Annotated in this window: 48 protein-coding genes, 3 pseudogenes and 1 riboswitch (1 of these 52 running past the window's edge); of the genes and pseudogenes, 24 read left to right on the top strand and 27 right to left on the bottom strand. The window is 73.0% G+C overall.

Translation table 11 applies throughout. The features are described from left to right. Positions 1-806, top strand: partial view of a pirin family protein gene (locus ACN9M0_RS17530; protein ID WP_366037329.1) — the 3' portion only. 157 nt of this gene lie to the left of the window's left edge; only the last 806 of its 963 coding nucleotides appear in the window; its start codon lies beyond the left edge, outside the window; it ends in the stop codon at positions 804-806. 83 nt (positions 807-889) lie between these two features. Next, on the top strand, positions 890-1,963 hold the full coding sequence (locus ACN9M0_RS17525; RefSeq protein WP_366037330.1) for an AI-2E family transporter: 1,074 nt from the start codon (positions 890-892) through the stop codon (positions 1,961-1,963). On the opposite strand, the gene ACN9M0_RS17520 is transcribed toward ACN9M0_RS17525, so the two are convergent. Further along, the gene (locus tag ACN9M0_RS17520; RefSeq protein ID WP_399696189.1) at positions 1,964-2,779 is read right to left on the bottom strand and encodes an MBL fold metallo-hydrolase; all 816 of its coding nucleotides are present in this window, start codon (positions 2,777-2,779) and stop codon (positions 1,964-1,966) included. 439 nt (positions 2,780-3,218) lie between these two features. Next, complete coding sequence (locus ACN9M0_RS17515; protein WP_366037332.1) at positions 3,219-5,339, bottom strand: SpoIIE family protein phosphatase; 2,121 nt, start codon at positions 5,337-5,339, stop codon at positions 3,219-3,221. Between the two features lie 168 nt (positions 5,340-5,507). Between ACN9M0_RS17515 and aspS the strand changes: the two genes are divergently transcribed. From aspS to ACN9M0_RS17500, 3 genes are all read left to right on the top strand, one after another. Further along, entirely contained in the window at positions 5,508-7,328 is a 1,821-nt protein-coding gene (gene aspS, locus ACN9M0_RS17510; protein ID WP_426403871.1) for an aspartate--tRNA ligase, read from the top strand. A 100-nt stretch (positions 7,329-7,428) separates the two neighbouring features. Next, positions 7,429-7,881 (top strand): hypothetical protein, encoded by a 453-nt coding sequence (locus ACN9M0_RS17505; RefSeq protein ID WP_426403870.1) that lies wholly within the window; start codon positions 7,429-7,431, stop codon positions 7,879-7,881. 61 nt (positions 7,882-7,942) lie between these two features. Beyond that, the gene (locus ACN9M0_RS17500) at positions 7,943-8,665 is read left to right on the top strand and encodes a DUF1266 domain-containing protein (RefSeq protein WP_426403869.1); all 723 of its coding nucleotides are present in this window, start codon (positions 7,943-7,945) and stop codon (positions 8,663-8,665) included. Between the two features lie 149 nt (positions 8,666-8,814). On the opposite strand, the gene ACN9M0_RS17495 is transcribed toward ACN9M0_RS17500, so the two are convergent. The 3 genes and pseudogenes from ACN9M0_RS17495 to ACN9M0_RS17485 all read right to left on the bottom strand — a co-directional run. Next, entirely contained in the window at positions 8,815-9,162 is a 348-nt protein-coding gene (locus tag ACN9M0_RS17495) for a hypothetical protein (RefSeq protein ID WP_426403868.1), read from the bottom strand. A gap of 1 nt (position 9,163) precedes the next feature. After that, a pseudogene (locus tag ACN9M0_RS17490) lies at positions 9,164-10,906 on the bottom strand (RHS repeat-associated core domain-containing protein); the annotation flags it as partial. A 167-nt stretch (positions 10,907-11,073) separates the two neighbouring features. Beyond that, a pseudogene (locus ACN9M0_RS17485) lies at positions 11,074-11,226 on the bottom strand (triphosphoribosyl-dephospho-CoA synthase); the annotation flags it as partial. A gap of 272 nt (positions 11,227-11,498) precedes the next feature. Between ACN9M0_RS17485 and ACN9M0_RS17480 the strand changes: the two are divergent. Continuing rightward, positions 11,499-12,065 (top strand): Uma2 family endonuclease, encoded by a 567-nt coding sequence (locus ACN9M0_RS17480; protein WP_366037336.1) that lies wholly within the window; start codon positions 11,499-11,501, stop codon positions 12,063-12,065. Positions 12,066-12,854: 789 nt separating this feature from the next. After that, positions 12,855-13,196, top strand: coding sequence for a DoxX family protein (locus tag ACN9M0_RS17475; protein ID WP_366037337.1), 342 nt, complete (start codon positions 12,855-12,857; stop codon positions 13,194-13,196). An 81-nt stretch (positions 13,197-13,277) separates the two neighbouring features. Here the strand turns inward: ACN9M0_RS17475 and metG are convergent, their stop codons facing one another. Next, positions 13,278-14,885 carry a methionine--tRNA ligase gene (metG, locus tag ACN9M0_RS17470; protein WP_366037338.1) on the bottom strand — a complete coding sequence of 536 codons (1,608 nt, stop codon included), beginning with the start codon at positions 14,883-14,885 and terminating at the stop codon, positions 13,278-13,280. 117 nt (positions 14,886-15,002) lie between these two features. Between metG and ACN9M0_RS17465 the strand changes: the two genes are divergently transcribed. Together ACN9M0_RS17465 and ACN9M0_RS17460 are read left to right on the top strand one after the other, a co-directional pair. Next, entirely contained in the window at positions 15,003-15,821 is an 819-nt protein-coding gene (locus ACN9M0_RS17465; protein WP_426403867.1) for a response regulator transcription factor, read from the top strand. Continuing rightward, positions 15,818-16,933: a HAMP domain-containing sensor histidine kinase gene (locus ACN9M0_RS17460; RefSeq protein ID WP_426403866.1), complete on the top strand. Its 1,116-nt coding sequence runs from the start codon at positions 15,818-15,820 to the stop codon at positions 16,931-16,933. Before ACN9M0_RS17465 ends, ACN9M0_RS17460 begins: the two co-directional genes overlap by 4 nt. Here the strand turns inward: ACN9M0_RS17460 and ACN9M0_RS17455 are convergent. Further along, complete coding sequence (locus tag ACN9M0_RS17455) at positions 16,930-18,798, bottom strand: VWA domain-containing protein (protein ID WP_426403865.1); 1,869 nt, start codon at positions 18,796-18,798, stop codon at positions 16,930-16,932. The genes ACN9M0_RS17460 and ACN9M0_RS17455 overlap by 4 nt on opposite strands. 268 nt (positions 18,799-19,066) lie before the next feature. On the opposite strand from ACN9M0_RS17455, the gene ACN9M0_RS17450 reads away from it, so the two are divergent. Further along, on the top strand, positions 19,067-21,121 hold the full coding sequence (locus ACN9M0_RS17450) for a PhoX family protein (RefSeq protein ID WP_426403864.1): 2,055 nt from the start codon (positions 19,067-19,069) through the stop codon (positions 21,119-21,121). Between the two features lie 22 nt (positions 21,122-21,143). On the opposite strand, the gene ACN9M0_RS17445 is transcribed toward ACN9M0_RS17450, so the two are convergent. From ACN9M0_RS17445 to ACN9M0_RS17410, 8 genes are all read right to left on the bottom strand, one after another. Continuing rightward, positions 21,144-22,133, bottom strand: a complete 990-nt coding sequence (locus ACN9M0_RS17445) for a hypothetical protein (RefSeq protein WP_426403863.1) — start codon at positions 22,131-22,133, stop codon at positions 21,144-21,146. An 88-nt stretch (positions 22,134-22,221) separates the two neighbouring features. Further along, complete coding sequence (locus tag ACN9M0_RS17440) at positions 22,222-23,697, bottom strand: APC family permease (RefSeq protein WP_366037344.1); 1,476 nt, start codon at positions 23,695-23,697, stop codon at positions 22,222-22,224. 263 nt (positions 23,698-23,960) lie between these two features. Next, positions 23,961-25,916: an FUSC family protein gene (locus tag ACN9M0_RS17435; RefSeq protein ID WP_426403862.1), complete on the bottom strand. Its 1,956-nt coding sequence runs from the start codon at positions 25,914-25,916 to the stop codon at positions 23,961-23,963. A 204-nt stretch (positions 25,917-26,120) separates the two neighbouring features. Beyond that, complete coding sequence (locus ACN9M0_RS17430; protein WP_366037346.1) at positions 26,121-26,357, bottom strand: DUF2630 family protein; 237 nt, start codon at positions 26,355-26,357, stop codon at positions 26,121-26,123. Between the two features lie 18 nt (positions 26,358-26,375). Continuing rightward, positions 26,376-27,377 (bottom strand): endonuclease/exonuclease/phosphatase family protein, encoded by a 1,002-nt coding sequence (locus ACN9M0_RS17425; protein WP_366037347.1) that lies wholly within the window; start codon positions 27,375-27,377, stop codon positions 26,376-26,378. 21 nt (positions 27,378-27,398) lie between these two features. Next, complete coding sequence (locus tag ACN9M0_RS17420) at positions 27,399-27,839, bottom strand: hypothetical protein (RefSeq protein ID WP_366037348.1); 441 nt, start codon at positions 27,837-27,839, stop codon at positions 27,399-27,401. 6 nt (positions 27,840-27,845) lie between these two features. After that, positions 27,846-28,277 (bottom strand): DUF7144 family membrane protein, encoded by a 432-nt coding sequence (locus ACN9M0_RS17415; protein WP_366037350.1) that lies wholly within the window; start codon positions 28,275-28,277, stop codon positions 27,846-27,848. Between the two features lie 37 nt (positions 28,278-28,314). Further along, positions 28,315-29,112: an alpha/beta fold hydrolase gene (locus ACN9M0_RS17410; protein WP_426403861.1), complete on the bottom strand. Its 798-nt coding sequence runs from the start codon at positions 29,110-29,112 to the stop codon at positions 28,315-28,317. Positions 29,113-29,200: 88 nt separating this feature from the next. On the opposite strand from ACN9M0_RS17410, the gene ACN9M0_RS17405 reads away from it, so the two are divergent. Both ACN9M0_RS17405 and ACN9M0_RS17400 read left to right on the top strand, forming a co-directional pair. After that, positions 29,201-30,532 carry a PLP-dependent aminotransferase family protein gene (locus ACN9M0_RS17405; RefSeq protein ID WP_426403860.1) on the top strand — a complete coding sequence of 444 codons (1,332 nt, stop codon included), beginning with the start codon at positions 29,201-29,203 and terminating at the stop codon, positions 30,530-30,532. Positions 30,533-30,620: 88 nt separating this feature from the next. Next, positions 30,621-31,025 carry a hypothetical protein gene (locus ACN9M0_RS17400; protein ID WP_366037353.1) on the top strand — a complete coding sequence of 135 codons (405 nt, stop codon included), beginning with the start codon at positions 30,621-30,623 and terminating at the stop codon, positions 31,023-31,025. 355 nt (positions 31,026-31,380) lie between these two features. Here the strand turns inward: ACN9M0_RS17400 and ACN9M0_RS17395 are convergent, their stop codons facing one another. Genes ACN9M0_RS17395 through ACN9M0_RS17385 form a run of 3 tightly spaced genes read right to left on the bottom strand, consistent with a single transcriptional unit; the run spans position 31,381 to position 33,526 of the window. Next, positions 31,381-31,755 (bottom strand): VOC family protein, encoded by a 375-nt coding sequence (locus ACN9M0_RS17395; RefSeq protein WP_366037354.1) that lies wholly within the window; start codon positions 31,753-31,755, stop codon positions 31,381-31,383. Positions 31,756-31,812: 57 nt separating this feature from the next. Then, positions 31,813-32,436: an FMN reductase gene (locus ACN9M0_RS17390; RefSeq protein ID WP_366037355.1), complete on the bottom strand. Its 624-nt coding sequence runs from the start codon at positions 32,434-32,436 to the stop codon at positions 31,813-31,815. Positions 32,437-32,440: 4 nt separating this feature from the next. Beyond that, positions 32,441-33,526: an LLM class flavin-dependent oxidoreductase gene (locus ACN9M0_RS17385; RefSeq protein WP_366037433.1), complete on the bottom strand. Its 1,086-nt coding sequence runs from the start codon at positions 33,524-33,526 to the stop codon at positions 32,441-32,443. A gap of 101 nt (positions 33,527-33,627) precedes the next feature. On the opposite strand from ACN9M0_RS17385, the gene ACN9M0_RS17380 reads away from it, so the two are divergent. Genes ACN9M0_RS17380 through cobM form a run of 3 tightly spaced genes read left to right on the top strand, consistent with a single transcriptional unit; the run spans position 33,628 to position 35,807 of the window. After that, complete coding sequence (locus ACN9M0_RS17380) at positions 33,628-33,768, top strand: DUF6126 family protein (protein WP_351176821.1); 141 nt, start codon at positions 33,628-33,630, stop codon at positions 33,766-33,768. A gap of 48 nt (positions 33,769-33,816) precedes the next feature. Further along, a complete protein-coding gene (gene cbiE / locus ACN9M0_RS17375) occupies positions 33,817-35,061 on the top strand; it encodes a precorrin-6y C5,15-methyltransferase (decarboxylating) subunit CbiE (RefSeq protein WP_426403859.1) in 1,245 nt (414 codons plus the stop codon). Further along, positions 35,058-35,807, top strand: a complete 750-nt coding sequence (gene cobM, locus ACN9M0_RS17370) for a precorrin-4 C(11)-methyltransferase (RefSeq protein WP_366037357.1) — start codon at positions 35,058-35,060, stop codon at positions 35,805-35,807. The genes cbiE and cobM overlap by 4 nt, the downstream gene beginning before the upstream one ends. 62 nt (positions 35,808-35,869) lie before the next feature. On the opposite strand, the gene ACN9M0_RS17365 is transcribed toward cobM, so the two are convergent. Further along, entirely contained in the window at positions 35,870-35,944 is a 75-nt protein-coding gene (locus ACN9M0_RS17365) for a 50S ribosomal protein bL37 (RefSeq protein WP_099895366.1), read from the bottom strand. A gap of 91 nt (positions 35,945-36,035) precedes the next feature. Between ACN9M0_RS17365 and ACN9M0_RS17360 the strand changes: the two genes are divergently transcribed. Continuing rightward, the gene (locus ACN9M0_RS17360; RefSeq protein WP_366037358.1) at positions 36,036-36,713 is read left to right on the top strand and encodes a hypothetical protein; all 678 of its coding nucleotides are present in this window, start codon (positions 36,036-36,038) and stop codon (positions 36,711-36,713) included. Between the two features lie 68 nt (positions 36,714-36,781). Here ACN9M0_RS17360 and ACN9M0_RS17355 read toward each other — a convergent pair whose 3' ends face one another. Beyond that, the gene (locus ACN9M0_RS17355; protein WP_366037359.1) at positions 36,782-37,900 is read right to left on the bottom strand and encodes a cobalt-precorrin-5B (C(1))-methyltransferase; all 1,119 of its coding nucleotides are present in this window, start codon (positions 37,898-37,900) and stop codon (positions 36,782-36,784) included. Positions 37,901-37,912: 12 nt separating this feature from the next. Between ACN9M0_RS17355 and ACN9M0_RS17350 the strand changes: the two genes are divergently transcribed. Further along, positions 37,913-38,641: a cobalt-precorrin-6A reductase gene (locus ACN9M0_RS17350; RefSeq protein ID WP_366037360.1), complete on the top strand. Its 729-nt coding sequence runs from the start codon at positions 37,913-37,915 to the stop codon at positions 38,639-38,641. Between the two features lie 44 nt (positions 38,642-38,685). On the opposite strand, the gene ACN9M0_RS17345 is transcribed toward ACN9M0_RS17350, so the two are convergent. From ACN9M0_RS17345 to ACN9M0_RS17335, 3 genes are read right to left on the bottom strand one after another with little or no spacing between them, the layout of a single operon-like run. Beyond that, complete coding sequence (locus ACN9M0_RS17345) at positions 38,686-40,179, bottom strand: precorrin-2 C(20)-methyltransferase (protein WP_426403858.1); 1,494 nt, start codon at positions 40,177-40,179, stop codon at positions 38,686-38,688. Further along, positions 40,176-40,829 (bottom strand): precorrin-8X methylmutase, encoded by a 654-nt coding sequence (locus tag ACN9M0_RS17340; RefSeq protein ID WP_366037362.1) that lies wholly within the window; start codon positions 40,827-40,829, stop codon positions 40,176-40,178. Before ACN9M0_RS17340 ends, ACN9M0_RS17345 begins: the two co-directional genes overlap by 4 nt. Further along, positions 40,826-42,094, bottom strand: a complete 1,269-nt coding sequence (locus ACN9M0_RS17335; protein ID WP_426405309.1) for a cobalamin biosynthesis protein CobG — start codon at positions 42,092-42,094, stop codon at positions 40,826-40,828. Before ACN9M0_RS17335 ends, ACN9M0_RS17340 begins: the two co-directional genes overlap by 4 nt. A 78-nt stretch (positions 42,095-42,172) precedes the next feature. Beyond that, positions 42,173-42,307, top strand: a riboswitch (cobalamin riboswitch). 76 nt (positions 42,308-42,383) lie between these two features. On the opposite strand from ACN9M0_RS17335, the gene cobN reads away from it, so the two are divergent. Beyond that, a complete protein-coding gene (gene cobN, locus ACN9M0_RS17330; RefSeq protein WP_426403857.1) occupies positions 42,384-45,998 on the top strand; it encodes a cobaltochelatase subunit CobN in 3,615 nt (1,204 codons plus the stop codon). A 138-nt stretch (positions 45,999-46,136) separates the two neighbouring features. On the opposite strand, the gene abc-f is transcribed toward cobN, so the two are convergent. After that, on the bottom strand, positions 46,137-47,795 hold the full coding sequence (gene abc-f, locus ACN9M0_RS17325; protein WP_426403856.1) for a ribosomal protection-like ABC-F family protein: 1,659 nt from the start codon (positions 47,793-47,795) through the stop codon (positions 46,137-46,139). Positions 47,796-48,181: 386 nt separating this feature from the next. Here abc-f and ACN9M0_RS17320 point away from each other — a divergent pair, with 386 nt between their 5' ends. The 3 genes from ACN9M0_RS17320 to ACN9M0_RS17310 all read left to right on the top strand — a co-directional run bounded on the left by ACN9M0_RS17320 (position 48,182) and on the right by ACN9M0_RS17310 (position 50,647). Next, entirely contained in the window at positions 48,182-49,057 is an 876-nt protein-coding gene (locus ACN9M0_RS17320; protein WP_399696177.1) for an alpha/beta fold hydrolase, read from the top strand. A 277-nt stretch (positions 49,058-49,334) separates the two neighbouring features. Further along, positions 49,335-50,288 (top strand): hypothetical protein, encoded by a 954-nt coding sequence (locus ACN9M0_RS17315; protein ID WP_366037366.1) that lies wholly within the window; start codon positions 49,335-49,337, stop codon positions 50,286-50,288. A gap of 2 nt (positions 50,289-50,290) precedes the next feature. Then, positions 50,291-50,647, top strand: a complete 357-nt coding sequence (locus tag ACN9M0_RS17310) for a GntR family transcriptional regulator (RefSeq protein ID WP_426403855.1) — start codon at positions 50,291-50,293, stop codon at positions 50,645-50,647. A gap of 5 nt (positions 50,648-50,652) precedes the next feature. On the opposite strand, the gene ACN9M0_RS17305 is transcribed toward ACN9M0_RS17310, so the two are convergent. Further along, complete coding sequence (locus ACN9M0_RS17305; protein ID WP_366037367.1) at positions 50,653-51,612, bottom strand: D-2-hydroxyacid dehydrogenase family protein; 960 nt, start codon at positions 51,610-51,612, stop codon at positions 50,653-50,655. A gap of 117 nt (positions 51,613-51,729) precedes the next feature. Between ACN9M0_RS17305 and ACN9M0_RS17300 the strand changes: the two genes are divergently transcribed. Continuing rightward, positions 51,730-53,004, top strand: coding sequence for a hypothetical protein (locus tag ACN9M0_RS17300; protein WP_366037368.1), 1,275 nt, complete (start codon positions 51,730-51,732; stop codon positions 53,002-53,004). On the opposite strand, the gene ACN9M0_RS17295 is transcribed toward ACN9M0_RS17300, so the two are convergent. Further along, positions 53,001-53,927, bottom strand: a complete 927-nt coding sequence (locus ACN9M0_RS17295) for a GlxA family transcriptional regulator (protein ID WP_366037436.1) — start codon at positions 53,925-53,927, stop codon at positions 53,001-53,003. The genes ACN9M0_RS17300 and ACN9M0_RS17295 overlap by 4 nt on opposite strands. 139 nt (positions 53,928-54,066) lie before the next feature. On the opposite strand from ACN9M0_RS17295, the gene ACN9M0_RS17290 reads away from it, so the two are divergent. Next, the gene (locus ACN9M0_RS17290; protein WP_426403854.1) at positions 54,067-54,681 is read left to right on the top strand and encodes an MBL fold metallo-hydrolase; all 615 of its coding nucleotides are present in this window, start codon (positions 54,067-54,069) and stop codon (positions 54,679-54,681) included. A gap of 296 nt (positions 54,682-54,977) precedes the next feature. Here the strand turns inward: ACN9M0_RS17290 and ACN9M0_RS17285 are convergent. Next, a pseudogene (locus tag ACN9M0_RS17285) lies at positions 54,978-55,313 on the bottom strand (MerR family transcriptional regulator); the annotation flags it as partial. Positions 55,314-55,382: 69 nt separating this feature from the next. On the opposite strand from ACN9M0_RS17285, the gene ACN9M0_RS17280 reads away from it, so the two are divergent. Further along, complete coding sequence (locus ACN9M0_RS17280; protein WP_366037370.1) at positions 55,383-55,742, top strand: hypothetical protein; 360 nt, start codon at positions 55,383-55,385, stop codon at positions 55,740-55,742. Positions 55,743-55,789: the final 47 nt, after the last annotated feature.

The following is a 55,789-nucleotide window of genomic DNA, read 5'->3' as shown; positions in this document are numbered from 1 at the left end:
AGTACCTCGACCCGTTCATCATGATGGACCAGATGGGTGAGGTGGAGTACGCGCCCGGCGAGCCCAAGGGCACCCCCTGGCACCCCCACCGCGGCTTCGAGACCGTCACCTACATCATCGACGGGACCTTCGACCACCAGGACTCCAACGGCGGCGGCGGCACCATCACCAACGGCGACACCCAGTGGATGACCGCCGGCTCCGGCCTCCTCCACATCGAGGCCCCGCCGGAGTCCCTCGTCGTCAGCGGCGGCCTCTTCCACGGCCTCCAGCTGTGGGTGAACCTGCCCGCCTCCGACAAGATGATGGCCCCCCGCTACCAGGACATCCGCGGCGGCCAGGTCCAGCTCCTCACCACCCCCGACGGCGGCGCGCTGCTCCGCGTCATCGCCGGCGAGCTCGACGGCCACGACGGCCCCGGCATCACCCACACCCCCATCACGATGATCCACGCCACCCTGCGCCCCGGCGCCGAGATCAGCCTGCCCTGGCGCGAGGACTTCAACGGCCTCGCGTACGTGCTCGCCGGCCGCGGCACCGTCGGCTCCGACCGGCGCCCGATCCACACCGGCCAGACCGCCGTCTTCGGCAAGGGCGGCGCGCTCACCGTCCGCGCCGACGAGAAGCAGGACGGGAACACCCCGGACCTGGAGGTCGTCCTCCTCGGCGGACAGCCGATCCGCGAGCCCATGGCCCACTACGGCCCGTTCGTCATGAACACCCAGGCCGAACTCCGCCAGGCCTTCGAGGACTTCCAGGCGGGCCGCCTCGGCACGATCCCGGCGGTCCACGGCATGGGCGAGTAGCCCACGACGTCTCGTGACGGGCCGTCACCCGGACGGCCCGTCAGCGCGCGACGACACGCCGACGGGCGTGGTCCGGTGGGCGGGTGCAGACGACGAGAGCGCCGCTCCTCCCCGAACCCGCCCGCCGGTTCGCCGCCTGGTGCGTCGTCCTGCTGCTCGCCGCCGGGGTCGCCGCCGTCTTCATCTGGCTCTGCGTCGTCTTCAAGACGGCGGTCACCCCCGTCCTCCTCGCCCTCCTCGGCACCGCCCTCCTCGGCCCGCTCTACCGGCGCCTGCTGCGGATGAAGGTCCGCAAGGGGCTCGCCGCCGCGCTCACCGTCGTCGCCGTCCTCGTGGTCGTCGGCGGCGCCACGTACATCGTCGTCGTCGCCCTCATCGACACCGGCGACGAGATCGTCGCCTCGCTCCGGCAGGCCGCCTCCGACATCGCCGAGCACCTCGGCGCGGCCGGCACCTCCCTCGACGACCTCGCCAGGAACGCCGAGAAGCTCCTCAGGGAGTTCGGCGGCACCGCCGCCTCCGGCGTCATCAGCGGGCTCAGCGTCGTCGGCCAGATGCTCGCCACCGCCGTCCTCGCCCTGCTCCTCATCTTCTTCTTCCTGAAGGACTCCGACCGGGCCGCCGGCGCCCTGCGCTCCCTCGCGCCCCGCGCCACCGGCGACCTCGTCGAGGCCATGGCGCGCCGCGCCTTCGAGGCCGTCGAGGGCTTCATGCGCGGCACCACCCTCGTCGCCCTCGTCGACGCCGTCCTCATCGGCATCGGCCTCGTCGTCCTCGACGTGCCCGGCGCGGTCGGGCTCGCCGCGCTCGTCTTCGTCACCGCCTACATCCCGTACCTCGGGGCCTTCCTCTCCGGCGCGGTCGCCGTCCTCGTCGCCCTCGCCGACCGGGGCTTCGTCATCGCCCTGTGGGTGCTCGGCATCGTCCTGGCGGTCCAGGTCATCGAGGGGAACGTCCTCCAGCCCCTGGTCCAGAGCCGGACCGTGCAGATGCACCCGGCCGTGGTGATGCTCGCGATCACCGCCGGGGCGTCCGTCGCGGGCGTCCTGGGCATGCTGCTCGCCGTACCGCTGACGGCCGCGGCGACGGGGATCCTGGGGGAGCTGCGTACGCGGTACGGGGTTGGGGAGCCGCTCCCGGAGGCCGGCGAGGACTGATCAGGCCGGCGCCGTCCCGCCCGGGGCGAAGGAGGCCAGGAGCTGTTCGAGCGCCGCCTGGTCGGGGCCCACGAACGGGTCCGCGTCCGGCGCTGCCGCGATCGTCTCCAGCATCCGGTCCGTCATCCGTACGGCCGGCGGCAGGTGCGTGCACAGCACGATCTCCGGGTGCATCTCCGCCAGCGGCGCGAGCGTCGCCCGGTACTTCTCCGGGTCCACCAGGTGCACCCACGGGCTGTCGATCGTCGCCCACAGCAGCTGCGCCCGCCGCAGCTCCTCCGGCTTGAGGTCGCTCGCGTGCCCGCTCTCGGCGAGCTCGGCACTCGGCATCGGGCCGCCGAAGCAGTCGGAGCTGAAGCAGATCCGGGTCCGGTCGTCGTAGAAGCCGACGGTGGCCGGGTTGTCGAAGAGCGGCGGCCGGAAGGCGTGCAGGGTGCGGTCGCCGACGTCCAGGGACTGGCCCGGGTTGAGGAAGTACACCCGGTCCATGGGCAGCGCCCGCTCCGTCATCATGATGCCGAAGCCGAGGAAGGTCGTGATCACGCGCGCGCGTGGGGCGGCGTCGAGCAGGTCGAAGATCCCGCCCGTGTGGTCCCGGTCGGGGTGGGTGAGCCAGATCCACCGGACGTCGGCCGGGTCCATGACCCCGCCGAGCGTGGCGACGAAGTCCCGGTCCTCGACCGAGAGCCCCGTGTCGACGACCACGGGTTCGGCGGCGGTGAGGACGTAGGCGTTGGCGGGGACGTACCCCAGGCCCGGGGCCTCGATGCTGTCCGCGATCACCGTGGTGTCGCTGCCGACCTTGTGGGTGTCCATGGCGCACTCCGTGGTCCCCCCGGCGGCCGTACGAGACCAGTCTGCGCCGGAGGACACGACCCCGCCCGCCGGGCTCAGGTGCGGCAGCGGGACCCGGCCCCGCGCACCGGCTCACGCGCGGCAGCGTCCGGGTGGAGCGCAGGTCACGTCACTCACGCGCGGCAGTGGCCGGGTGGAGCGCAGGTCACGTCACTCACGCGCGGCAGTGGCCGGGGCGAGTGCAGGTCACGTCACTCACGCGCGGCAGTGGCCGGGGCGAGTGCAGGTCACGTCACTCACGCGCGGCAGTGGCCGGGGCGAGTGCAGGTCACGTCACTCACGCGCGGCAGTGGCCGGGGCGAGTGCAGGTCACGTCACTCACGCGCGGCAGCGGCCGGGGCGAGTGCAGGTCACGTCACTCACGCGCGGCAGCGGCCGGGCCGGGTACAGGTCACGCCACTCACGCGCAGCAGCCCTCCCCCGTCGGGGTCTCGTTCAGTTCGAACCAGATCGCCTTGCCCTCGCCCTGCGGATCGACGCCCCACGCGTCCGCCAGCATCTCCATCAGCACCAGGCCGCGCCCGCTCGATGCCATCTCGCCCGGGTGCCGCTTGTGCGGCAGCTCGTCGCTCGTGTCGGAGACCTCCACCCGCAGCCGCCGCGACTTCTCGCCGCACGCCACCTCCGCCACCATGAGCGCGTCGCCGTCCGTGTGGACGAGGACGTTGGTGACCATCTCGGAGACCATCAGGACCGCCGAGTCGAGCTGGTCCTCGTCCGACCAGTCGTGCAGCAGCTGCCGGACCTGCTGGCGCGCCTCGGCGATCCGTTCCGGCTCCGCCTGGGCGATCGTCATCAGGGTGCGGCGGGGAGCCTCGAGTACGGTGCCGGCGGGCCGGCGGGAGAGCAGCAGGACGGCGATGTCGTCCTCGCGGCGGTCGGCGAGCGGGCCCGTCGTGTGGTGCGAGCCGGGGCCGTGGACGGCCTCCACGAGGGCGTCGGCGAGCCGCTCCAGGTCGTCGCCGTCGTGGGACTCCAAAAGCCCCCTGACCCGCTCCCAGCCGCTGTCCAGGTCGTGCCCGCCGGTCTCCAGGAGGCCGTCGGTGCAGATCATGAGGGTCTCGCCGGGTTCCAGGGTGAGCCGGGTGGTGGGGTAGTCGGTGTCGGGGTCGATGCCGAGCGGCAGGCCGCCGGCGGTGGGCCTGAGCAGCACCGTTCCGTCGTTCATCCGTACCGCCGGGTCGGGATGCCCGGCCCGCGCGATGTCCACCGTCCCCGTCTCCAGGTCGACCTCCAGGTAGAGGCAGGTCGCGAAGCGCGGGCCGCCGTCGGCCTCCCCGTCGTCGCCGTCCGTGATCCCGTAGAGGAAGCGGGAGGCACGGGAGAGGACCGCGTCCGGCCGGTGGCCCTCGGAGGCGTACGCGCGCAGGGCGATGCGCAGCTGCCCCATGAGACCGGCCGCCCGCACGTCGTGCCCCTGCACGTCGCCGATGACGAGGGCGATCCGTCCCCCGTCACGCCCGCCGGTGCGGGAGGAGCCGCCGGGCAGCCGGATCATGTCGTACCAGTCGCCGCCGACCTGGAGCCCGCCGCCGGTCGGCACGTACCGCGCGGCGACCTGGATGCCGGGGATGCCCGGCCCGAGGACCGGCATCATCGTCCGCTGGAGTCCGAGCGACAGCTCGCGCTCCGACTCGGCCACGCCCGCGCGCGCGAGGGCCTGCGCGAGCATCCGCGCGACCGTCGTCAGCACCGAACGCTCGTCGGGCGTGAACGCCACCGGGTGCTTGAAGGCCGCCATCCAGGCGCCCATCGTGCGCCCGGCGACGACCAGCGGCACGAAGGCCCAGGAGCGGCGCCCGAAACGCTGGGCGAGCGGCCAGGTCATGGGGAAGCGGCGCAGGTACTCCTCCGGGGTCGGGAGGTAGATCGCCCGGCCGGTCCGTACGACCTCCGCCGCCGGATAGTCCGTGTCCAGCGACATCGACGAGAACGGCCCCTCGTCGCCCTCGCTGTGCCCGTGGTGGCCGATCACCGTCAGCCGTTCGCCCGCCACGCCGAAGACGGCGAGCCCGTCCGGCGAGAAGCCGGGCATCGAGAGGGAGGCCGCCACCCGCAGCACCTCGGCCGTCGACCGCGCCTCGGCGAGCGCCCGTCCCGCGTCGAGCAGGAACGCCTCACGCGAGCGGCGCCAGTCACCGGTGATGGGGGTGCGCGCGGCGGTGCCGGGCAGCTGCTCGGCGACCTCCTGGAGGGTGCCGACGAGCTGGTAGTCGTTCCCCTCGATGAGCGGCTTCGACCTGCTCCGTACGGTACGGATCACCCGGCCGTGCCCGTCCATGATCCGCAGCCGGGCCTCGGCGAGGGTGCCCTCGGCGACGGCGAGGTTCACGACCCCGTCGATCTCGTTCCAGTCGACCGGATGAAAACGGGAGCGTACGGCCGCCTCGGTGAGCTGTACGGGCTCCGTGGGCAGCCCGAGCAGCCGGGCGGCCTCGGCGTCGAGCGAGACGATCCCGGACGCGTTGTCCCAGCGCCACAGGCCGGTCGCGATCGCGGCCAGGACGTCCTCGGTGCGCATTGCCCCACTTTATGAATATCGGACTCCAGGTCGCCACCGAGAGTATTCGAATTCCGATCTTGGCCCGGCCGGTACCCTGGGTGGGTCTGCCCGCGTGTTCTGTGACACCTGTGACACGGGCCACGGGCGGGCCCACCCACCGAGATCCCGAAGACTGGATGAACGACGATGCATCGGTACAGGTCCCACACCTGCGGCGAGCTCCGCGCCTCTGACGTCGGCACCGACGTCCGACTGAGCGGCTGGCTGCACAATCGGCGCGACCTGGGCGGCATCCTCTTCATCGATCTGCGTGACCACTACGGCATCACGCAGCTCGTCGCCCGGCCCGGCACCACCGCCGCCGAGGTCCTGGACAAGCTGACCAAGGAGACCGTCGTCCGCGTGGACGGCAAGGTCGTCTCCCGCGGCGCGGAGAACGTCAACCCCGAGCTGCCGACCGGCGAGATCGAGATCGAGGCGTCCTCCGTCGAGGTCCTGGGCGCCGCGAAGCAGATCCCCTTCACCATCAACGCCGACGACGGCGTCAACGAGGAGCGGCGCCTGGAGTACCGCTTCCTCGACCTGCGCCGCGAGCGCATGCACCGCAACATCATGCTGCGGTCCGCCGTCATCGCCTCCATCCGCTCCAAGATGGTGGCCCTCGGCTTCAACGAGATGGCGACCCCGATCCTCGCCGCGACCTCCCCCGAGGGCGCCCGCGACTTCGTCGTCCCGTCCCGCCTGAACCCGGGCAAGTTCTACGCGCTGCCGCAGGCGCCGCAGCAGTTCAAGCAGCTGCTGATGATCTCCGGCTTCGACCGGTACTTCCAGATCGCGCCCTGCTTCCGCGACGAGGACGCCCGCGCCGACCGCTCGCCGGGCGAGTTCTACCAGCTCGACGTCGAGATGTCGTTCGTCGAGCAGGAGGACGTCTTCCAGCCGATCGAGAAGCTCATGACGGAGCTCTTCGAGGAGTTCGGCGGCGGCCGCCACGTCACCTCTCCGTTCCCGCGGATCCCGTTCCGCGAGTCGATGCTCAAGTACGGCAACGACAAGCCCGACCTGCGCACGGCCCTCGAACTCGTCGACATCAGCGACGTCTTCGAGAACTCCGAGTTCAAGGCCTTCGCCGGCAAGCACGTCCGCGCCCTGGCCGTCCCGAACACCGGTGACCAGCCGCGCAAGTTCTTCGACCAGCTCGGCGACTTCGCGGTCTCCCTCGGCGCGAAGGGCCTGGCCTGGGTCCGCGTGGGCGAGGAGAACGCCCTCACCGGCCCCATCGCCAAGTTCCTCACCGAAGAGAACGTCAAGGTCCTCACCGAGCGTCTCGGCCTCGCCCCCGGCCACGCGATCTTCTTCGGCGCGGGCGAGTTCGACGAGGTCTCCAAGATCATGGGCCCGGTCCGGGTCGAGGCCGCCAAGCGCGCCGGCCAGTTCGAGGAGAACGTCTTCCGCTTCGCGTGGATCGTCGACTTCCCGATGTACGAGCGGGACGAGGAGACCGGCAAGATCGACTTCTCGCACAACCCGTTCTCCATGCCGCAGGGCGGCCTCGAGGCCCTGGAGACCCAGGACCCGCTGGACGTCCTCGGCTGGCAGTACGACATCGTCTGCAACGGCATCGAGCTCTCCTCCGGCGCCATCCGGAACCACGAGCCCGAGATCATGTTCAAGGCGTTCGAGATCGCGGGCTACTCGCGCGAGACGGTGGAGCACGAGTTCGCGGGCATGCTCCGCGCCTTCGAGTACGGCGCCCCGCCGCACGGCGGCATCGCCCCGGGCGTCGACCGCATCGTCATGCTCCTCGCCGACGAGCCGAACATCCGCGAGACGATCGCCTTCCCGCTCAACGGCAACGCCCAGGACCTCCTGATGGGCGCCCCGACCGAGCTGGACGAGTCCCGCCTGCGCGAGCTGAACATCCAGCTCCGCAAGCCGGTCGAGAAGAAGACGGTCACGGAGGACCGCCCGGTGACGGACGCGGTCCACCCGGACGCGGCGCGGTAGTCCCACCAGACACAAGAGAGGCCCGAAACCACACGTGGTTTCGGGCCTCTTCTGCTTCAGGCACGCGAATCGCCCATCCGTTGATCGTACGATCTTGTGCATGGAGGGTTCAGCGAGCCACTGGCAGGCGCCCAGCACCATCGAACGCGGACTGTACGAGGCGCGAGTGCGCGGCGACTGGCCCACGTACTACGACTTGGTCGCGGATGCGGACCTGTACCTCCCGCAACCGCGGCACCAGGTGGACGCCGAGCCTGACATGACGTTCTTTCGTACATACCGGGATCTACGGACGCGGTCCGCGTGCCTGGCCGTCCACACCGCCGGCATGCTGCCCATCCCCGCTCCGGATCCGGTCTTCGTCATCCGCGACCTCGGTTGGTTCGCAGAGGCCTGGGAGCCCCGGGCCCCGGCATATCTCGTGGTGAATCCGGGCAGCCCATGTGAGGGAGTCCTGCCGGCGACTCCGGAGGGCCGGGCGCTGTGGCGGCACCACTTCGAGAAGATCGAACGGCCCGTCGGGCTGGCCCCGCGGCGCCGTTCACACACTTGAGATAGGTGGGCCTAGGCAGGGACAGGTCGCCTTCGGGCTCGCGGCGGGTGCCCAACTCTTCGTGCAGAACGGCCAGTTCTGGAACGCCCTGGCGAACCACGGCAACGGCTACCGAATGGAACGCGAACAGCTGGACCAGTGGTGGGGCGTCACGAGCTCTGAGGGCTGGGCCCGCACTCAGGAACGGCTGCTGCGGGCCGACATGGTCAGCGGAGTCTGGGAGTTCGTCCTCGGGCTACGGCACTCCCTGGCCCGGGACTTCGCGGGAATCGTCTCCGTGGACCACTGGCGGGAGGCCGCGGAGCGCGTGGTGCGTCTGCGTGCGGAGGAGGCTGCCGAGCCACGGTTGACCCCCGACGGCGTGACGCGGGGCCGTGCCACTTCTCCATCCTCCCTCGCCGCAGAGGTCGAAGGAGTCCAGCGGCTCATCGGCCGGATCACCCGCTACGAGGCGCGTTTCCGGGCCGACGGCCTACTGCCGGAGGGCGCGTGCATCCGCTCCGCCGAGGCTTGGGACTACGGCCGCGCCTCGGCCATGGCCCGTTGGGGCCTGGCCGCCCGCTACTGCACCCTCCCGGAGGCCGAAGCCGCCGTCATCCGGGCCGGCCGCCTCGTACAGGTCAACTACCGCTCGTGGGCGGACTTCTCCGCGGGCTACGCGCTGGGCCGCTGCCTCCACTTCGACGAGGAGGAGTTCGGCGAGTGGTACGACGAGACCCTCCGCACCCACCGCGCCCTGACGACGGAACCGACCAGCCCGTGGCTCACGATTCCGTGGAGCTGAGGGACGGCATTGCGGCAGCCGCTAGGGCGCCGGCGAGGCCCTGCCCATCGACCGACGCGTGGATGGACACCGCCATGTCCCCGGTGCGGAAGCAGCCGAACGTATGAGGTCACGTGCCCCTTCGGGACGTGAGGGGAGCGTCTTCCCGGCTAAGAGAACAGAAGTTCGTCCTTGAGTTGGAGGTTCGGGAAAACCCTGAGTCGGAGAGTTCCCTTTGTGGAGCCCATCGCGAACTCGGTACACAGGATGGTCTCCTTGTCCTGCTCCTCGATCCAAAGGCGCGTCGCACCTTCTCTGAAGATGTCTACCGTGCCGCTCTCCCGGATCCACAACAGTCGAATTGACCGGCCGGCAGGACTGAAGCTGAAGCGCAGCGATTCCCCGGTGACATCTGTCAGGTCGATCTCTTGTGTGTCCGATTCGGTTTCCACGGGGTCAACCCCAAGGGACTCCGTGAAGCGGCGCAGGTCAGGTACCGAGAACGCTTCTTGCATCATGCTATTTGCCGCCCTTGAAGATCGCAGTGGAAAACCTCAGGCTTCCATCCTCCATCATTTGCCAGGTGGCCTCTACCTGGCGGATCCCGTGAGGCCCGTAAATGACCGATTTCACTTCGCCGAACTCGCCCCACTGATTCGTGAAAGTTCGATCGAATCCATTGCTTGCCGCGTCTTTCAGGTGATCGATGACGTACTGCCTCGAAGCCGGAGTGTCATGAAAACCTATGCTCTTCAACTGCTGTGCGTTCTGTCTTGCTCTGGCAGTATTGTGATCATCCGCCTTGATGTCTTTGTCGAAAAGGTAATCTAGCTTCCGATCGTCGATGTGGGGGCACGGCGCCAGGCCGAGGGGGTCCGCCCACGTATGTGGATTGTGGACGTACGTCGCCGGATTCGGGGCCGGGGCGAGGCCCAAGGGGTCCGGGGAGAGGTACCAGGCCGATTCCGGGTCGTAGTAGCGGAAGTAGTTGTAGTGGAGGCCCGATTCCGGGTCGAAGTACTGGCCCGGGAAGCGGAGTGGGGTGTACGCCGTCGCGTCGCGGTTCCACGTCGTCGTGCCCCAGAGCGTCGTGCGGGTGCGCCAGGCCAAGTCCCCCGATTCGTCGACGAGTTCCGTAGGGGTGCCGATCAGGTCCGTGACGATGGCGAAGAAGCGCTCGTCCGTGGAGCCTGCGTCCGTGCGGCGTTCCGTCTGGGCCAGCGGGCGCAGGCCCGCGTGGTCCCAGGTGACGGTGACGTCGGCCGTCGTCTGTTCGCAGAGGGTCGTGCCGTCCCACGTGAAGTGGACCGTCTCGGAAGCGGACTGCTTCGCTATTCGGCGGCCCAGGGGGTCGTACGCGTACCTCCACACCGTGCCGTCCGGTGTCGTCACCGAGGTCAGGCGGTCTTCCGCGTCCCACGCGTAGCGCCAGGTGTCGGGCTTTCGCGAGAGGCGGGTGCGTCGGCGGAGCGTGATCCGGCCCTGGGCGTCGTGTTCGTAGTGGACCGATCCGGCTCGGGCGAGGCGGGTGCCGGTGTACGTGCGCCGGCCCGTCGAGTCGTGACCGGCGTGGGCGGCCGGCCATTCCGCATCCGTCTGGTTGCCGGCCTCGTCGTAGGCGTACCGCTCCGTCCAGCGGTCCGCTCGTACGACCGTGACGCGGCCCGCGCCGTCCAGGTCGAAGCGGCGGGTGCCCGAAAGCCCGTCCGTGACGGAGATCAGTCCGCCGTCGGGGCGGTAGCCGTACGCGCGGTGCTGGAGGCGGCTGCCCCGGGAGGTGATCTCCTGGGCCGTCAGGCGGCTCATTTCGTCGAACGACGACGTCAGAGACACGAAGTCCGAGACCGCGCGCTCCACTTCGCGGCCCAGGGCGTCGAAGGAGAAGGCGATCTCGCGACCGGAAGCCGTGAGACGAGTCCTCCGGCCCGCCGCGTCGTACGACCACGTGCTGACCGAGCCGCCCGGCGTCGTCCTCCCCACCCGCCGGCCCGCCTCGTCGTACGCGTACGTCAGCGTCCGCCCGTTGACCGTCTCCGACTTCAGGCGGCCGTAGCGGTCCCGGAGGCGTACCAGCGTCGCGTCCGGGCTCGTCGCCGCCGCCAGTTCGTCGAAGACGTCGTACTCGTAGGTGGTGATCGCACCGTTCGCGTCCTTGCGGACGATCTGACCGAGTGCGTTGCGCTCGAAGCAGACCGTCTCGCCGAGTGCGTTCGTGCGGGACACCAGCCGGCCCGCCGTGTCGTAGCCGTACGTGAGTCTCCGGCCGTACCGGACGGAGACCGCCGAACCGGGGGAGGGACGGCGGGGAGCCCGCGCGTCGGGGTGCGCGGCTTCACCCACGACGCGACCCTCCGGCTGACCCGGGTCACGAACCCCCCGCCGTCCGCCCGCGCCATGTCGCGCTCGGCGGCGCGCCCGATCGCGCCCAACTCCTCCCGAAGCCCACGGCCGGTCACCCCGATCCGCCGCGCGGCCGCCGCCATCGCCGCGAACCCGGGCTCAAGGGACCTCGCGGACCACCGCAGCCCCGCCAGATCCGCCTCCCGCGCGTCAGAAAGCCCCGGCTTGGGCGTCAGCTCCATCCCTGCCAGAAGCCCTCCCACAGCGGCCCGGGCCAGCCCCTGGTCCTCACGCGTCACGACCATGCGCGCACGCTAGGCACCGGACCTGGGCGTTTCCTCGCGTCGGCCTGTGAGCCGGCTGTGTCACCCGCCGGGGTGAATGCCGAAGATTCTCGGATTCCAGCGCGTTGGCATATGCCACCGTGCCGGTCATGGCGACAGCGACGAACCCGGTCAAGCGGGCCGGGGAGCACGTACCTTGGAAGGCACCACCGATCCGGGAGGAGTCTGCCGTGAGCGTCTTGACCCAGGAGGGGTTCGAAGAGCTCGCCCGTGCCGGCGAACGCGTGGACGAATCTCTGCGCCTTGAATTCATCGACGGGACAATCTGGGAGAAGGCTGTGCCGGATGGCGACCATGGGCGGATCATTGCCTGGCTGACGCGACTGTGCATTCAGGCCAACACGGACTGGTGGCTGTACCCCGATCAGGGGTTGAGGATCGAGAAGTACCGCAAGGGCAACGCCCGTCCCGACGGCTGCCTCGTTCCGCTGGACACGTTCGTCGGCCAGGGCGAGTGGGCGAGTGCCGACGGCGTCCTGATGGTCGTCGAAGTCACCTCCGGCGACTCGGACACCGGCCACCGTGACCGCGTCGAGAAGCCTCGCGCCTACGCCGAGACGGGCATCCCTGTGTACCTGTTGGTGGACAGGACCACGGGCGAGGTCAAGGTCCACTCACAGCCGGACGGGGAGCGGTACGAGATGGTGGCGACCGTGCCCTTCGGCAAGACGGTCACTCTGCCGGAGCCGGTGGGGATGGAACTGGACACCGAGCCGCTGAAGAACTGGGTGCGCTGAAGGCCGCACGCGGGCTGCGCCGGACGCGCACCCGCCGGGCGGGAAGGCACCGCTGCGCCGCGGGCCGGAACACCTGCCGCCCGTGCTCGTTCAGCAATTTCGGCGAGAGCCTGTCGAAGGCGTCCCGCTCCATGGCCGGGTCGTCGGCCCAGACCTGACCAGGCTTCATAGAGGTCAGGTCGTCGACGGTGAACTCGACGGACCGTCGTAGGGGCTCCAGCCCTGACGGGGCCCGCGAACCTCAGGGCGTACGTGCGGCCCGGCAACAACGCCTGCTCACCGTCGGTCTTCGCATGCCAGGAGGCCGGGGGAGAGAACAGCGGGCACGACTCGCTGCCGCGAACCGACACCCACGTCACCCAGCCGCTGTCCTCGACACCGCCTTCCGCCCTGCTGGAAGGCGCCACGGCGGACCGCTCACCTTCCGGGGAGCCGGCGTCGTCCTGGTGTTCGTCCCAACTGTCGAGTCTCACGTGCGAGGCATCGTCTCCCCCGCACGGGTGTACCTCCGCGACCGGCTTCCGGTCCTCGCCCATCCAGACCGCGACGAACGGCTGGTCCGCCGGACTGCATCCGCTCACCAGCCCGAGCCCCGCCACCACGCACACCGCGCCGGCTACACGTCTCATTCCGCACCCCGGGTCACGCAGCTCAGAGGGAGCCGCCGCATGGCTCCGTGATGCGTGCGAAGAAAGTTCGCGCCGGCTGTCACACATCCCGCGCGCGCTCCGTCAGTGCAGTGTCCGGCTCGGTCGAGGCGGACATCGAGAGGCTGAAGGAGCCCACGCCATGTCCACCACCGCCATCGTCGTCACCGCCGTCGCCGCCTTCCTTGCCGGCTTCTCCGGCCTCTCGGTCTTCCTCAAGGCCAAGTACGTCGTCGAGCCGCTCGCCCAGTACGGCGTGCCCCGGTCGTGGTGGAACCTGCTCGGCGCCGCCAAGGCCGCCGGGGCCGTCGGGCTCGTCGTCGGGATCTGGGTCCCGGTGATCGGGACCCTCGCCGCGATCGGGCTCATCCTGTACTTCGCCGGCGCCGTCATCACCGTGCTGCGGGCCCGCGCGTACGGCCACGCCCCCTTCCCGATGGTCTACATGGCGCCCGCCGTCGCCGCCCTGGTCCTGACCTGGTGACCGCGAGTGCGTACGACGAAGGCCGCCGGCCCCGGATCGACACCGGGACGGCGGCCTTCTTCGTACGAGTACGGGTACGCGTCAGTCCTTCTTCGGCTCCTCCAGGCGCGGGAACAGCACCGCGCCCTTCGTCACCGTCGCGCCCGCGGGGAGCTGGCCCCACGTCGCGGAGGACTGGACCGGCTGCGCGGCCAGCGCGCCCAGGGACGGCTCGGCGCCCAGCGAGTCCCACAGGGCCTGCGAGGTCTCCGGCATGATCGGGTTCAGCAGGACCGCGACCGCGCGGAGCGACTCCGCGGCCGTGTAGAGGATCGTCGCCAGGCGGGCCCGGCCCTCCTCCGACTCGTCCTTGGCCACCTTCCACGGCTCCTGCTCCGTGATGTAGCCGTTGACCTGCTTCACGAAGTCGAAGATCGCCAGGATGCCGCCCTGGAAGTCCAGCTCCTCGCCGATCTTCGCGTCGGCCGTCGCGACGGCCTTGGCCAGGCCCTCGTGGATCGCCTTCTCCGCGTCGCCGTCGGCCGCCGAGGCCGGCAGCTCGCCGCCGAAGTACTTGCCGACCATGGCCGCCACGCGGGAGGCGAGGTTGCCGTAGTCGTTCGCCAGCTCGCTCGTGTAGCGGGCGGAGAAGTCCTCCCACGAGAACGAGCCGTCCTGGCCGAACGCGATGGCCCGCAGGAAGTACCAGCGGTACGCGTCCACGCCGAAGTGCGAGGTCAGGTCCTGCGGCTTGATGCCCGTCAGGTTCGACTTCGACATCTTCTCGCCGCCGACCATCAGCCAGCCGTTCGCCGCGACCCGGCCGGGGACCGGCAGGCCCTGCGCCATCAGCATCGCCGGCCAGATCACCGCGTGGAACCGCAGGATGTCCTTGCCGATGAGGTGCACGTTCGCCGGGAAGGTCTCGTCGAACTTCGCCGGGTTCTCGTTGTAGCCGACGGCCGTCGCGTAGTTGAGCAGCGCGTCGATCCACACGTAGATGACGTGCTTCTCGTCCCACGGCACCGGGACGCCCCAGTCGAACGTCGAGCGCGAGATGGAGAGGTCCTCCAGGCCCTGCTTGACGAAGTTCACGACCTCGTTGCGGGCCGACTCCGGCTGGATGAAGCCCGGGTTCGCCTCGTAGAACTCCAGGAGCTTCGGGCCGTACTCGCTCAGCTTGAAGAAGTAGTTCTCCTCCTTGAGGATCTCCACCGGCTTCTTGTGGACGGCGCACAGCTTCGTGCCGTCCTCCGCCTCGATGAGGTCGCCGGGGAGCTTGTACTCCTCACAGCCCACGCAGTACGGGCCTTCGTACCCGCCCTTGTAGATCTCGTCCTTGTCGTACAGATCCTGCACGAACTCCTGAACGCGGTCGGTGTGACGCTTCTGCGTGGTGCGGATGAAGTCGTCGTTCGCGATGTTCAGGTGCTCCCAGAGGGGCTTCCACGCCTCCTCGACGAGCTTGTCGCACCAGGCCTGGGGCGTGACGTTGTTCGCCTCGGCCGTGCGCATGATCTTCTGACCGTGCTCGTCCGTGCCGGTGAGGTACCACACCTTCTCGCCGCGCTGACGGTGCCAGCGCGTGAGCACGTCGCCTGCGACGGTCGTGTAGGCGTGGCCCAGGTGAGGAGCGTCGTTGACGTAGTAGATGGGGGTCGTGACGTAGAACGCCTTCGCCCCCTGCTTCTCGGATCCAGTGGCCGCCATGGTCGAAATCCTAACGGTCGGACGAAGATCCACTCACATCGATATGCCGGGGCGGCAGGGGGCGGGGGCCAGGGGGCGGCCGTGGGCGGCGTGCCCGGGCTGGGGAGGATGGACCGCATGCGTGTACTCGTAGCCGAGGACGAGCGGGACCTCGCCGCACTCCTCGCCACCGGCCTGCGACGGGCCGGCTTCGCCGTCGACACCGTCCACGGCGGGGACGACGCCCTGGAGGCACTCGGGCTTCCCTCGTACGGGGTCGGCCCCGGCCCGCTCGGGGCGAGCTCGTACGGCTCCGGCGCCGGCTCCGGTTCCGGTCCGCTCGCCGTCGGTCCGTACGGCTCCGGCTCCGGTTCCGGTCCGCTCGCCGTCGGTCCGTACGGCTCCGGCTTCGGACCGCTCGTGGGCAGTCCCTACGACGTGCTCGTCCTCGACCGCGACCTGCCCCGCGTCCACGGCGACGACGTCGCCCGCCGGCTCGTCGCCGCCGGGTCCCCCACCCGCATCCTCATGCTGACCGCCTCCTCCGCCGTCGAGGACCGCGTCGAAGGCCTCGACCTCGGCGCCGACGACTACCTCGGCAAGCCCTTCGACTTCCCCGAGCTCGTCTCCCGCGTCCGCGCCCTGCGGCGCCGTGCCGCCCGGCCCGCCCTGCCCCCGCTCCTGGAGCGCGACGGCCTCGTCATGGACACCGTCCGGCGGACCGCCGCCCGCGAAGGGCGGGACCTCGACCTCTCCCCCAAGGAGTTCTCCGTCCTCCAGATCCTCCTGGAGGCCGACGGCGCCGCCGTCTCCGCCGAGGAGCTCCTCGAACGCGCCTGGGACGCCCACGCCGACCCCTTCACCGGAGCCGTACGGGTCTGCATGAGCAAGCTGAGGGCGAAGCTCGGGGAGCCGGGGCTCATCCGGACCGTGCAGGGCGTCGGGTACGTCCTGTGAGCCGCCAGGGGCTCCTCGGGGCCGGGTCCACCATCCGTACCCGCATCGCGCTCGTCTACGGCGGCGTCTTCCTGGTCCTCGGCGCCGTCCTGCTGCTCCTGGTGAACCTGCTGGTCAGAGCCGGTACGGACGCCGACGCGGACGCGATCGTGGCCCGCGCGGACGACGTCGCCTTCGTCGAGGCGTACCAGCTCGGCGACGACATCAGCCGGGCCGCCGGCGAGCAGATGCTCATGTGGTCCTGCCTCGGCCTGCTCGTCATGGCCTGTGGCGCCGTCGTCGTCGGCTGGTGGACCGCCGGGCGGGTCCTGCGGCCCGTCCACGAGATGACAGCGCGGGCCCGGCGGCTCTCCGAGCGGAACCTCGACGTGGGGGTCCCCCAGGACGGAGTCTGGGGGAGGCTCGGCGTGCGCGGGCCCGACGACGAGCTCAAGGAACTCGGCGACACGATCGACGCGCTCCTCGGACGCCTGGAGACCGCCTTCGACAGCCAGCGCCGGTTCATCGCCAACGCCTCCCACGAACTGCGCACCCCGCTCGCCACCCAGCGCGCCGCGATCCAGATCGGGCTCGACGACGACTGCGACGTCCGGCAGGTCCTCCTCGACGCCAACCGGCGCAGCGAACGCCTCATCGACGGGCTGCTGCTCCTCGCGCGGAGCGAGCGCGGGCTCGCCGAACGGGAGGACGTGCTGCTCGGGGAGGTCGTCGAGGAGGAGTACGCGCACGCGTGCGTGGTGGGCGACGGCGGTGTCGTACGGGGGAGCCGGGTGCTGCTCGGCCAGCTCGTACGCAACCTCGTCGCGAACGCGGTCGCGTACAACGTGCCGGGGGGTGAGGTGGACGTACGGGTCGAGGCCGGCGTCCTGACCGTCGTCAACACCGGGCCCGTGGTCCCGGAGGCGGGCCTCGACGGGCTCTTCGAACCCTTCCGGCGGGGGGAAGGACGGGACCGGATGGGGCCCGGCGCCGGGCTCGGGCTCTCCATCGTGCGGTCGATCGCCGCCGCACACGGCGGCGGGGTACGGGCCGTCGCGCGGGGCGCGGCCGAGGGCGGCGGGCTGGCGGTGACGGTGACCCTGCCGGTCACCGCCACCGCCGCCTGCCCCTAGAGCTCCAGGCCGGCCAGGAGACCCCGGTAGAAGGCCGCGTGCGCCGTCTCGACCGGCGTCACGCCCGCGAAGTACGTCGCCGTACGGGGGGTGCCGTCGAGCTTCCGGAGGTAGTCGAAGGCCTTGTTGTCCTCCTCGCCCCAGGCCACGAACCGCCAGTGCAGCGGACGGTCGGCGGCCTCGGCCAGCGCCTGCGTCGCGGCCGTCTTCGACTCCGGGGCACCGTCCGTCTGGAACACCACCAGGGCCGGGCGGGCCGGGTCCGCCTTCTCGTGGTGGGCCAGGACCTCCTCCACGGCGCGGTGGTAGTTCGTACGGCCCAGGCGACCGAGGGTGCCGTTGATCTCCTCGATGCGGGTCGGGGTGGTCGTGGCCGGGGTCAGCTCCGCGGTCCCGTCGATGTCCGTCGAGAAGAACACGGTCGTGACGGTGGCGTCCTCGTCGAGGTGCGCCGCGAGCGCCGTGACCTGCTCGGCGAGCCGCTGCACGGAGCCGTCCTTGAAGTACCCGCGCATCGAACCGGACCGGTCGACGACGAGGTACACGGCGGCCCGCGCGCCCGTGAGCTCCTGCTTCTTGAGCTGAGCCCCGGCGGCCTTGTAGGCGTCGGCGAGGTGCGGGGCGGCGGCCTTCACGGCGGCGAGGGCCAGCGCGGGGGCGGCCTCGGCCGAGCTGTCCTGGGCCTGGCTGTCCTGGGCCTCGTCGGCCTGCGCGTCCGGCTCGGGGGCGCGGTCGGCCTCGTCGGCCTGGGCGTCCGCCGCGACGGCGACCGGCTCCGCCGGGGCGGTGGCCTCGGCCTGGGGCTCCTCGGCGGCGTCCGCTTCCGGCTCCTCCGCCTCGTCCTGCTGCTCGGCAGCGACTTCGGTCGCGTCCGTGTCCGTGTCCGTTTGCGCGTCCGCGTCTGCGGCGACGGTCTCGGCCTGCGGCTCGTCCGCAGCGTCCGCCTCCGGCTCCTCCGGAGCGACGTCGGACGCGTCCGCGGAGACGGGCGTCTCCGGCGCGTCGGCGGCCTCGGCCTGCGGTTCGGCGGACGCGTCCGCCTCCGGCTCCGCCGGGGTGGCTACCTCGGAGGCGGAGGTGGCGGCCTCCACGAGCTCCTGCTCCTCCGCAGCGGCTTCGGACGCCTCCGCGTCCGCGGCGACGCCTTCGGCCTGGGGCTCGTCGGCGACGTCCGCCTCCGGTCCCGCCGCAGCGGAAGGGGTCTCCTCAGCGACGGCCGAAGCCTCGTCCGTCGCCACGTCGGCGTCGGCCGACTCCTCGGCAGCGGGTGCCGCGGCCTCGTCCGTCGCAGCCTCGTCCGTCGCCGTCGCCGTCTCCGCCGTCACCTCGACGTCGTCCGACTCCGCCGCAGGCTCGGCCTCGGACGCCGACTGCGCCGGAACCGTCGCTCCCGCGACCCCGGCGACCGCCGCCGCGTCCGCACCAGCCGCACCCTCCGGCTCGGAAGCCGCGGGCTCGGACGTGCCCGTACCCGGCTCCCCGCCGTCGCCCTCCCGGGCCTTCGGGATCTGCGGGTTGTCGAAGGACGCCGCCACCAGGTCGTCCGCCGCGCGGCGCGCCGCCGCCTCCGTCGGCTCCGGAGCGGCCGACGCGGTCCGGGTGTCCGTGGCGGTCGACGTGGCCGACGCCGCCCGGGTGTCCGTGGCGGTGGACGTGGCCGACGCCGCCCGGGTCTCCGAGGCGGTCGACGTGGCCGACGCGGCCCCGGTGTCCGAGGCGGTCGACGTGTCCGTGGCACCCTCCGCACCCGTCGCGCTCGGCGCCTCCAAGGTGGCGGTCTCACGCGTCTGGGACGGGACGGAGGTTGCCGGGGATTCCTCGCGGTCCCGGCCGAACACCTTGCGCAGCATGCTCCGAATACCCATGGGCGAACCCTTTCGCATGAGTGGGGGTGCAGTGTGAATGTCCGTACTGGGCGTTTCGGGACGTTCATCCCTGGCCAGGGCGGACACGTAAGGTTAGCGGCCACCCCCTCCCCCTCCGGTGACCCGGTCGCCTCCGGTTGTCGTGCATTCATCCGGCGTTCACTCCGGCGCCGTCCCTGTGCAGATGAGCGCACATAGCGTCGCCGCCGAGTGAAGCCGAAGCAATCCGACAACCATGGCGGCGCAACGTGCGCCGGAGGAGGACGAAGTGCGCAAACTGCTGCCGCTGCTGAGCACGAACCCCCACGGAGGCGGCCGTTCCGCTCTCACCTGCCGGTTCCGCTGTGGTGACGCCTGCTTCCACGAGGTGCCCAACACCAGCGACAACGCGTACGTCGGCGACGTCATCGCCGGTGCCCTCTCGCGCCGTTCCGCCCTCCGTGCCGCCGCCGTCGTGACCGTCGCCTCCGCCGTCGGCGGGGCTGTCACCCTCGGGAACGCCCCCGCGGCCGAGGCGAGCCCGCAGAAGCCGCAGCCCACCGACGGCGCCCGCGGCCTGCGCTTCGCGCCCGTCGCGCCCAACACCGACGACCGGGTCACCGTCCCCGCCGGGTACGAGCAGAACGTGGTCATCCGCTGGGGCGAGCCCATCCTCCGCGGCGCGCCCGCCTTCGACTCCGAGAACCAGACCGCCGCCGCCCAGGCCGGCCAGTTCGGTTACAACAACGACTTCCTCTCCTTCCTGCCGCTGCGCCACGAGCCGCACCGCCAGGTCCTCGTCGCCAATCACGAGTACACCGACGAGGTGCTGATGTTCCGGGGCTACGACCCCGAGAACCCGACCCGCGAGCAGGTCGAGATCGCCTGGGCCGCCCACGGCCTCGGTGTCGTCGTGGTCCAGGAGGAGCACCGCACCGGCAAGCTGACCGCCGTCACCCGGCACCGGCTCAACCGGCGCCTGACCGCGACCAGCGAGTTCGAGCTCACCGGGCCCGTCGCGGGCGGCGACCTCGTCAGGACCTCCGCCGACCCGGAGGGCCGTACCGTCCTCGGCACGCTCAACAACTGCTCCGGCGGCACCACCCCCTGGGGCACCACGCTCCACGGCGAGGAGAACTTCAACCAGTACTTCGCGAACGGCTCCTCCGCCACCGACAAGCGGTACGGCATCGGCACCGGCGCCACCGAGCGCAAGTGGGAGCGGTTCGACAAGCGCTTCGACCTCAAGCAGGAGCCGAACGAATCGCACCGCTTCGGCTGGGTCGTCGAGCTCGACCCGTACGACCCCGAGTCCACGCCCCGCAAGCGCACCGCCCTCGGCCGCTTCAAGCACGAGGCCGCGCAGCCCCGGCTCACCGAGGACGGCCGTCCGGTCGTCTACATGGGTGACGACGAGCGGTTCGACTACCTCTACAAGTTCGTCTCCTCGAAGCGGATGAAGAAGGGGTCCTCCCGCGCCGCCCACGAGCACAACCTCACCCTCCTCGACGAGGGCACCCTCTACGTCGCCAAGTTCACCGGTGACTCGCCCGCCGCGGAGATCGACGGCACCGGCAAGCTCCCGACCGACGGTGAGTTCGACGGATCCGGCGTCTGGATCCCGCTCGCCACAGCCGGTCCCGACGGCGCCGTCTCGCACGTGCCCGGCATGACCGCCGAAGAGGTGTACGTCTTCTCCCGCCTCGCCGGTGACAAGGTCGGCGCCACCAAGATGGACCGCCCCGAGGACGTCGAGCCCTCGCCGCGCAGCGGCCGCGTCTACGTCGCGCTCACCAACAACTCCAAGCGCGGCACCGCGGGCAACGCCCCCGCCGACGAGGCCAACCCGCGCAACGTCAACAAGCACGGCCACATCCTGGAGCTCTCCGAGCACTGGGACGACCCGTCCTCCGACGGCTTCGCCTGGCGGCTGTTCCTCGTCGCCGGCGACCCGAACGACCCGGCCACCTACTTCGCCGGCTTCCCCAAGGACAAGGTCTCCCCGATCTCCTGCCCGGACAACGTCGCCTTCGACCCGCACGGCAACCTGTGGATCTCCACCGACGGCAACCAGCTCGGCTCGCACGACGGCCTGTTCGGCGTCGCCACGCGCGGCGAGCGGCGCGGTGAGCTCAAGCAGTTCCTGACCGTGCCCACCGGCGCCGAGACCTGCGGCCCGCTCGTCCAGGACCGCCGCGTCCTGGTCGCCGTGCAGCACCCGGGCGAGATCGACGGCGCCTCCGTCGAGAAGCCCGCCTCGGTCTGGCCCGACGGTCCCGGGAAGATCGTCCGCCCGTCGGTCGTCTCCGTCTGGCGCAAGGACGGCCGCGACATCGGCGTGTGATGCCTCCTGGGGGTGGAGCGGCTCACTCCACCCCCAGGCCCTCCCTGAACCTCGTGAACTGCTCCTCCGGGTCGCCCGTGTACGCCCACGGCACCCACGCCGCCCGCGTCCCCAGCATCCCCATCAGCTCCCGCGCGATCTCCACCTGCCCCGCGTAACAGGCGGCGTGTGCGAGGAAGTTGAGGTCCGCGACCTCCTCCGGTGCCACCGGGCGCTCCGGGTCCCGGCCGCCGATCCAGCGCGCGTGCGTCCGGCGCAGCTCCGTCACCGCAAGCTCGTGCTTCCAGTGCTGGTCGAAGCCCCGCACCGGGCCCCGGCCGAGCGCCCCGTCCGCGATGTACCGGTACTCCTCCACCCGCGCGACCTGCACGAGGACCGGCAGCGGCGAGCCGGGCGGCGCCACTCCCGCCGCGTCGCGGGCGAAGTCGTACATGCTGCCGTGCGTGCCGTGCCACCGCGCCGACCAGTACCGCAGCACCTGGATGTGGCCCTCGGTGTTGTACGGGTCGCGGCGCCGCAACTCGTCGAACCAGTGCCGCAGTTCGCGGCGCGGCACCCCGCCCTCGTACAACCGGGCCACCGAGAGCAGCGACACCCACGGCATCGGGTCGGCCGGTGCCGCCTCGGCCGCGCCCCGGCAGGCGTCGACGGCCGCGTCGATCCGGCCCCGGTCGAGGGAGGCGCCCCGGCCGGCCGCGATCGCCGCGTCGAAGACCCGTACCACCTCGGTCGCGGCCCGCATCACGGCGGCGTCGGGGCTGCCGGGCTCGGCGGCCCGCCAGGTCTCGACGGTCGAGCTGCCCGCGGCGGCGTGCGAGAGGAGCCGCAGCCGGTGGGTGCGGCGCGCCCAGTCCGTACCGGTGGCGGCGAGCAGGTCCCGTACGCCCTGCCAGCGGCCGATGACGATGTCGTGGCGCGCCTCGGTCAGCGCCCGGTCCCCGAAGTCCGGGTCGAAGTCGGGCGCGAAGCGCTCCGGACGCGCCGGGCGCGCGGAGCGGCGGCGTACGGCCATCGGGGGCCTCCTTCGGGTTCGGCTGCCGTCAGAAGTCGCTGTATTCGTACGGGTGCGGTCAGAGGTCGCTGCTTATGTGCGGGTGCGGTCAGAAGTCCGTCGCGTAGTTCTTGTCGCGGGCTCCCGTACGCGGGCGCGTGGCCGGGCCCGAGCCTTCCGCCGCCGCCAGCGCGCGGACGGCGTCGAGCCGGGCCGGGCGGTAGTAGTCGCTGCCCTTGCGCCAGTACACGAGCAGCGGGACTACGCCGAGGAGCAGGCCGCCGAGGCCGATGGTGAGCGCGGTCGTGGAGAGTTGTCCGAGCGATTCGGCGAAGGCCCACAGCATGAACGCGGAGCCGAACAGCGGCCAGAGGCCACCGAGGACGAAGTTCCGTACGGAGCGGAACAGGACCGCCTTGTACGCGACGACGGCGGCGATGCCCGCGAGGCCGTAGTAGAAGGCGATCTGGAGGCCGATCGCGGAGACCGCGTCGCTGAGGATCTGCTGCACGGAGCCGGCGGCCGCGGCCGCGCAGAACATCAGGAGGGCGGCGCCGCCGACGGCGGCGATCGCGACCCACGGGGTGTTCCAGCGGCGGTGCACCAGGCCGAGCGCGGCGGGCAGGGTCCGGTCGCGGCCCATCGCGAAGAGCGAGCGGGTGACCTGGAGGAGCGTGGTCTCCAGGGTGGCGACGGTCGACAGCAGGACGGCGACGACGAGGAGCTTGCCGCCGACGCCGGGCCAGATCTCCTGGCCGAGGACGGCGAGGACGTTGGGTCCCGCGGTGCGGATCTCCTCGGCGCTCAACAGGACGTTGACGGCGACGGTGAAGGCCTCGAAGAGGAGGAAGACGAAGCCGACGCCGACGAGCGCGGCGAGTCCGGCGGTGCGGCGGCTGTTCCGGGTCTCCTCGCTGAGGTTGCTGGTGACGTCCCAGCCCCAGTAGTAGAACGCGGCGATCAGCGCCCCGGCGGCGAAGGTGTCGGCCCCGTGGAAGTGGCCGAGGGAGAACCAGGACCAGTCGAAGGCGGTGGCCCGGCCCCGGTGCGCGACGGCGGCGAGGACGAAGGCGAGCAGGATCAGCATCTCGGCGCCGGACATCACGAGTTGCGCCCGTACGGTGAGCCGGGCGCCGCCCAGGACCACGAGCAGCATCATCAGGAACCAGCCGGCGCCGACGGCCGCCGCGAGCGGGGTGTTCTCGGCGAGGTCCGGGTCGATCAGGGAGAGTGTGAGGGAGCCGGCGGGCAGCGAACCGGCCACCATGAACACGGTGGCGGCGAAGACCAGTGCCCAGCCGGAGAGGAAGCCGAGGAAGGGGTGGAGGGTGCGGCCCACCCAGGAGTATCCGGCGCCGGCGTTGACGTCGATCCGGCCGAGGCGGGCGTACGCCAGGACGATGCCGAGCATCGGTATCGCGCAGTAGAGCAGCGCGGCGGGCCCGGCGAGGCCGACCGCGCCGAAGAGGACGGCGGTGGTCGCGGCCAGCGAATAGGCGGGGGCGCTGCCGGCGACGGCCATCACGATCGTGTCGAAGGTACCGAGGACGTTGGGCTGGAGCCCTCTGTTCGTGGTGGTGCGCATGGCGGGTCCTCGGGGGCGCGGGGGGCTGAGGCAGGACGAGGGTGGGGCGGGACTTGTGTCGACGGTGGGCCGGGGCTGGGCTCGGACAGGGCGGTGGCAGGGCGAAGTGGTCCGTCCGCCGGGCCGGTTGCCGACGGCGGCGGGCGCGGATCACGGTGAATCGAGCGCATCGTAGTCGCCCGGGTGGCTTCCGGTAACGGCGGTGGGGAAGGTTCCGTTCCGTGACCGCCGGTAAGTCCTCCCGTACGCCCCCGGAGGGAGGTTTACCGCAGGTCGGGACCGGCGATGGCGCGGGCCGCGCTGACCTCCTGACGGAGCGGCGCCAGGACTCCGTTCTCGTCGCCGGGAAGCTCCGCGCGGACCTCCACGAGGGTGTCGGTGCCGCGCAGTCCGTCCGCGAGGTCCCGCAACTCCCGCTCCACCGCGGCGACCTCCGCGGGGTCGGGGGCGGCGGCACCGTGGTTGACCCGGATCCGGGCCGCCGTCGTCGCGTCCACGATCCGCTCCACGGCCACGACCAGCGGCCACCAGGCGGCGGCGCGGGCGCCCGTCGGCGGCGGTTCGGTCAGGGCCCGCTGGAACTCGGAGCGGACCGTCGACAGGTCCCGGTAGAGCTTCCGGCGGGCCCGCAGCCTGCCGCCGTGGTCGCCGTCCCCGCCGAACGCCCGCCCCACGTACGCGGCGGTGTCGGCGACCGCGTCCGCGAGCCGGTCGCCGATCCGGGCGTGCCAGGACTCGGGCCAGAGCAGATATCCGGCGATCAGGGCGATCCCGCAGCCGATCAGCGAGTCGTACAGGCGGGGCAGGACCAGGTCGAAGCCCTGGTGGTTGAGCATGTCGGAGAGCAGCAGGATGACCGGGGTGATGGCCGCGGTCTGGAAGGCGTACCCCTTCGCGGAGAACGCCGGGATCAGGGCCGCGAGCACCACCATCACCGGCACGTCCCACCAGCCGCGAGGGACCTCGGAGAGGACGAGCGCGGCCAGGACGAGCCCGGCCGCGGTGCCGGCGGCGCGCAGCACCGCCCGGGAGAAGACCGAGCCGAAGTCGGGCTTCATGACGAAGGTGACGGTCAGCGCGACCCAGTACGAGCGGGGCACGGCGATCAGCGACACCAGGGCCTGCGCGAGACCGATGCAGAGCGCCAGCCGGAGGCCGTACCGCCAGGACGCCTCGGAGAGCAGGACCGCGCGGGCCGCCCGGCGGGCCCGGACGCGGAGCGCGGCGGGCCGCCCCAGCCGGTCGTCGACGTTGTACGGGTCGGGATCGGCCTTGAGGACGACGGCCGCCGCGTGCCGCAGGGCGTGGTCCACGGCCTTCTCGGCGGGCCGCTCGGGCGTCGGCAGGTCGTCCAGGGCGGGGGTGCCGGTGCGGCCCTCCTCGACGGCGTCCGCGAGCTCCCGTACGGCCGCGGGGATCGCGGGCGACAGCGGGCCGACCAGCCGGGCCCGCAGCTGGGCGGCGGGCGCGGCCTCCACGAGCGGGATCACGACGTTCAGCTGGGCGAGGATCCGCACCAGGGAGGAGGCGCGGCCGTGCTGGCGGGCCCGGCGGGCGAGGACCAGGTCGTACGACTGGTTCAGGGAGGCGGTGACGGCCTGCCTCTTCTCGTCGTACGCGTCGGTGCCGGTGGCCTCGTACAGCTCGGCGACGGTCCGGTAGGTGGCGGCCACGGCCTCCCGCTCGGGGGCGGCGCGGCGCATCGGCCAGCCGAGGAGGGTCAGGACCAGGACGAACAGCCCGCCGAGCGTGAGCAGGACGGGGGCCTTCCACCACGGGTCCGGCATCGGCAGGCCCGCGCCGACCACGGCGTTGAGGAGCAGGAGCAGTCCCGAGACGGAGGCGACCGCGCCGATCGAGGAGATCATCCCGGAGACCATCGCGACGAGCGTCAGGACGGCGACGGCGAGCCAGCCCTGACCGAAGACGAGGGTCCCGAGGGTGACGCCGAGGGCGCCGAACAGCTGCGGCACCGCGATGTTGTAGACCCGCATCCGGTAGGCGTCGGCGGTGTCGCCGATGACGCCCGAGAGCGCACCCATGGACACGAGGGCCCCGTACGCCGGCTGCCCGACGGCCATCCCGACGGCGACCGGCACGGACATCGCGACCGAGGCGCGGAGGACGGCGGCCCAGGGGATCGGCGCGGGGGCCGGCTTCAGGCCGGCGGTGAGCCAGGCGGGCGGGGTGACGCGGGCGGTCCGAGCGGGTCGAGACATGCGCCCAACGTACGCCGGGCGCTGCGCTTGCCGGCCCTCACGCGGGGGCGGGGCCTCGCCCCGCCACCCCCGTTGTGGGCAGTTGTTCCGCTGGGGCAGGGGGGACCCCCATCGCCCCAGCGGGGCGATTGCCCACACGGGCGGTGGGCGATGGGGTGGCCGTCTAGCGGGCGCCGCACACGCGGCGGGCTCGGTGGCCCGGGGTCAGTTGCGGTAGGACTCGACCTCGGAGGGTGGGCGGAGGGTCGCCGTGTCCGGGTCCTCGCCGAATTCGGTCTTCGCGCGCCGCTGCCGCAGCAGGTCCCAGCACTGGTCGAGCCGGACCTCGAGGTCGGCGAGGCGGGCGCGTTCCTCGGGCAGGAGGCCGCCGGTGCGCTGCCGCAGGGAGCGTTCCTCCTCGACGAGGGCGCCGATGTCGTCCAGGATCTCGTCGTTGTCCATGCCTTCCAGCGTGGCCGATCAGCGCCCGGTGTGCAGGTCGAGGTCGGCGAGGACGGCCCGGTGGTCGGTGCCGGCGAGGGCGGGGAAGCGGACGGCGCGGACGGTGAAGTCGTCGCTGACCAGCACGTGGTCGATCTGGACGTACGGCGGCAGGGGGCCTTCCTCGGGCCAGGTGGGGGTGCGGGCGGCGCCGGCGAGGCGGGCGGCGTCGTGGAGCCGGCCCGCGTCGAGGACGGCGCGGAGGGCGGCGTGGTCCTGGGAGGCGTTGAAGTCCCCGGCGACGAGCTGCGGCCCGGTGGCGTACCGGGCGGCGGTGTCCCGTACCCGGCCGAGTTCCCGTTTCCACAGGTCCACCTGGCGCGGGAGCGGCGGCAGCGGGTGGGCGAGCTGGACGCGGACGGAGCGGCCGCCGATCTCGGCGGTGGCGCCGGGCATGCCCATGGCCGCCGGGACGGAGGCCTCGTCGCGCAGCGGGTAGGCGCTGAGGAGGACGGAGCCGGCGGAGCCGTCCGCGTCGACGGAGGCGTGGTGCGGGAGTTCGGCGGCGAAGGCGCCGGTGACGGCGCGCCCGCAGGCGGGGCCGCACTCGGAGACGTACACGAGCTGGGGGCGTTCGCGCCGGATCGTGGCGATCAGGGCGTCGGTGGCCTCGCCGAACTCGACGTTGGAGGAGAGGACGCGGAGCCGGGCGACGACCGGCCCGTGCGCGGTGGTGGCGTCCGGCCCGTACGGCAGGAGCGTCCAGGCGGTGGCGGCGAGGACGACGACGGCGAGGGAGGTCGGGGCGCGGCGGCGGGCGAAGGCGGTGAGCAGCACCGCGAGTCCGGCGGGGACGGTGAGCCAGGGGAGACAGGAGAGGAGCTGGGGGACGGGTGTGACGGCGTCGGTGTCGAGGAGGCGGCAGCCGGTGACGAGGGCGGGGACGGCCAGGAGCAGCCCTCCGGCCCAGGCGGCGATGCGGCGCCTGGGCCGGAGGGGCGGCGGCTCGGGGGCCGCCGGCCCGGTGCGGGTGCTCGTCACCGGCTGGGCGTTTCACGCGGCTCAGTGCCGCAGCGCCTGCGCGATCTCCGCGTTCGGTTCGCCCGAGAGGGTCCGGTTGCTGCGTGCCGTACCGGTCTTGGACTTCCCGGGTTCGACGCCGTCGATGTCGAGGACGACGGCGTCGAGCAGATTGCCGTCCGCGTCACGGAAGTCGACCAGGATCGTGTAGTCGGCGGTCTTGTCCTTGGGGTTGGTCGCGGTGATCGTGGCGACCGTGCGGTCGCCGTCGGTGCTGGTGGCTCCGGCGCTGACGTCGCCGCCGGCGTTCACGCCGTCCTTGACCTCGTTCATCTTCTCCTGGGCGGCCGAGGCGACGGCCGCGGTGGCGGTGGAGATGATCTCGCCCGCCTTGTCCTTGGCGGCGTCGCAGCCGGTGAGGGCGAGGAGGGTGGCGGCGGTGACGGCGGTGGAGGCGAGCGCGGTTCCCGCGGTGCGTCGCATGGGCGGTCAGTGCCTCTCGCCCGGGCTGTGCGCCTCGTCCGTGGCCAGCGCCCAGATCACGAAGATCGAGACGGCCATGGAGAAGAGCGCCCACCAGGGCTGGTAGGGCAGGAAGAGGAACTGGAAGAGGATGTTGAGGCTGGCCAGGCAGATGCCGGCGACCCGGCCCCACTCGGCGCCCTTGAGGATGCCGAAGCCGGCGATGGCGACGATGACGCCGAGGATCAGGTGGATCCAGCCCCAGGTGGTGAGGTCGAACTTGAAGACGTAGTCGCCGACGCGGGTGTAGACGTCGTCCTCGGCGATGCCTGCGATGCCCTGGAAGACGTCCATGAAGCCGGTGACCAGCATGAGGACGCCGGCGAAGAGGCTTCCGCCGGACGCCCAGGCAGCGGAGGAGGAACTGCTGGTTTCGCGGGGTGCGGTGTTCTGGCTCATGGCCCCATCGTCGGAGCGTTTGTACGATTCCGAACTTTCAACTGAGCCGAACGAGTGAACGAAGGAAGGCGTCGAGAGCCGCGTCGAACTCCTCGGGCCGCTCCAGGTTCGGCAGGTGCGCGGCCCGCTCGATCACGGCGAGCGTGGAGTGGGGCAGCAGCGCGTGCATCTCCTCCGCGTCCGCCACCGGGGTGTACGTGTCGTCCCGGCCGACGACCACGAGCGCGGGGACCGCGACGGTCGTGAGCGACTCCCGGTAGTCGGGGCGCTCGGCCCGGCCGCGCAGGGCGGCGGCCGCGGCGGCCGGGTCGGTGGCGTACATCATGCGGTGGACGTGCGGCGCGGCGTGCGTGTTGTACGGGGCGACCATCCGGTCCAGCACCTCGTCGGCGTACCCGCGCATGCCCTCCAGCAGGAGCCGGTCGGCCATGGCGTTCCGGGCCTTCCTGCCGTCCTCGGTCTCGGCGGCGGGGAACGTGTCGGCGAGGACCAGGCCCCTGACCCGCCCGGGGTGGCGGCGGTGGAACTCCATGGCGATCTGGCCGCCCATGGAGAGCCCGGCGAGGACGCAGTCCTCGATCCCGAGCGCGTCGAGGAGGCCGGCGAGATCCTCGGCGAAGTCACCGAGACCGGTCTGTCCGGTCGATGGCCCCAGGGGCGTGGCGCCGTAGCCCCGCAGGTCGGGGGCGATGACGCGGTGGGTGCGGGAGAAGCGGTCGATCTGCGGCTGCCACATGGTGTGGTCGAAGGGGTGGCCGTGGACGAGGAGGAGTGCGGGTCCGGTGCCCCGGTCCTCGTAGAAGGTGTGGGTGGCGAGGGTTTCGGCGACGGGCATGACGGCAGGCTAGGCAGCCGCAATCGCTCGGTGCAATAAGATCTTTGCTCTCGGTGCAATGGGGGGGAGTGGTCGGGGAGTGGTCGCCATGGAGGAGTACCGCCGGATCGCGGACCGCGTCGAGGCGGCCGTACGGGACGGGCGGCTCCGCCCCGGCGACCGGCTGCCGCCGCAGCGGGTCTTCGCCCGCCGCCACGGGATCGCGAACTCGACGGCGATCCGGGTGTACGGGGAGCTGGCCCGCCGCGGCCTGGTCGTCGGCGAGGTCGGACGCGGCACCTTCGTCCGCGCCGCACCCCCGCTGCCCGGGCCCGCGCTCGCCGAGGCGACCGGCGCCGCGCCCGTCGACCTCCAACTCAACTACCCGGCGGCGGACGGCCAGTCGGAGCTGATGGCCCGCGCGCTCGCCGCCCTCGCCCGGCCCGACGTCCTCACCGAGGCCGTCTCCCGCCCGGCCGCCGCCGGCGGCACCCCGGAGGCCCGGGAAGCCGCGGCGGCCGTACTCGCCCGGCCCGGCTGGGCCCCCGACCCCGACGGCGTCCTCTTCGCCGGGAACGCCCGGCAGGCCATCGCCGCCGCACTCTCCGCCCTCGTCCCGCCCGGCGGCCGGCTCGGCGTCGAAGCGCTCACGTACCCCCTGGTCAAAGCCGTCGCGGAACGGCTCGGCATCCGGCTGGTGCCGCTCGCCCTGGACGAGGAAGGGGTACGGCCCGAGGCCCTGGAGGCCGCCCACCGGGCGGCGCCGCTGGCCGCCGTCTACCTCCAGCCCACCCTCCACAACCCGCTGTCCGTGACCGCCGGGGAGGGGCGGCGGGCCGCACTCGCCGAGCTGCTCCGCCGGCTCGACCTGACCGCCGTCGAGGACACCACCTGGGCGTTCCTCGTCCCCGACGCGCCCGCGCCGCTCGCCGCGCACGCCCCCGAACGCGTCCTCCTCGTCGACAGCCTCTCCAAGCGGCTCGCCCCCGGCCTGACCGTCGGCTACCTCGTGGCGCCCGCCCGGCTCCGTACGGCCGCGGCCGACGCCCTGCGCTCCGGGGCCTGGACGGCCGGCGGGCTCGCCCTCGCGGCCTCCACCCGCTGGACCGGGGACGGCACCGTCGCCGAGGCCGTCGCCGCCAAGCGCGCCGACACCGGGGTCCGGCACGCCCTGCTCCTGCGACGGCTCGCCGGACACACGCTCCGGACCTCCCCGCACGCCTACTACTGCTGGTGGGAACTGCCCGCGCCCTGGCGCGCCGAGACCTTCACGGCGGCCGCCGCCGCACGCGCCGGCGTGGCGGTCACCCCCGGCAGCGCCTTCGCGGTGGGCCGCGGCACGGCCCCCGACGCCATCAGGCTCGGCCTCGCGTCACCGCCGGTGGCGGTACTGGACGAGGCGCTGAACCGGCTCGCGGCGGTGGCGGCCGAGGGGCCGTGACCAGCTGATCCACTTGCGGGCGGCCGGGCGCGGGTGTGCCCTGGAGGGTGCGGGAACCAGGGGGGTCGGACACGAAGGAGCTCCTGCCATGGCCGCACACGCAGCGGTGCCCGTCCGGCGCCCATTCAGCACGCACGGCTGGGCACTCCCGGCAACGATCGGTGTCCTGTACGGGCTGTACGCGCCGGTGATCGTCCGTGACGGTGGCGCGCTCAGCTGGGGACAGCTCTGGCTGGGCATCATCTCGGCCGTCGTCGTCGCCGTCGGGATGTACGGCCTCCGGCGCTACGGCCACGCCCTGCCCCGCGAGGCCCGGGCCGCCGCCTGGGGCGCCTACGCCGGCATCGCGATCGGTTTCCTGTACAGCCTCTCCGGCGCGAGCATCTACTCGTCGACGCTGCTCGGGCTCATCGTGGGCGGGGTCTCCGGCGGTGCCGCGTTCTACCTCTTCTACACACACGAGGACGCGACGGGCCACCCGGCCCCGTGGTGACCCCCGCCGGCTAGGGCGCCCCGTCGCGGGCGTCGCCCCCGCCCCCCGCGTTGTGGGCAGTTGCTCCGCTGGGGCGGAACGGGTGGGCACAACGGACGGCGCCCTAGCCGGCGCCAGAGGCTCCAGCGCCTGAACCCGCACCGCAGGTACGGCAACCAGCGTGGTGCGGGTCCAGGCACGGAAGGCGGAGGCGCCCGCAAGGGCGCCGTCCCGTGTGCCCACCCGTCCCGCCCCAGCGGGACGATTGCCCACACGGGCGGTGAGCGCGGCCCCGCACGGGCGCGGGTACCGCCCCGCGGGCCCGCACGCGGGGGCGACCGCGTACGAGGGGGGAGCTCCGGACCCGGCGGCTCGGCTAGGGCGTAGTGCGGGGGGTCGTCTGTTGGACCGACCAGCGGTTGCCGTCCGGGTCCGTGAAGTAGACGAAGGAGCCCCACGGCCGGTCGTCGATCTCGCTGACCCCGATCCCCCGAGCCGTCAGATCCGCGTGCGCCTTCTCGATGTCGGCGACGACCACCTGCATGTTGTCCAGGGAGCCCGGGGCCATCTGCGTGATGCCCTTGCCGAAGGCGATCGAGCAGGCCGAGCCGGGCGGGGTCATCTGGACGAAGCGGATCTCGTCGCTGACGGTCACGTCGTGGTCGGCGTGGAAGCCGACCCGCTCGTAGAAGGCCTTGGCCCGGTCGATGTCGGTGACGGGGACGCCGATCAGTTCGAGCTTGATGTCCATGGGGGCATCATGCGCCGGGCGACGGTGCGCCGCATGGCGGCCGGCCTGGCAACCCGGTCAGTCCAGGCGCAGGTCCGCCAGCTGCTTCTCGAACGGGACGATCTCCTCCTCGTCCGCCCGCCGGGCCGGCCGCGCCGCGACCGTGTCCGCGAACTCGTTGCCCGCCCGGGTGATCCGGGCCGGCAGCCCGTCCGTGAACGCGTCGCCGCCCGAGCCCCAGTCCTCGGAGGCCGCGTACACCGCGGTGGGGACGGTGAGGGCCCGCAGGTAGGCGAAGAGCGGCCGCAGGGCGTGGTCCAGGACCAGCGAGTGGCGGGCCGTGCCGCCGGTGGCCCCGAGGAGCACGGGGGTGCCGGTCAGCGCCGCCGGGTCGATCAGGTCGAAGAACGACTTGAACAGTCCGCTGTACGAGGCCGTGAAGACCGGCGTCACCGCGATGACGCCGTCCGCGCCCGTGACCTTGTCGATCGCCTCCTGGAGCGCGCCCGACGGGAAGCCGGTGACGAAGTTCTTCGCGATGTCGACGGCCAGGTCGCGCAGTTCGACGACCTCGACGTCGACGGCGTACTCCTGCTCGGCGAGCCGGTACCGGGCCGCCTGGAGCAGCCGGTCGGCGAGCAGCCGGGTGGAGGACGGCGCGCTGAGTCCGGCGGACACGGCGACGAGCTTCAGCGTCTGCATGGCGTCAGACCTCCTTCGAGGCGTTCGAGACGACGGCGGGGTGGAGCGGGGCGGTCTCCGGTACGCCGGCGGGCCGCAGGTTCGCGAACTCCTTGCGCAGCACCGGGACGACCTCCTCGCCGAGCAGGTCGAGCTGCTCCAGGACCGTCTTGAGGGGCAGTCCGGCGTGGTCGACCAGGAACAGCTGGCGCTGGTAGTCGCCCACGTACTCGCGGAAGGACAGGGTGCGTTCGATGACCTCCTGCGGGGAGCCGACGGTCAGCGGGGTCTCGCGGGAGAACTCCTCCAGGGAGGGGCCGTGGCCGTAGACCGGCGCGTTGTCGAAGTACGGGCGGAAGTCCCGTACCGCGTCCTGCGAGTTCTTCCGCAGGAAGACCTGGCCGCCGAGGCCGACGATGGCCTGCTCCTCCGTGCCGTGGCCGTAGTGCGCGTACCGCTGCCGGTAGAGGCGGACCATCTTCTCGGTGTGCTGCTTGGGCCAGAAGATGTGGTTCGCGAAGAAGCCGTCGCCGTAGTACGCGGCCTGCTCGGCGATCTCCGGGGAGCGGATGGAGCCGTGCCAGACGAACGGCGGGACGCCGTCGAGCGGGCGCGGGGTGGATGTGAAGCCCTGGAGGGCGCTGCGGAACTTGCCCTCCCAGTCGACCACGTCCTCCCTCCACAGCCTGTGGAGGAGCGCGTAGTTCTCGATGGCGAGCGGGATGCCCTGGCGGATGTCCTGGCCGAACCACGGGTAGACCGGGCCGGTGTTGCCGCGGCCCATCATCAGGTCCACGCGGCCGTCGGCGAGGTGCTGGAGGGTCGCGTAGTCCTCGGCGATCTTCACCGGGTCGTTGGTGGTGATGAGGGTCGTGGACGTGGACAGGATCAGGTTCTCCGTGCGGGCGGCTATGTGCCCGAGGAGCGTGGTGGGGGAGGACGGGACGAACGGCGGGTTGTGGTGCTCGCCGGTCGCGAAGACGTCCAGCCCGACCTCCTCGGCCTTGAGCGCGATCGCGACGGTGTTCTTGATGCGCTCGTGCTCGGTGGGGGTGCGGCCGGTGGTGGGGTCGGTCGTCACGTCGCCGACGGTGAAGATCCCGAACTGCATCGTGCTCACCTCTCGCGGTTCCTGCTAGTGGTTGAAGCTTAAACTAATACCTCGAACGACGCGACCCCCTCCCCTATTCCGGCCCCCGTACCCTGGACCGCATGACCGAGAAGACCCACGACAACGAACGCTGGAAGGAACGGGGCGTCATGCTCCGCGTCTTCGTGTACGTCTTCGCGACGCACGCCTTCGCCGGCTTCGTCTGGCTCCTCTTCTACGTCGGGCAGAACGCCCAGAAGTGAGGGCCGCCACGTGCCGCCCACCTGCGCCCCTCACGTAGAGTCCCCGACGTGAACGCTGCGATATCGGTGGTGTCGGTCGTCGGGATCGGCGCGGACGGCTGGGACGGACTCCCCGAGACCTCCCGCCGCGTCCTGCGCGCCGCCGAGGTCCTGCTCGGCGCCCCCCGCCAGCTCGACCTGCTGCCCCCCGCCGACTGCCCCGGCGAGCGGATCCCCTGGCCCTCCCCCCTCCGCCCCGCCGTCCCCGGACTGCTCGCCGCCCACGAGGGCCGCGCGATCGCCGTCCTCGCCAGCGGAGACCCGAGCTTCTACGGCATCGCCCGCACCCTCGCGGAGACCGCCGGTTCCGACCGCCCCGTCACCCTCGACGTCCACCCGCACCCGTCCTCCGTCTCGTACGCCTGCGCCCGGCTCGGCTGGCCCCTGGAGACCGTCGAGACCGTCTCCCTCGTCGCCCGGCCGCTCGCCGCGCTCTCCGCCGCCCTCCACGACGGCCGCCGCCTCCTCGCGCTCAGCGAAGGCCCCGACACGGCCGCGCAGGTCGCCGGGCTGCTGCGCGCCACCGGCTGGGGCGGCACCCGGGTCCGCGTCCTCGAACAGCTCGGCGGCCCCGCCGAGCGGATCCTCGACGGGACCGCCGCCGACTGGCCGCACGAGCGGACCGACCCCCTCAACGTCCTCGCCCTCGACTGCGTGCGCGACGCGGACACCCTCCGGCTCGGCGCCACGCCCGGACTCCCCGACGAGGCGTACGAACACGACGGCCAGCTCACCAAGCGGTACGTCCGCGCCGCCACCCTCGCCGCCCTCGCCCCCGCCCCCGGCGAACTCCTCTGGGACGTCGGCGGCGGCTCCGGCTCCATCGGCGTCGAATGGATGCGGACCCACCGCTCCTGCCGGGCCATCGCCGTCGAGAAGTCCCCCGAGCGGGCCGCCCGCATCACCCGCAACGCCGACACCCTCGGCGTACCGGGCCTGCGCGTCGTCACCGGCCCCGCCCCCGCCTCGCTCACCGGCCTCCCGGCCCCCGACGCGATCTTCATCGGCGGCGGCCTCACCGCCCCCGGCCTCCTCGACACCTGCTGGGAGGCCCTGCCGCCCGGCGGCCGGCTCGTCGCCAACACCGTGACGCTGGAATCCGAGGCGCTGCTCGCCGACCGCTACCGCCGCCACGGCGGCGAACTCGTCCGGCTCGCCGTCTCCACCGCCGTCCCCGTCGGCGGCTTCACCGGCTGGCGCCAGGCCATGCCCGTCACCCAGTGGTCCGTAACGAAGGGTTGTACAGAGGAATGACCGTCTACTTCATCGGCGCGGGCCCCGGCGCGGCCGACCTGATCACCGTGCGCGGCGCGCGGACCCTCGCCAAGTGCGGGGTCTGCCTCTACGCCGGCTCCCTCGTCCCCACCGAGCTGCTCGCCGAATGCCCGCCGGACGCGAAGCTCGTCGACACGGCGCAGCTCGACCTGGACCAGATCGTCGCCGAGATCGTCACGGCCCACGAGGCCGGCCAGGACGTGGCCCGGCTGCACTCCGGCGACCCCTCGGTCTTCAGCGCCGTCGCCGAGCAGATGCGCCGCCTCGACGCGGCCGGCATCCCGTACGAGGTCGTGCCCGGCGTCCCGGCCTTCGCGGCCGCCGCCGCCGCGCTCAAGCGGGAGCTGACCGTCCCGACGGTCGGCCAGACGGTCATCCTCACGCGCATCGCCCAGCAGGCCACCCCGATGCCGGAGGGCGAGGACCTCGCCACCCTCGGCCGCAGCGGCGCGCTGCTCGTCCTCCACCTCGGAGCCCGTTACGTCGACCGGATCGTCTCCGAACTCGTCCCCCACTACGGCCTGGACTGCCCGGCCGCCGTGGTGGCGATGGCCAGCCGTCCGGACGAGGTGGTCCTGCGCGGCACCCTGGAGGACATCGCGGAGCAGGTGAAGACGGCCGGCATCACGAAGACCGCCGTCATCCTGGTCGGCCGCACGCTGGCGGCCTCGGAGTTCCGCGACAGCCACCTGTACGACCCGGCCCGGGACCGTCACAGCTGCTGAGCCGCACCGGCATGCGGCGGGGCCCCGGGAAGTCCGATCCCCGGGGCCCCGCCGCGTGTACGTCAGGCGTTCGGCCGCTTGCCGTGGTTCGCCTTCTTCTTCTTGCGTGCCCGCTTCTTGTTGCCACGCTTCGCCATGGGACTCCCTCTCGCTCGGGGATGCTGCCGTGGCCAGCCTAGATTCGGGGCCGCGAGGCCGCATGTCGGTGCCAGGGGCTTGAATGGGCCCGTGACCGTCTATGACGTGGCCCGGGCGCTGCCGGGCATCGAGGAACTGCGCGACCACTCCCGGGGGCTCGCGATGCTGGACGCCGTCCTGAGCCCGGCGTGGGAGGGCCGGTACTACTCCTTCGACGCGCACTGGTCGGAGACCGAGCAGCTGGCGTCGATGCGGGACGGCCAGGGCGGTGAGTACACGATCGTCCTGTCCCCGGCGGGGGCGTACGCGCGCGTCTTCGACCACGAGTCGCCGCTGAGCCCCTACGGGCCCCTCGCGGACGGGCAGACCTGGCCCGGAGTGCTCGACGGGGTCCCGGAAGCCTTCCAGGAGTACCTGACGGAGCCCGCGTTCACGGACGAGGACGGGGTGCACGTGACCACCGCCTGCCTGTGGCGCGAGGCGACGGACACGGCCTGGCGGACGGGACCGGTCGCGTTCCCGGACCTGGACGGCCACGAGGACCCGGACGGCTCCGGCCGCCTCCTGCACCTGCTCACGGACCGCTCGGCGGAGGCGTACGCGGCATGGGCGTCCGACTACTACGAGCGCCCGGTGGACATCGCGGCCGTACGTCACGTCCTGGCCCTGCAGCCGCTGACACGGGAGGTCGTGGCTGCCCTCGACCCGGAGATGGACCTCGCCGACCTGGCGGAGGACATCGCGGAGATCGGTTACCCGACGGCCTGACGGCCGCCCGCCGCCCACTCCGGTGCGAGGACCGACATCACCGTCGCGTCCACCCGCTGTCGCGCCGCCTACGGCCCCGCCACCGCCGACCGCCCCACCACGACCCCCGCGCGGTCGATGCAGATCACGTCCACCGCGACCGGGGCGCCCCGCAGCACGGACAGGGACTCGTCGCGGGCGCGGGCGGCGACCAGGTCGCCCAGGGGGACGCCCGCGGCCTCGCAGAGGCGGAGGGCGGCGAGGCCCGTGTTGGCGTCGGCGATCTCGGCGGCCAGGGACTCCGAGGCGCCGCCCGCGCGGGCCAGCTCGGCGAGGAAGCCCTTGTCGACCTGGGAGCGGGCCGAGTGGAGGTCCAGGTGTCCCGCGGCCAGCTTGGAGAGCTTGGCGAAGCCGCCGCAGATCGTGAGCCGGTCGACGGGGTGGCGGCGGATGTACTTGAGGACGGCGCCCGCGAAGTCGCCCATGTCGAGGAGCGCGATCTCCGGCAGGTCGTAGATGCCCGCGATCGTGCGCTCGGAGGTGGAGCCGGTGCAGCCGGCGACGTGGGTGAGGCCGCCCGCGCGGGCCACGTCCACGCCCCGGCGGATGGAGTCGATCCAGGCCGAGCAGGAGTACGGGACGACGACGCCGGTCGTGCCGAGGATCGACAGGCCGCCGAGGATGCCGATGCGGGGGTTCCAGGTGGAGCGGGCGATCTCGGCGCCGTTGTCGACGGAGACGGTGATCTCGACGTCCCCGGGGGCGCCGTGCGCGGCGGCGACGGCGGCGACGTGCTCGCGCATGAGCTGCCGGGGCACGGGGTTGATCGCGGGTTCGCCGACGTCCAGGGGGAGGCCGGGCAGGGTGACGGTGCCGACCCCGTCGCCGGCGCGGAAGACGACGCCGGAGCCGGGCGGCAGGAGCCGTACGGTCGAGCGGATCACGGCCCCGTGGGTGACGTCGGGGTCGTCGCCGGCGTCCTTGACGACGGCGGCCATGGCGGAGCCGCCCGTGAGGGACTCGGCGGTCAGCGCGAAGGACGGGGTCTGGCCCTTCGGGAGCGTGATCGTCACGGGGTCCGGGAAATCGCCGGTCAGCAGCGCGGTGTACGCGGCGGTCGTGGCCGCCGTCGCGCAGGCACCGGTCGTCCAGCCCGGGCGCAGGCCGGTGTGCTTGAGTTGGGCCTCACGCCCGCCGCCTGTAGTCACGAAGAGGCTCCTGTGCACGTACTCATTCTCGGCGGGACCACCGAGGCCCGCGCCCTCGCAGGACTGCTGCACGGCGAGGTCCGGGTCACCAGCTCCCTCGCGGGCCGGGTGGCGAGCCCCCGGCTGCCGGCGGGGGAGGTCCGGATCGGCGGGTTCGGGGGCGTCGACGGCCTGGTGGAGTGGATGGCGGGGAACGCCGTGGACGCGGTCATCGACGCCACCCATCCCTTCGCCGAGCGGATCAGCTTCAACGCGGCCCGGGCGGCCGCCACCGCCCATGTTCCCCTGCTGGCGCTGCGGCGTCCCGGCTGGGTCCCGGGGGAGGGCGACGACTGGCGTGAGGTGGCGTCCCTGGAGGAGGCGGCCCGGGCCCTGGACGGCCTCGGCGACCGCGTCTTCCTGACGACCGGCCGCATGGGACTCGCCGCGTTCGCGGCCTGCCCCCAGTGGTTCCTGGTCCGCTCGGTGGACGCCCCGGACGCCCCGATGCCGGCCCGCACGGAGATCCTCCTCGACCGGGGCCCGTTCACCCTGGACGGCGAGCGGGAGATCCTGGCCCGCCACCGGATCGACGTCCTGGTGACGAAGGACAGCGGCGGCGCGGCGACGTCCCCGAAACTGACGGCGGCCCGCGAGGCGGGACTCCCGGTCGTCGTGGTCCGCCGCCCACCGGTCCCGACGGGCGTCCCGGTGGCGGCGACCCCGGAGGAGGCCGCCGCCTGGGCGGGCACCCGGCGCTAGGGGTGCCGGGGGCAGGGTGGCCCCGCCCCCGGGGTTTTCCGGAATCAGCCGTACCGGCGCGGTGTCCACGTGATCGTGCGGCCGTCGCCCCGTTCGACCGCTCGGGTCTGCGAGGAGCCGATCAGGAGGAGGGTGCGCATGTCGACCTCCGAGGGGTCCAGGGTCTTCAGGGTGAGGACCCGGACCGACTGCTCCGGGCCGCCGACGTCGCGGGCGACGACCACCGGGGTCTCCGGGGAGCGGAGTTCGAGGAGGAGGTCGCGGGCGGCGGACACCTGGTGGGTGCGGGACTTCGAGCCCGGGTTGTAGAGCGCGATGACCAGGTCGGCGGTGGCGGCGGCGCGCAGGCGGGCCTCGATGACGTCCCAGGGCTTGAGCCGGTCGGACAGGGAGACCGTCGCGTAGTCGTGGCCCAGCGGGGCGCCCGCCGCCGCTGCCGCCGCGTTCGCCGCGGTGACCCCGGGGAGGACCCGTACGGGCACGTCCGCGTACTCCGGTTCGCAGGCGACCTCCAGGACCGCCGTCGCCATGGCGAAGACGCCCGGGTCGCCGCCGGAGACCACCGCGACCTTCCGGCCCCGGCGGGCCAGGTCGAGGGCGAACTCGGCGCGCTCGGACTCGACCTTGTTGTCGGAGCCGTGCCGGATCTGCCCGGGGCGCAGCTCCGGCACCCGGTCGAGGTAGGTGGTGTAGCCGACGAGGACGTCGGCGTTGACGAGCGCGCCGCGCGACTCGGGGGTGAGCCAGGGTGCGCCCGCGGGGCCGGTGCCGACGACGGTGACCTCGCCCGTCTCCCGTACGGGGGGCTCCTGGTCGATACGGGAGGGCAGGACGGCCACCGAGAAGTACGGGACCGAGGACGGGTCGACGTCCGTCAGCTTCTCCGTGCGCTCGCCCGTCATGAACGCCCGCTCCACGTACCGCGCGTCGTCGAGGCGCCCGGCCCGCTCCAGGGCCCGCTTCACGGTGGGGAAGGTGCGGCCGAGCTTCATCACGACCGCCGAGTCGGTGCCCGCGAGGCGGGCCGTCAGCTCGTCCTCCGGCAGGGTGCCGGGGATGATCGTGAGGACCTCCTCCGCCTCGCACAGCGGCTCGCCGAGCCGGGCGGCGGCAGCGCTCACCGAGGTGACGCCGGGGATGACGGTCGTGTCGTAGCGGTCGGCGAGCCGCTTGTGCATGTGCTGGTACGAGCCGTAGAACAGCGGGTCGCCCTCGGCGAGGACGGCGACGGTGCGGCCGGCGTCGAGGTGGGCGGCGAGGCGGGCCGCGGCCTCCTCGTAGAAGTCGTTCAGGGCACCCCGGTAGCCGCCCGGGTGGTCCGTGGTCTCCACCGTGAGCGGGTACATCAGCCGCTCCTCGATGTGGTCCTCGCGGAGGTGCCCGGCGGCGATGGAGCGCGCTATCGAGCGGCCGTGGCGGGCCGAGTGGTAGGCGACGACGTCGGCCTCGGCGATCGCCTTCACGGCGGCGACGGTCATCAGGTCCGGGTCGCCGGGGCCGAGGCCCACGCCGTAGAGCTTGCCGGTCACGGTGGTCATGCCTGGATCTCCGCTTCGTGGGCGAGGGCGTTGAGCGCGGCGGCCGTCATCGCGCTGCCGCCGCGCCGGCCCCGTACGACCAGGTACTCCAGGCCGAGGGTGTTGGCGGCGAGCGCGTCCTTCGACTCGGCGGCGCCGATGAAGCCGACGGGGATGCCGAGGACGGCGGCGGGCTTCCCGGCGCCCTTCGCGATCATCTCCAGGAGGTGGAAGAGGGCGGTGGGCGCGTTGCCGATGGCGACGACGGAGCCTTCGAGGCGGTCCCGCCACAGTTCGAGGGCGGCGGCGGAGCGGGTGGTGCCGAGCTCGGCGGCGAGGCCCGGCACGGCCGGGTCGGAGAGCGCGCAGAGCACCTCGTTGTCGGCGGGCAGCCGCTTGCGGGTGACGCCGCTGGCGACCATCTGGGCGTCGCAGAGGATGGGCGCGCCGGAGATCAGGGCCTCGCGGGCGTTCGCGACGACCTGGGGGGAGTACGCGATGTCCTGCACGAGGTCGGTCATGCCGCAGGCGTGGATCATCCGGACCGCCACCTGGGCGACGTCGGCGGGCAGGCCCGCGAGGTCCGCCTCGGAGCGGATCGTGGCAAAGGACCGGCGGTAGATCTCCGTCCCGTCCTTCTCGTAGTCGAACATCCTGTTGCTCTCGCTCATCTCGTGTGGGTCGGCTGGGCGCGGGCCGCCGCGACTGCTGCGGTCAGGGAGGTACGGGGGGTGGGGACGCCGTCCACCAGGTAGCTGTCGTCGCCGGTGGCGAGGACGCCGATCCAGGCGCCGTGGGGGTGCCCGCAGCGGCGCTCGCATCCGGAGAAGTGCACGGGCAGCGGGCCGGGGGGCGCGGCGAGCGCGTCCGTCCGGACGTCGGCGAGGGACTTGGCGCAGCCGGGGCGTCCGGTGCAGGCGGTGACTCCGGTGCCGGGCGCGTCGGGGCGGGTGATCAGGCCGTACGACTCCAGTGCGGGGAGCCTGGCGGGGTCGGTCACGGCGACCACCCCGCGCCAGGGCGTGAGCCGGAGTTCGTCGGCCTCGTCGGCCAGGGCCCGCAGCTGGGTGGCGGTCAGCCGGCCGAGCGGGGCGAGGACATGCAGGGCGCGGTCGCCGAGCGGCCCGGGCGCGGGCGGCCGGGACGCGGGCAGCGGCGGTACGGGTACGGGCTCCGCCGTGATCCCGGCGCGCGCGAGAGCACCGGCCCAGTCGGGTTCGTGTCCGTCGGGCAGCTCGTGCGGCCGCCACGCCCCGTTCCCGGCGGCCTCGGCGGCGTCGAGGAAGGCGAGGGCGGCGGCGAGGGCGGCCCGGACGGCGTCGGTGGCGGCGAGGCGGAACACCCTCCCCCCAGGACTTCTTCCTGGGAGGTGCGCCCAGCCCAGCCGCAGCTGGACGGACCCGTCCTGTCCTGCGATCAAGCTCACATCGCCGCCGAGCCCGGCGACGTCTCCGCGCCCGTCGTCCAGGAGGAACAGGAATCGTCCCGAAAGGGACGCCGCCCGAGGTTCGGCGCACAGGGCGCTGTCCAGTTCACGCGCCCACAACTGCACGTCCGCGTGGCCGAGTCCGTCGAGTCCGGCGCCGGGCGAGGCCACGATGTTGCGGACGCGCTCGTGGGTGGGGGAGGGCAGCAGGCCCGCCCCGGCCAGAAGGGATGCCAGCGCCGCCCCGCAGTCCTCGGGGAGGCCGCGCAGCTCCGCGTTGCCGCGCGAGGTGATGCTGATCCGTCCGTCGCCGAGGGTCTCGGCGGCGTGCGCCAGGACCTCGGCCTGAGGGGCCGTCAGGCGCCCTGCGGGCAGGCGCAGTCGGGCCAGGCGGCCGTCGTCGGCGGGGTGCAGGCGCAGCGCCCCGGGGCAGGCGTCGCCACGGTCCCGTATGCGAGCTTCGCCCGGTTCGGGCGTCGGGGGTGGGGTGGGCGGCATGGCGGCGAGCATACCCACGGGGAACCGCCTGACCACCGGGTGTGATCCGGCCGACTCTCCCGTTCCCTCCGGCCCGGAGACCGCACGATCTAGGATGCAGATCGGCATGGGGTCCCAGGACCCCGGGGAGGAAGCCCGGTGAGAATCCGGCGCGGTCCCGCCACTGTGAGCCCGTACCCGCGAGGGAAGGGTGAGTCAGGAACTCCCTTCCCCAAGCTCTCGGCTTCGCTCGAGCAGGGGAGGCCCCAACCCATACGACCACCCGGGGCGCGGACAACCCCGAGGAAGGCCTGAGCTCGCCATGCTCCTGCTGTTGTCGCACTCCGACACCGACCTGCTCAGCGCCCGCGCGGCGAACGCCGCCCAGGGCGGCCCCGCGGTCGAGTACCGCTTCGCCAACCCCTCCCGCCTCCCCCTCGCCGACCTCCCGGCCCTCCTCGACGGCGCCGACCTCGTCGTCGTCCGGCTCCTCGGCGGAGTCCGCTCCTGGCAGGAGGGCCTGGACACGGTCCTCGCCGCCGGAAAGCCGGTCGTCGTCCTCAGCGGCGAACAGGCCCCGGACGCACAGCTCATGGAGGCCTCCACCGTCCCCGTCGGCGTCGCCACCGAGGCGCACGCCTACCTGGCGCACGGCGGCCCGGCCAACCTGGAGCAGCTGGCCCGCTTCCTCTCCGACACCGTCCTGCTCACCGGCCACGGCTTCGAGGCCCCGGCGCCCGCCCCCACCTGGGGCCCGCTGGAGCGGGTCGCGAGGAACGACAGCGGCCCGGCCATCGCCGTGCTCTACTACCGCGCCCACCACATGAGCGGGAACACCGCCTTCGTCGACGCCCTGTGCGGGGCGATCGAGGACGCCGGCGCACGGGCCGTGCCGCTGTACGTGGCGTCCCTGCGCGCCCCCGAGGCGGAGCTGATCTCCGTACTGCGCGGAGCCGACGCGATCGTCACGACCGTCCTCGCCGCGGGCGGCACCAAGCCCGCCGAGGCGCAGGCCGGCGGTGACGAGGAGGCCTGGGACGCGGGCGCGCTCGCCGCGCTCGACGTGCCGATCCTCCAGGCCCTCTGCCTGACCGGCTCGCGCTCGGCCTGGGAGGAGAACGACGAGGGCCTCTCGCCGCTGGACGCCGCCAGCCAGGTCGCCGTGCCCGAGTTCGACGGCCGGCTCATCACCGTCCCCTTCTCCTTCAAGGAGATCGACGAGGACGGCCTGCCCGCGTACGTCGCCGACGCCGAGCGCGCGGCCCGCGTCGCCGGGATCGCCGTCCGGCACGCCCGGCTCCGCCACATCCCGAACGCCGAGAAGAGGCTGGCGCTCGTCCTCTCCGCGTACCCGACGAAGCACTCCCGCATCGGCAACGCGGTCGGCCTCGACACCCCCGCCTCCGCCGTCTCGCTGCTCCGCCGCCTGATCGCCGAGGGGTACGACTTCGGTCCCGTCGAGGACCTCCCCGGCCTGGTCTCCGGCGACGGCGACGAGCTGATCTACGCCCTGATCGAGGCCGGCGGCCACGACCAGGACTGGCTGACCGAGGAGCAGCTCGCGAAGAACCCGGTCCGCATCCCGGCCGCCGACTACAAGCGCTGGTACGCGACGCTGCCCGAGGAGCTCCGCACACACGTCGAGGAGCACTGGGGCCCGGCTCCCGGCGAGATGTTCCTCGACCGCTCCCGCAACCCGGAGGGCGACATCGTCCTCGCCGCGCTCCGGCGCGGGAACCTGCTGATCCTCATCCAGCCGCCGCGCGGCTTCGGCGAGAACCCGATCGCGATCTACCACGACCCCGATCTCCCGCCGTCCCACCACTACCTGGCCGCCTACCGCTGGATCGCCGCCCGCGCCGAGGACGGCGGCTTCGGCGCCGACGCCATGGTCCACCTGGGCAAGCACGGCAACCTGGAGTGGCTGCCCGGCAAGAACGCCGGCCTGTCCGCCGCCTGCGGCCCCGACGCCGCCCTCGGCGACATCCCGCTGATCTACCCGTTCCTCGTCAACGACCCGGGCGAGGGCACCCAGGCCAAGCGGCGCGTCCACGCGACCCTCGTCGACCACCTGGTGCCGCCGATGGCCCGCGCCGACTCGTACGGCGACATCGCGCGCCTGGAGCAGCTGCTCGACGAGTACGCGCAGATCTCCTCCATGGACCCGGCGAAGCTGCCCGCGATCCGCGCCCAGATCTGGACCCTGATCCAGGCCGCCAAGCTCGACCACGACCTCGGTCTGGAGGAGCGCCCGGAGGACGACGGCTTCGACGACTTCCTGCTGCACGTCGACGGCTGGCTGTGCGAGGTCAAGGACGCCCAGATCCGCGACGGCCTGCACGTCCTCGGCGGCGCACCGGAGGGCGAGGGCCGCGTCAACCTGGTCCTCTCCATCCTGCGCGCCCGCCAGATCTGGGGCGGCACGCAGGCGCTCCCCGGCCTGCGCGAGGCCCTCGGTCTCGACGAGTCGGCCGCGACCCGCACCACCGCCGACGAGGCGGAGGCCAAGGCCCGCGAGCTGGTCGAGGCGATGGAGGCCGCCGGCTGGGACGAGGCGGCGATCCCGGAGATCGCCGCCGCGTACGGCCCCGACGTCCGCGAGGTGCTGTACTTCGCCGCTCGCCAGGTCGTGCCGCGCCTCGCCGCCACCACCGACGAGCTGACGCACGCCGTGCACGCCCTGAACGGCGGCTTCGTCCCGGCCGGCCCGTCCGGCTCCCCGCTCCGGGGCCTGGTCAACGTCCTGCCGACCGGCCGGAACTTCTACTCCGTCGACCCGAAGGCCGTGCCGTCCCGGCTCGCCTGGGAGACCGGCCAGGCGCTCGCCGACTCGCTCCTGGAGCGCTACCGCACCGACAACGGCGAGTGGCCGACCTCGGTGGGCCTCTCCCTGTGGGGCACGAGCGCGATGCGCACCGCCGGCGACGACGTCGCCGAGGCGCTCGCCCTGCTCGGCGTCCGCCCGCTGTGGGACGAGGCCTCGCGTCGCGTGAACGGCCTGGAGCCGATCCCGCTCGCCGAGCTCGGCCGCCCGCGCGTCGACGTCACGCTGCGCATCTCGGGCTTCTTCCGGGACGCGTTCCCGCACGTCATCGGTCTTCTCGACGACGCCGTACGGCTCGTGGCCGGGCTCGACGAGCCGGCCTCGGACAACTACGTACGGGCCCACACGCAGGCCGACCTCGCCGAGCACGGCGACGAGCGGCGCGCCACCACCCGCATCTTCGGCTCGCGGCCCGGCACGTACGGCGCGGGCATCCTCCAGCTGATCGACTCGCGCGACTGGCGCACGGACGCGGACCTCGCCGAGGTGTACACGGTGTGGGGCGGGTACGCGTACGGTCGCGGGCTCGAAGGCCGGCCGGCGCGGGCCGAGATGGAGACGGCGTACAAGCGGATCGCGGTCGCCGCGAAGAACACGGACACGCGCGAGCACGACATCGCCGACTCCGACGACTACTTCCAGTACCACGGCGGCATGGTCGCGACCGTGCGCGCGCTCAAGGGCACGGCCCCCGAGGCGTACATCGGCGACTCGACCCGCCCGGAGACCGTCCGCACCCGCACGCTGGTGGAGGAGACCTCACGGGTCTTCCGGGCGCGCGTCGTGAACCCGCGCTGGATCGAGGCGATGCGCCGCCACGGCTACAAGGGCGCGTTCGAGCTGGCGGCGACCGTCGACTACCTCTTCGGGTACGACGCGACGACGGGTGTCGTCGCCGACTGGATGTACGACAAGCTGACGCAGGAGTACGTCCTCGACGCGGAGAACCAGGCCTTCCTGAAGGAGGCCAACCCGTGGGCCCTGCACGGCATCGCGGAACGCCTCCTGGAGGCGGAGTCGCGAGGCATGTGGGAAAAGCCGGACCCGGAGACGCTGGCGGCCCTCCGCCAGGTCTTCCTGGAGACGGAGGGCGACTTGGAGGGCGACGAGTAGGGCCTCCCCCCCCCGCCCGTGTGGGCAATCGTCCCGCAGGGCGGGACGGGTGGGCACACGGGACGGCGCCTTCAGCGGCGCCTCCGCGTTCCGCGCCTTGACCCGCACCCCAGTGGCGCCGCACAACGCGGTGCGGGTTCAGGCGCGGGAGCCTCTGGCGCCGGCAAGGGCGCCGTCGGGGGTGGCGGGGGTGGGCGCGGAACGACCGCCCACAACGGGCGGCGGGGGCAGTTCGAGGTGGCGGCCTCGGAAGCCCGCGCGGAGGCGGCGGTCGTGGCTGGCCACGATCAGCGTGCCCCGGTACGACGCCAGCGCCGCCTCCAGCTCCTCCACCAGCCCCGGCGCCAGGTGGTTCGTCGGCTCGTCCAGGAGCAGCAGGTCCGCCGGCGCGGAAACCAGAAGGGCCAGTTCCAGCTTGCGGCGCTGGCCCGCAGAAAGCAGCCGGACCGGGGTCGGAAGATCCCGGGCCGGGAAGAGCCCGAGGGCGAGCAGTTCGTCCTCGCGGCCCTCTCCGAAGGCCTCGCCCACCGTACGGGGGTCGAGGGGTGAGGTCGTGTCCTGGCGGAGCAGCCCGACCCGGGCGTGCACGGTCACCGTGCCCGCGTCCGGGACGAGTTCGCCCGCCAGGACCCGGAGGAGGGTGGTCTTTCCCGCGCCGTTGGGCCCGGTGAGCAGGAGCCGTTCGCCCGGGTCGAGGTGCAGGGCGTCGAGGTGGAGCCGGCCGTCGACCCGTACGCCCGTCAGGTCGACGGCCGCCCCCTCGCCGTCGAGTTCCGCGCGGAACCGGAGCGGCTCCGGCGGCGCGGGGACGGGGTGGTCGGTGAGGCGGGCGAGCTTCTCGCGGGCGGAGCGGATGCGGCTCATCGCGCCGTGCGCCCGTGACCGGGCCCGGAAGGCGCCCGCCCCGCTGAACGCGGCCGGGGCCTTGCGGGGGATCGCGGAGAACCGGTCGATGTTCGTGTCGGCGAGGGCCCGGTGCCGGGCGAGCTCGGCCTTCCACTCCTCGTGCTCCCGCTGCCTGCGGGCCCGTTCGGCGGCGCGTCCGGTCAGGTAGCCGCCGTAGCCGTCGCCGTACCGCCGCACGGTGTGGCGGTCCTCGTCGACCTCCAGGACGGCGGTGGCGACCCGGTCGAGGAAGACCCGGTCGTGGGAGACGGCCACGACCGTGCCCCGGTGGGCGCGCAGCCGCTCCTCCAGCCAGGCCACGGCCTCGTCGTCGAGGTCGTTGGTCGGCTCGTCGAGCAGCAGCAGTTCGGGCTCGGCGGCGAGGACGCCGGCGAGGGCGAGCCGGGAGCGCTGCCCGCCGGAGAGCGTCCCGAGCGGCCGGTCGCGCTGGAGCGGGCCGGGCTCGCCGAGCCGCCGGAGGGTGGTCTCGACGCGACGGTCGGCCCCGGCGCCGCCCCGGGCCTCGTAGGCGGTGAGCAGTGCGTCGTATCCGGCGAGGTCGCCGGTGCCGGCGAGCTCCGCCTCGGCCGTACGGATCGCCCGCTCCAACTCGCGTACCTCCGTGAGCGCGTGGTCGACGGCGTCGCCGACGGTGGCGTCCGGGGGGAGGTCGAGGGTCTGGGCGAGGTGGCCGAGGCCGCCGGGGGCGTCGACGGTCACGGTGCCGTTGTCGGGGGTCTCCAGGCCGGCGAGGAGCCGGAGGAGGGTGGACTTCCCGGAGCCGTTGTCACCGACGACGCCGAGGCGTTCGCCGGGCCGGACGGTGAGGGAGACCCGGTCGAGCACGGTCCGGTGGTGCACGTACCGGTCGTCGTAGCGCTTGGTGACGTCGGTGAATCGGGCACGGAACAAGGGGCCACCTCCGGCGTCTCGGGAACTCTCGACACGAGACGTCTCGTCTCGCTTCATCGACGGTACGCCACGGCCGCCCCCTTCGCAAGACGCTCCGTCTCGCCACGGCCGGCTTAATCAGGCGGAGGCGGAGGCGGGCGCGGACGCCCCGGGGCGGATCGACGCGGCGGTCGGCGCGGCCGAGCGCGAGCTCTTCGGTGACCTGACCGAGGCCGAACAGACGCTGCTGCGCGGCCTGTTGGACCGCGTGGTGGTGGACGCCGCCGACGACGACTGCGGCGCGGAGTTGGGCGTACGCGTACCGGACGGATTTCCGCCGGGGCCGATGATTTCCCGTCGGGCCGGGGGTCTACCCCCGTGAAAGGCCCACCACCGAGGAGATCACCATGGCCGAGACCGACACCCGGATCCTGGACACCGCCGGCGCGACCCTGCGCTACGACGTGCGCCCCGGCACCGGCACCGACGAGCGTCCCCTTCTGCTGATCGGCTCCCCCATGGACGCGAGCGGCTTCACCACGCTCGCCTCCCACTTCACCGACCGGACCGTCGTGACGTACGACCCGCGCGGGGTGGCCCGCAGCGAGCGCACCGACGGCGCCGCGGAGACGCTCCCCGAGGAGCACGCCGACGACCTGGCCCGGCTGATCGAGGCGCTCGGCGCCGGGCCCGTGGACGTCTTCGCGAGCAGCGGCGGCGCGGTCAACGCCCTCGCCCTGGTGGCCGCGCGCGGCGACCTGGTCCACACGCTGGTCGCGCACGAGCCGCCGACCGCCCAGGTCGTCCCGGACCGGGAGGCGGCGCTCGGGGTCTGCGCGGACGTCCACGCGACCTATCTGCGCGAGGGCTGGGGCCCCGCGATGGCCAAGTTCCTCGCGCTGACGAGCCGGCGGGGCGAGTTCCCGGCGAACTGGGCCGAGGAGCCCGCCCCCGCTCCGGCCGCGTTCGGCCTGCCGGCCGAGGACGACGGCTCGCGCGGCGACCCGCTGCTCGGCCAGAACATGCGCGGCTGCACCTCCTACCGCCCCGACTTCGAGGCCCTGCGTGCCGCGCCGACCCGGATCGTCGTCGCCGCGGGCAAGGAGTCCGAGGGCACGTTCGCCGCGCGCGCGGCGGTCGCCGTCGCCGAGGGGACCGGCACCCCGCTCGCCGTCTTCCCGAGCCACCACGGCGGCTTCCTGGGCGGCGAGTTCGGACAGCAGGGCGCCCCGGCGGAGTTCGCCGAGGCGCTGCGCACCGCCCTGGAGGGCGACCGGGGCTGACCTGCTACCTCTTCGCGGCGGCGGTCTTCGCGGCGGCGGTCTTCGCGGCGGCGGTCTCGCGGTGGCGGCCTTCACGGCCGCCGCCGCGTCGACGTTCGCGAGGCCCAGCTTGCCGAGCCGCTCCGGGTCGGCGGCCCTGTCGCGGATCGTCTGCGTTCGACCCAGTGAACAGCCGGTTCGGGGGCGCCCGCATCTCGACGATCTTCCGAACGCGGCGGCCGTTCTCTCGACGGCAACCCCCATTGTTCTAGTAGAGTGCGAACAAGGGAGGTTTTCCATGAACCGTGCCACACCTCGTCTCCGCGCGCTCACCGCGCTGCCCTTCGTCCTCGCGCTCGCCGCCCACCTGCTGGTGCTCGCGCTCTGGTACGACCGGCTCCCCGACCCCCTCGCCACCCACTTCGGCCCCTCCGGCGGGGGCCGCGCCAACGGCTTCACCGGCCGCGCCGCGTACGCCGCCATCAGTACGGCCCTCCTCCTCAGCCTCGGCACCGGCTGGACGCTCCTCGTCCGCCGCACCGCACTCTGGGGAGCCTGGGCGACCGCCGGCTTCACCGGCGCGCTCCTCGTCCTCCTCGTACGGGACAACCTGGACGCCGGCGACGCGACCCAGGTCGTCTCACCCCTCGCCAACCTCACCGTCGCGGCGGCCGTCGCGGGCCTCTGCGCCGCCGCCGGCTGGGCCCTGACCCGGCTCGTCCCCGCGGAAGAACCGACGGCCGGAGCCGGTACGACGGACGCCCCGCGCCTTCCGCTCGGAGCGAGCGAGGTCGCCGGCTGGAGCCGCGCCACCGGGTCCCGGCCGCTCACCGCCCTCGCGGTGCTCGCCCTCGCCGCAGCCCCGGCCACCCTGCTCCTCGCACCCTGGCCGGCCGCCCTCCTCGGCCTCCTCGGCCTCGTCATCGGCCTGCCCGGGTTCGCCCTCGCCCGCGTCCGGGTCACCGTCGACCGACGCGGCCTCACCGTCAGCCCCACGCTCGCCTCCCGGCCCCGCATCCGGGTCCCCCTCGACGAGGTCGCGGGCGCCGACGTCCGGGACATCGAGGCCGTCGCCGACTTCGGCGGCTGGGGCTACCGGGTCCGGGCCCACCGGACCGGCGTCGTGCTGCGCTCCGGCGAGGCCCTCGTCGTACGGCGGACCGGCGGCCGCGAGTTCGCCGTCACCGTGCCCGACGCGCGGACCGCCGCCGCCCTCCTCAACACCCTCGCCGAGCGGCATGGGAGGGTCTGACCGTGCTCTTCCGTGTCGACCCGGCCTCCGCCGTCCCCCTCGGCGACCAGATCGCCGCCTGCGTCCGGGGCTCCCTCGCCGACGGCTCCGCGGCGCCCGGCGAACGCCTCCCGGCCGCCCGTGAACTCGCCGACTCCCTCGGCGTCAACGTCCACACCGTCCTCCGCGGCTACCAGCGGCTCCGCGAGGAGGGCCTCATCGAACTCCGCCGCGGCCGGGGCGCCCTGATCGTCCCCGGCGCCACGGCCCCCGACCGCGCCCGCCTCGTCTCCCGGCTGCGCGAGGCGGCGGCCGAGGCGCGCGAGCTGGGCCTGACGGACGAGGAGTTCCTGGACCTGGCCCGTACGAGCCTCGGCTAGCGGGTTCAGCTCAGCTCGCGGACCGGCGCCCCCGCGAGGAACGCCTCGACGTCCTCGACCGCCTGGCCGAAGTAGCGTGCGTAGTTCCCCTCCGTCACATAGCCCAGATGGGGGAGGGCCAGGACGTTCGGCAGCGTCCGCAGCGGATCGTCGGCGGGCAGCGGCTCCGTCTCGTACACATCGAGCCCCGCCCCCGCGATCCAGCCCTCACGCAGCGCCCGCAGCAGCGCCCCGCCGTCGACGAGCCCGGCCCGGGACGTGTTGACGAGGTACGCGGACGGGCGCATCGCCCGCAGCTCCGGCTCCCCGATCAGGCCCCGGGTGCGGTCGGACAGCACCATGTGCAGCGAGACGAAGTCGCTGCCGCCGAGCAGGTCCCGCTTGTCCTTCGCGAGCCGTACGCCGTGCTCGGCGGCCCGCTTCTCCTTCAGGTTCGGGCTCCAGGCGGTCACGTCCATGCCGAAGGCGAGACCGATCCGGGCCACCCGGGCGCCGATCTTGCCGAGGCCGACGAGACCGAGCGTCCGGCCGGAGAGGTCGGCCCCGACGGTCGACTGCCACGGCCCGCCCTCGCGCAGGGCCCGCGCCTCCGCCGGCACGTGCCGGGCGAGGCCCAGGAGCAGCGCCCAGGTCAGTTCGGTGGGCGGCTCGGAACTGCTGGCGGTGCCGCAGACGGTGACGCCGCGTGCCCGGCAGGCCGCGAGGTCGATCGAGGCGTTGCGCAGGCCGGAGGTGATCAGGAGCCGCAGCCGGGGGAGGCGGGCGAGGAGCGCGGCGTCGACCGGGGTCCGCTCCCGCATGACCACGAGGATCTCGCAGTCCTCGACGGCGGCGACGAGCGCGTCCCGGTCTGTGAGGTGCTCGCGCAGCACGCGGACGTCCACGCGGCCCGTGAGCGGGCTCCAGTCGGCGGAGGTGAGGGCGACGCCCTGGTAGTCGTCGAGTACGGCGCAGCGCAGCTTCATGACCGCATGATCGCGGATCGGGCCCGCGCATCCGGCCCGTATGCCACACCAGAGGCGACAAAGGCGGCCACCCCACGGAGAATTTTCCCTAATTGTCTCTTCGGGAAGGCTTGTGTCATGGACGCTGCCGGTGCCAGTGGCGACGAACTCTCGGTACTCCGGGCGCGGGTGGCCGCCCTGGAAGCGGAAAGGGCGGCCGCCCCACCGCCCCACCACCGGCTCCGTTCCTTCTTCGCCGCCCTGCTCATCGTCATCGGCTGCGTCCTCGTCCCGCTGGGCCTCGTGGCCTCCTGGACCTCGGACATCGTCGGCGACACCGACCGGTACGTGCAGACGGTCAAGCCGCTCGCCTCGGACCCGGACATCCAGGCCGCCGTCGCCAACCGGGTGACGAACGCGGTCATGGAACACATCGACCTGCCCTCTCTCCTGGAGGGCGTCGCCCCCGAGCAGCGGCCGCTCGCGGCGAAGGCCCTCGGCAAGCTGGGCGGCTCCCTGCAGAGCGCGGTCGGCAGCTTCGTCCACGACAAGGCGCAGGACATCGTCGCCTCACCGGAGTTCGAGACCATCTGGACCAACGCCAACCGGGCGATCCACACCTCCCTCGACCGCGCCCTGACCGGCAACGACGAAGGTGCCGTGAAGATCGAGACGGACACGGTCACCATCGATCTGGCGCCCGTGATCGACCGTGTGAAGGAGCGGCTCGTCGCGTCGGGCATGAACGTCGCGGCCAAGATCCCCGAGATCCACACCGATTTCACGGTGGTCAAGTCCGACGACATCGGCAAGGTGAAGACCGGGTTCGCGCTGCTCCAGGCCATGGGCATGTGGCTGCCGGTGATCGCCGTCCTGCTCGTCGCCGGCGGTGTGCTCCTCGCCGTGCACCGGCGCCGCACCCTGGTCGCCGCGGCCCTCGGCGTCGCCGTCGCGGCGATCGTCCTCGGCGTCGCGCTCACCGTCTTCCGTACGGTCTACCTGAACGCCCTGCCCGCCACCGTCTCCCCGGGCGCCGCAGGCTCCGTCTACGACACCCTGGTCCGCTTCCTCCGTACCTCGGTCCGGGTGTTCGCGACCCTCGGCATCCTGATCGCCCTGGCCGCCTGGCTCTCCGGCCCGAGCCGCCCCGCCGTCCTCGCCCGCGGCCTCTGGCACTCGGGCATCACCGCGACCCGGTCCACCGCCGACCACGCGGGCATGCGCCTCGGCCCGGTGGGTCCGTTCGTCCGCCGCTACCGCACCTGGATCACCTGGATCCTCGTCGCCGCGGCGGCCGCCGGCATCGTCTTCTGGCCCTACCCCACGGCCTGGGTCGTCGTGGGCCTCGCCCTCGGCCTCCTGTTCGCCCTGGCGGTGGTGGCCTTCCTGGCGGACGAACCTAAGGAAACCTAGGCCGCCCCCGACCCCCCGGGCGTGCGGGTGAAGGAGCGGCGGTACGCGCGCGGGGGGACGCCGCGGCGGCGGACGAACTGGGCGCGGAGCACCGCCGCGCTGCCGAAGCCGACCGCGCGGGCGATCTCCTCGACCGGGAGCTCCGTCGTCTCCAGGAGCTCCTCGGCGCGGCTGAGGCGCAGGCCGAGCAGCCAGGCGTGCGGGGTGGTGCCGGTCGAGGCCGCGAAACGGCGGGCGAAGGAGCGCCGGCTCATCAGGGCCCTGCGGGCCAGCTCGGCGACGGGCAGCGGCTCGTGGAGGTGTTCCCGGGCCCAGGCGAGGACGTCGGTGAGCCGCTCGTCCCGGCTGTCCTCGGGTACGGGCGTCGCCAGGTACTGGGCCTGGCCGCCGTCGCGGTGGGACGGCAGCACGAGGTCCCGGGCGATGGCGTTGGCCGTGGCCGCGCCGTACTCCCGCCGCAGCAGGTGCAGGCACAGGTCGAAGCCGGCGGCGGCGCCCGCGCCGGTGACGACCGTGCCCTGGTCGACGTAGAGGGCGTCGGGTTCGACGGTGACCTCCGGGTGCCGTTCGGCGAGGAGCCCGGCGAAGCGCCAGTGCGTGGTGGCCCGCCGCCCGTCCAGCAGCCCGGCCGCGGCGAGCGCGAACGCCCCGACGCAGTGGGCCGCGACCAGCGCCCCGCGCGCGTGCGCGGCGGTCAGCGCGTCGAGCACGGCGGGCGCCGGCGGCGTACGGAACCCGGCCCAGGGCAGGGCGATCACCAGGTCGGCGCCGGCCAGCCGGTCGAGGCCGTGGTCGACGACCAGCGGCAGCCCGACGTCCGTACGGACCCGGCCGGGCCGGTCGGTGCAGAGGGCGAAGTCGAAGGCGGGCAGGCCCTGTCCGCGCGCGTCGAAGACCTCGGAGACGATCCCGGCGCCGAGCATGCCGACGCCGTGCGGGGCGTAGGCGGCGACGATCGGGAAGGGCGGCACGGGAGGAGTGTGGCACGGGTGGCACGATTCCCGCGATCAGTGGCAGCGCGGCCACTCGTGAAGGGCCGTGCGCCACAGAAGACTTGGGGGCATGACGACGACGATGAAGAACGCCACGGACGCGCCCCTCGCCCGCAGCGCCACGTACACGATCCTGACCACCGGCTACACCCTCTCCACCGGGCCCGGGGTCGCCGCCACCGTCTCGTACGTCCACGACGGCGACCGGCACGTGATCGTCGACCCCGGCATGGTGGCGAGCCGCGACCGGATCCTCGGCCCGCTGGCCGCACTCGGCCTCGGGCCCGACGACATCACCGACGTGGTGCTGAGCCACCACCACCCCGACAACACCATGAACGTCGGTCTGTTCGGCCGGGCCCGCGTCCACGACCACAAGGCGATCTACGAGAACGACCAGTGGACCGACCGCGACGCCGAGGGCCACGAACTCACCCCGTCGCTGCGGCTGGTCCGTACCCCCGGCCACAGCCCCGAGGACATCACCCTCCTCGCGGGCACCGGCGAGGGCGTCGTCGCCTTCGTGGGCGACCTCTGGTGGCGGCCGAACGGCCCCGTGGAGGACCCGGTGGCCCCGGACCACACCCTGCTGCGCTCCTCGCGCCTCCGCGTCCTCGCCGCCGCCGACGTCATCGTCCCCGGCCACGGCCCCGCCTTCCCGGCGGACGACACGGCACCGCTCTAGCGGATACCCGAGCCCTTGCCGGGCCCGGGGCCCTTGGCCGGCCCGGAGCCCTCGGCCGTCGCCGAGCCCGGACCCCTGTCCGCACCGGCGCCCGAGCCCTTGCCCGTACCCGCGCCCGGACTCGTGTCCGTACCCGCGCCCGGACCTCTCTCCGTACCCGCGCCCGGACCCCTGTCCGTACCCGCGCCCGGACCCCTGTCCGTACCCGCGCCCGGATCCCCGTCCGTACCCGCGCCCGGCGCCCCGCTCGGTCCCGTACCCGGGTCCTCGCCCGCGCCCGCGCCCTCGGCCGTGCCCCCGTCGGCCGCCTTCGCCTCCTCCGCCGCGCGGCGGTACTCGGCGTTGATGCGCTGGGCCTCCTCCAGCTGGTCCTCCAGGATGACGATGCGGCAGGCCGCCTCGACCGGGGTGCCCTGGTCGACGAGTTCCCGGGCGCGGGCCGCGATCCGCAGCTGGTAGCGGGAGTAGCGCCGGTGGCCGCCCTCGGAGCGCAGCGGGGTGATGAGGCGGGCCTCGCCGATGGCGCGGAGGAAGCCGGGGGTGGTGCCGAGCATCGCGGCGGCCCGGCCCATCGTGTACGCCGGGTAGTCGTCGTCGTCGAGTCGGTCGCCGAGCGGATTGTCCGCTGTCATCTGCACCTCTTCTTGGGGCCTTGGAGGAAATTCAACCACCGGAGGGTGCGGCGCCTAGAATCGGCTCTCATGTCGAAGCCTGACGAGCTGCTCGTTGACATTGCTGCCACGGTGGAGTCCGGGCAGAGCAATCAGATGTCCCTGACCGTGGTCGCGGGGGGTGTGGTTCTCACCGGGCGGTTGGCCCCGGAGGCCCTGTGGAGACAGCGGGTGTCGGAGGTCCTGACGGATTCGCCCCGTCTGGGTGAGTTCTCCGGCGTCTTCAGCCCCACCGCACCGAAGGACGAACCCCCCACCCACCTCCACTTCCACCTCGCCCGGATCCTGCAGGGCACGGTGGGCATGCCGGAGACCGGCGGGATGTACCGCGTCGCGATCGCGGACGTCAGCGCCTGGACGGTGGGCGACTTCAGCTACTCGGACCACTGAACGACGGACGACGAGGGCCCGACCGGATACACCCGGTCGGGCCCTCG

It is taken from the genome of Streptomyces sp. R-07, from assembly GCF_049913175.1.
Taxonomy (GTDB): Bacteria; Actinomycetota; Actinomycetes; order Streptomycetales; family Streptomycetaceae; genus Streptomyces.
The sequence above is the reverse complement of the archived record's forward strand: the minus strand, read 5'-3'. Positions and strand labels throughout refer to the sequence as shown.

Coding starts and splice junctions, on each gene's coding strand:
- ACN9M0_RS17520 (WP_399696189.1), bottom strand. CDS start 2,779: ATGGACACCCACAAGGTCGGCAGCGACACCACGGTGATCGCGGACAGC.
- ACN9M0_RS17515 (WP_366037332.1), bottom strand. CDS start 5,339: ATGCGCACCGAGGACGTCCTGGCCGCGATCGCGACCGGCCTGTGGCGC.
- aspS (WP_426403871.1), top strand. CDS start 5,508: ATGCATCGGTACAGGTCCCACACCTGCGGCGAGCTCCGCGCCTCTGAC.
- ACN9M0_RS17505 (WP_426403870.1), top strand. CDS start 7,429: ATGGAGGGTTCAGCGAGCCACTGGCAGGCGCCCAGCACCATCGAACGC.
- ACN9M0_RS17495 (WP_426403868.1), bottom strand. CDS start 9,162: ATGATGCAAGAAGCGTTCTCGGTACCTGACCTGCGCCGCTTCACGGAG.
- ACN9M0_RS17475 (WP_366037337.1), top strand. CDS start 12,855: ATGTCCACCACCGCCATCGTCGTCACCGCCGTCGCCGCCTTCCTTGCC.
- metG (WP_366037338.1), bottom strand. CDS start 14,885: ATGGCGGCCACTGGATCCGAGAAGCAGGGGGCGAAGGCGTTCTACGTC.
- ACN9M0_RS17465 (WP_426403867.1), top strand. CDS start 15,003: ATGCGTGTACTCGTAGCCGAGGACGAGCGGGACCTCGCCGCACTCCTC.
- ACN9M0_RS17455 (WP_426403865.1), bottom strand. CDS start 18,798: ATGGGTATTCGGAGCATGCTGCGCAAGGTGTTCGGCCGGGACCGCGAG.
- ACN9M0_RS17445 (WP_426403863.1), bottom strand. CDS start 22,133: ATGGCCGTACGCCGCCGCTCCGCGCGCCCGGCGCGTCCGGAGCGCTTC.
- ACN9M0_RS17440 (WP_366037344.1), bottom strand. CDS start 23,697: ATGCGCACCACCACGAACAGAGGGCTCCAGCCCAACGTCCTCGGTACC.
- ACN9M0_RS17435 (WP_426403862.1), bottom strand. CDS start 25,916: ATGTCTCGACCCGCTCGGACCGCCCGCGTCACCCCGCCCGCCTGGCTC.
- ACN9M0_RS17430 (WP_366037346.1), bottom strand. CDS start 26,357: ATGGACAACGACGAGATCCTGGACGACATCGGCGCCCTCGTCGAGGAG.
- ACN9M0_RS17420 (WP_366037348.1), bottom strand. CDS start 27,839: ATGCGACGCACCGCGGGAACCGCGCTCGCCTCCACCGCCGTCACCGCC.
- ACN9M0_RS17415 (WP_366037350.1), bottom strand. CDS start 28,277: ATGAGCCAGAACACCGCACCCCGCGAAACCAGCAGTTCCTCCTCCGCT.
- ACN9M0_RS17410 (WP_426403861.1), bottom strand. CDS start 29,112: ATGCCCGTCGCCGAAACCCTCGCCACCCACACCTTCTACGAGGACCGG.
- ACN9M0_RS17405 (WP_426403860.1), top strand. CDS start 29,201: ATGGAGGAGTACCGCCGGATCGCGGACCGCGTCGAGGCGGCCGTACGG.
- ACN9M0_RS17400 (WP_366037353.1), top strand. CDS start 30,621: ATGGCCGCACACGCAGCGGTGCCCGTCCGGCGCCCATTCAGCACGCAC.
- ACN9M0_RS17395 (WP_366037354.1), bottom strand. CDS start 31,755: ATGGACATCAAGCTCGAACTGATCGGCGTCCCCGTCACCGACATCGAC.
- ACN9M0_RS17390 (WP_366037355.1), bottom strand. CDS start 32,436: ATGCAGACGCTGAAGCTCGTCGCCGTGTCCGCCGGACTCAGCGCGCCG.
- ACN9M0_RS17385 (WP_366037433.1), bottom strand. CDS start 33,526: ATGCAGTTCGGGATCTTCACCGTCGGCGACGTGACGACCGACCCCACC.
- ACN9M0_RS17380 (WP_351176821.1), top strand. CDS start 33,628: ATGACCGAGAAGACCCACGACAACGAACGCTGGAAGGAACGGGGCGTC.
- cobM (WP_366037357.1), top strand. CDS start 35,058: ATGACCGTCTACTTCATCGGCGCGGGCCCCGGCGCGGCCGACCTGATC.
- ACN9M0_RS17345 (WP_426403858.1), bottom strand. CDS start 40,179: ATGACCACCGTGACCGGCAAGCTCTACGGCGTGGGCCTCGGCCCCGGC.
- ACN9M0_RS17340 (WP_366037362.1), bottom strand. CDS start 40,829: ATGAGCGAGAGCAACAGGATGTTCGACTACGAGAAGGACGGGACGGAG.
- ACN9M0_RS17335 (WP_426405309.1), bottom strand. CDS start 42,094: ATGCTCGCCGCCATGCCGCCCACCCCACCCCCGACGCCCGAACCGGGC.
- cobN (WP_426403857.1), top strand. CDS start 42,384: ATGCTCCTGCTGTTGTCGCACTCCGACACCGACCTGCTCAGCGCCCGC.
- ACN9M0_RS17320 (WP_399696177.1), top strand. CDS start 48,182: ATGGCCGAGACCGACACCCGGATCCTGGACACCGCCGGCGCGACCCTG.
- ACN9M0_RS17315 (WP_366037366.1), top strand. CDS start 49,335: ATGAACCGTGCCACACCTCGTCTCCGCGCGCTCACCGCGCTGCCCTTC.
- ACN9M0_RS17305 (WP_366037367.1), bottom strand. CDS start 51,612: ATGAAGCTGCGCTGCGCCGTACTCGACGACTACCAGGGCGTCGCCCTC.
- ACN9M0_RS17300 (WP_366037368.1), top strand. CDS start 51,730: ATGGACGCTGCCGGTGCCAGTGGCGACGAACTCTCGGTACTCCGGGCG.
- ACN9M0_RS17295 (WP_366037436.1), bottom strand. CDS start 53,927: ATGCTCGGCGCCGGGATCGTCTCCGAGGTCTTCGACGCGCGCGGACAG.
- ACN9M0_RS17290 (WP_426403854.1), top strand. CDS start 54,067: ATGACGACGACGATGAAGAACGCCACGGACGCGCCCCTCGCCCGCAGC.
- ACN9M0_RS17280 (WP_366037370.1), top strand. CDS start 55,383: ATGTCGAAGCCTGACGAGCTGCTCGTTGACATTGCTGCCACGGTGGAG.